Annotated in this window: 62 protein-coding genes and 1 other RNA gene (2 of these 63 only partly in view); 37 read left to right on the top strand and 26 right to left on the bottom strand. The window is 40.5% G+C overall.

Going from position 1 to position 56775, the window contains the following annotated elements; translation table 11 throughout:
• Positions 1-1028, bottom strand: the 5' portion of a protein-coding gene (gene dinB / locus ABIB50_RS14570) for a DNA polymerase IV (protein WP_429380663.1). Its footprint begins 157 nt before the window's first position; the window shows 1028 of its 1185 coding nt (coding positions 1-1028); the start codon lies at positions 1026-1028; its stop codon lies off the left edge, out of view.
• A 74-nt stretch (positions 1029-1102) separates the two neighbouring features.
• Here dinB and ABIB50_RS14565 point away from each other — a divergent pair, with 74 nt between their 5' ends.
• The gene (locus ABIB50_RS14565; protein ID WP_429380661.1) at positions 1103-1720 is read left to right on the top strand and encodes a 2'-5' RNA ligase family protein; all 618 of its coding nucleotides are present in this window, start codon (positions 1103-1105) and stop codon (positions 1718-1720) included.
• Positions 1721-1722: 2 nt separating this feature from the next.
• Here ABIB50_RS14565 and ABIB50_RS14560 read toward each other — a convergent pair whose 3' ends face one another.
• A complete protein-coding gene (locus ABIB50_RS14560; protein WP_429380659.1) occupies positions 1723-2844 on the bottom strand; it encodes a sulfotransferase in 1122 nt (373 codons plus the stop codon).
• A 416-nt stretch (positions 2845-3260) separates the two neighbouring features.
• Between ABIB50_RS14560 and ffs the strand changes: the two genes are divergently transcribed.
• The 11 genes from ffs to ABIB50_RS14505 all read left to right on the top strand — a co-directional run bounded on the left by ffs (position 3261) and on the right by ABIB50_RS14505 (position 11700).
• An RNA gene (gene ffs, locus ABIB50_RS14555) (signal recognition particle sRNA small type) lies at positions 3261-3359 on the top strand.
• A gap of 103 nt (positions 3360-3462) precedes the next feature.
• Positions 3463-3645 (top strand): hypothetical protein, encoded by a 183-nt coding sequence (locus ABIB50_RS14550; RefSeq protein WP_429380657.1) that lies wholly within the window; start codon positions 3463-3465, stop codon positions 3643-3645.
• Positions 3646-3829: 184 nt separating this feature from the next.
• Positions 3830-4789 (top strand): YpdA family putative bacillithiol disulfide reductase, encoded by a 960-nt coding sequence (locus ABIB50_RS14545; protein WP_429380655.1) that lies wholly within the window; start codon positions 3830-3832, stop codon positions 4787-4789.
• 400 nt (positions 4790-5189) lie between these two features.
• Positions 5190-5852: a GNAT family N-acetyltransferase gene (locus ABIB50_RS14540; RefSeq protein WP_429380653.1), complete on the top strand. Its 663-nt coding sequence runs from the start codon at positions 5190-5192 to the stop codon at positions 5850-5852.
• Positions 5853-5895: 43 nt separating this feature from the next.
• The gene (locus ABIB50_RS14535) at positions 5896-6252 is read left to right on the top strand and encodes a four helix bundle protein (protein WP_429380651.1); all 357 of its coding nucleotides are present in this window, start codon (positions 5896-5898) and stop codon (positions 6250-6252) included.
• 60 nt (positions 6253-6312) lie between these two features.
• Positions 6313-7509, top strand: a complete 1197-nt coding sequence (argG, locus tag ABIB50_RS14530; protein ID WP_429380650.1) for an argininosuccinate synthase — start codon at positions 6313-6315, stop codon at positions 7507-7509.
• On the top strand, positions 7509-7859 hold the full coding sequence (locus tag ABIB50_RS14525) for a cupin domain-containing protein (protein WP_429380648.1): 351 nt from the start codon (positions 7509-7511) through the stop codon (positions 7857-7859). Before argG ends, ABIB50_RS14525 begins: the two co-directional genes overlap by 1 nt.
• A complete protein-coding gene (gene argC, locus ABIB50_RS14520; RefSeq protein ID WP_429380646.1) occupies positions 7837-8835 on the top strand; it encodes an N-acetyl-gamma-glutamyl-phosphate reductase in 999 nt (332 codons plus the stop codon). The genes ABIB50_RS14525 and argC overlap by 23 nt, the downstream gene beginning before the upstream one ends.
• A gap of 62 nt (positions 8836-8897) precedes the next feature.
• Positions 8898-10031: an aspartate aminotransferase family protein gene (locus ABIB50_RS14515; RefSeq protein WP_429380644.1), complete on the top strand. Its 1134-nt coding sequence runs from the start codon at positions 8898-8900 to the stop codon at positions 10029-10031.
• A 105-nt stretch (positions 10032-10136) separates the two neighbouring features.
• A complete protein-coding gene (locus ABIB50_RS14510; RefSeq protein ID WP_429380642.1) occupies positions 10137-11087 on the top strand; it encodes an acetylornithine carbamoyltransferase in 951 nt (316 codons plus the stop codon).
• A 4-nt stretch (positions 11088-11091) separates the two neighbouring features.
• Positions 11092-11700 carry an FMN-binding negative transcriptional regulator gene (locus ABIB50_RS14505; protein WP_429380640.1) on the top strand — a complete coding sequence of 203 codons (609 nt, stop codon included), beginning with the start codon at positions 11092-11094 and terminating at the stop codon, positions 11698-11700.
• A 1-nt stretch (position 11701) separates the two neighbouring features.
• Here ABIB50_RS14505 and ABIB50_RS14500 read toward each other — a convergent pair whose 3' ends face one another.
• From ABIB50_RS14500 to ABIB50_RS14485, 4 genes are all read right to left on the bottom strand, one after another.
• Positions 11702-12952, bottom strand: coding sequence for a cation:proton antiporter (locus ABIB50_RS14500; protein WP_429380638.1), 1251 nt, complete (start codon positions 12950-12952; stop codon positions 11702-11704).
• 26 nt (positions 12953-12978) lie between these two features.
• Positions 12979-14274 carry an NAD(P)/FAD-dependent oxidoreductase gene (locus tag ABIB50_RS14495; protein ID WP_429380636.1) on the bottom strand — a complete coding sequence of 432 codons (1296 nt, stop codon included), beginning with the start codon at positions 14272-14274 and terminating at the stop codon, positions 12979-12981.
• A gap of 184 nt (positions 14275-14458) precedes the next feature.
• Positions 14459-16411: a M56 family metallopeptidase gene (locus ABIB50_RS14490; protein ID WP_429380634.1), complete on the bottom strand. Its 1953-nt coding sequence runs from the start codon at positions 16409-16411 to the stop codon at positions 14459-14461.
• Positions 16412-16413: 2 nt separating this feature from the next.
• The gene (locus ABIB50_RS14485; protein WP_429380632.1) at positions 16414-16776 is read right to left on the bottom strand and encodes a BlaI/MecI/CopY family transcriptional regulator; all 363 of its coding nucleotides are present in this window, start codon (positions 16774-16776) and stop codon (positions 16414-16416) included.
• A gap of 157 nt (positions 16777-16933) precedes the next feature.
• On the opposite strand from ABIB50_RS14485, the gene argB reads away from it, so the two are divergent.
• Together argB and proC are read left to right on the top strand one after the other, a co-directional pair.
• On the top strand, positions 16934-17731 hold the full coding sequence (argB, locus tag ABIB50_RS14480; protein WP_429380630.1) for an acetylglutamate kinase: 798 nt from the start codon (positions 16934-16936) through the stop codon (positions 17729-17731).
• Complete coding sequence (gene proC / locus ABIB50_RS14475; protein WP_429380628.1) at positions 17728-18546, top strand: pyrroline-5-carboxylate reductase; 819 nt, start codon at positions 17728-17730, stop codon at positions 18544-18546. Before argB ends, proC begins: the two co-directional genes overlap by 4 nt.
• Positions 18547-18549: 3 nt before the next feature.
• Here proC and ABIB50_RS14470 read toward each other — a convergent pair whose 3' ends face one another.
• Together ABIB50_RS14470 and gpmA are read right to left on the bottom strand one after the other, a co-directional pair.
• Positions 18550-18993, bottom strand: a complete 444-nt coding sequence (locus ABIB50_RS14470) for a nuclear transport factor 2 family protein (RefSeq protein ID WP_429380626.1) — start codon at positions 18991-18993, stop codon at positions 18550-18552.
• A 96-nt stretch (positions 18994-19089) separates the two neighbouring features.
• On the bottom strand, positions 19090-19779 hold the full coding sequence (gpmA, locus tag ABIB50_RS14465; protein ID WP_429380624.1) for a 2,3-diphosphoglycerate-dependent phosphoglycerate mutase: 690 nt from the start codon (positions 19777-19779) through the stop codon (positions 19090-19092).
• A 101-nt stretch (positions 19780-19880) separates the two neighbouring features.
• Here gpmA and ABIB50_RS14460 point away from each other — a divergent pair, with 101 nt between their 5' ends.
• Together ABIB50_RS14460 and ABIB50_RS14455 are read left to right on the top strand one after the other, a co-directional pair.
• A complete protein-coding gene (locus ABIB50_RS14460; RefSeq protein ID WP_429380622.1) occupies positions 19881-20465 on the top strand; it encodes an acetate uptake transporter in 585 nt (194 codons plus the stop codon).
• Positions 20466-20474: 9 nt separating this feature from the next.
• Positions 20475-20855 (top strand): SRPBCC domain-containing protein, encoded by a 381-nt coding sequence (locus ABIB50_RS14455; protein ID WP_429380620.1) that lies wholly within the window; start codon positions 20475-20477, stop codon positions 20853-20855.
• 75 nt (positions 20856-20930) lie between these two features.
• Here the strand turns inward: ABIB50_RS14455 and ABIB50_RS14450 are convergent, their stop codons facing one another.
• Both ABIB50_RS14450 and ABIB50_RS14445 read right to left on the bottom strand, forming a co-directional pair.
• Positions 20931-22124, bottom strand: a complete 1194-nt coding sequence (locus tag ABIB50_RS14450; RefSeq protein ID WP_429380618.1) for a hypothetical protein — start codon at positions 22122-22124, stop codon at positions 20931-20933.
• Between the two features lie 19 nt (positions 22125-22143).
• A complete protein-coding gene (locus ABIB50_RS14445) occupies positions 22144-24759 on the bottom strand; it encodes a TonB-dependent receptor (protein WP_429380616.1) in 2616 nt (871 codons plus the stop codon).
• A gap of 334 nt (positions 24760-25093) precedes the next feature.
• Here ABIB50_RS14445 and lpdA point away from each other — a divergent pair, with 334 nt between their 5' ends.
• The 7 genes from lpdA (at position 25094) to smc (ending at position 33951) form a co-directional block, all read left to right on the top strand.
• On the top strand, positions 25094-26482 hold the full coding sequence (gene lpdA / locus ABIB50_RS14440; RefSeq protein ID WP_429380614.1) for a dihydrolipoyl dehydrogenase: 1389 nt from the start codon (positions 25094-25096) through the stop codon (positions 26480-26482).
• A gap of 114 nt (positions 26483-26596) precedes the next feature.
• Positions 26597-27436 carry an MBL fold metallo-hydrolase gene (locus ABIB50_RS14435; RefSeq protein ID WP_429380612.1) on the top strand — a complete coding sequence of 280 codons (840 nt, stop codon included), beginning with the start codon at positions 26597-26599 and terminating at the stop codon, positions 27434-27436.
• 139 nt (positions 27437-27575) lie between these two features.
• A complete protein-coding gene (locus ABIB50_RS14430; protein ID WP_144250350.1) occupies positions 27576-28436 on the top strand; it encodes a sigma-70 family RNA polymerase sigma factor in 861 nt (286 codons plus the stop codon).
• A gap of 122 nt (positions 28437-28558) precedes the next feature.
• Positions 28559-28876, top strand: coding sequence for a hypothetical protein (locus ABIB50_RS14425; RefSeq protein ID WP_429380609.1), 318 nt, complete (start codon positions 28559-28561; stop codon positions 28874-28876).
• Positions 28864-29523: an ATP-binding cassette domain-containing protein gene (locus ABIB50_RS14420; protein ID WP_429380607.1), complete on the top strand. Its 660-nt coding sequence runs from the start codon at positions 28864-28866 to the stop codon at positions 29521-29523. The genes ABIB50_RS14425 and ABIB50_RS14420 overlap by 13 nt, the downstream gene beginning before the upstream one ends.
• 7 nt (positions 29524-29530) lie before the next feature.
• Positions 29531-30316 (top strand): PhzF family phenazine biosynthesis protein, encoded by a 786-nt coding sequence (locus tag ABIB50_RS14415; RefSeq protein WP_429380605.1) that lies wholly within the window; start codon positions 29531-29533, stop codon positions 30314-30316.
• Positions 30317-30411: 95 nt separating this feature from the next.
• Positions 30412-33951, top strand: coding sequence for a chromosome segregation protein SMC (gene smc / locus ABIB50_RS14410; RefSeq protein ID WP_429380603.1), 3540 nt, complete (start codon positions 30412-30414; stop codon positions 33949-33951).
• Between the two features lie 8 nt (positions 33952-33959).
• Here the strand turns inward: smc and ABIB50_RS14405 are convergent, their stop codons facing one another.
• Genes ABIB50_RS14405 through ABIB50_RS14390 form a run of 4 tightly spaced genes read right to left on the bottom strand, consistent with a single transcriptional unit; the run spans position 33960 to position 37118 of the window.
• The gene (locus ABIB50_RS14405) at positions 33960-35507 is read right to left on the bottom strand and encodes a S41 family peptidase (protein ID WP_429380601.1); all 1548 of its coding nucleotides are present in this window, start codon (positions 35505-35507) and stop codon (positions 33960-33962) included.
• A gap of 46 nt (positions 35508-35553) precedes the next feature.
• The gene (locus ABIB50_RS14400) at positions 35554-36165 is read right to left on the bottom strand and encodes an HAD family hydrolase (RefSeq protein ID WP_429380599.1); all 612 of its coding nucleotides are present in this window, start codon (positions 36163-36165) and stop codon (positions 35554-35556) included.
• Positions 36155-36463 (bottom strand): hypothetical protein, encoded by a 309-nt coding sequence (locus ABIB50_RS14395; protein ID WP_429380597.1) that lies wholly within the window; start codon positions 36461-36463, stop codon positions 36155-36157. Before ABIB50_RS14395 ends, ABIB50_RS14400 begins: the two co-directional genes overlap by 11 nt.
• 1 nt (position 36464) lies before the next feature.
• On the bottom strand, positions 36465-37118 hold the full coding sequence (locus tag ABIB50_RS14390) for an ABC transporter ATP-binding protein (RefSeq protein ID WP_429380595.1): 654 nt from the start codon (positions 37116-37118) through the stop codon (positions 36465-36467).
• A 202-nt stretch (positions 37119-37320) separates the two neighbouring features.
• On the opposite strand from ABIB50_RS14390, the gene sucC reads away from it, so the two are divergent.
• The 5 genes from sucC to ABIB50_RS14365 all read left to right on the top strand — a co-directional run bounded on the left by sucC (position 37321) and on the right by ABIB50_RS14365 (position 40935).
• Positions 37321-38511, top strand: a complete 1191-nt coding sequence (gene sucC / locus ABIB50_RS14385; RefSeq protein WP_429380593.1) for an ADP-forming succinate--CoA ligase subunit beta — start codon at positions 37321-37323, stop codon at positions 38509-38511.
• A gap of 436 nt (positions 38512-38947) precedes the next feature.
• On the top strand, positions 38948-39466 hold the full coding sequence (locus ABIB50_RS14380) for a YceI family protein (protein WP_429380591.1): 519 nt from the start codon (positions 38948-38950) through the stop codon (positions 39464-39466).
• A 148-nt stretch (positions 39467-39614) separates the two neighbouring features.
• Entirely contained in the window at positions 39615-39845 is a 231-nt protein-coding gene (locus ABIB50_RS14375; protein ID WP_429380589.1) for a hypothetical protein, read from the top strand.
• A complete protein-coding gene (locus tag ABIB50_RS14370; protein ID WP_429380587.1) occupies positions 39826-40245 on the top strand; it encodes a putative toxin-antitoxin system toxin component, PIN family in 420 nt (139 codons plus the stop codon). Before ABIB50_RS14375 ends, ABIB50_RS14370 begins: the two co-directional genes overlap by 20 nt.
• Before the next feature lie 69 nt (positions 40246-40314).
• On the top strand, positions 40315-40935 hold the full coding sequence (locus ABIB50_RS14365) for an L-threonylcarbamoyladenylate synthase (protein ID WP_429380585.1): 621 nt from the start codon (positions 40315-40317) through the stop codon (positions 40933-40935).
• A 182-nt stretch (positions 40936-41117) separates the two neighbouring features.
• Here the strand turns inward: ABIB50_RS14365 and trpA are convergent, their stop codons facing one another.
• The 4 genes from trpA to trpD are packed head-to-tail and all read right to left on the bottom strand — an operon-like array spanning position 41118 to position 44688.
• A complete protein-coding gene (gene trpA, locus ABIB50_RS14360) occupies positions 41118-41888 on the bottom strand; it encodes a tryptophan synthase subunit alpha (protein ID WP_429380583.1) in 771 nt (256 codons plus the stop codon).
• Between the two features lie 2 nt (positions 41889-41890).
• Positions 41891-43072, bottom strand: coding sequence for a tryptophan synthase subunit beta (gene trpB, locus ABIB50_RS14355; RefSeq protein WP_429380581.1), 1182 nt, complete (start codon positions 43070-43072; stop codon positions 41891-41893).
• Complete coding sequence (locus tag ABIB50_RS14350) at positions 43056-43697, bottom strand: phosphoribosylanthranilate isomerase (protein WP_429380579.1); 642 nt, start codon at positions 43695-43697, stop codon at positions 43056-43058. The genes trpB and ABIB50_RS14350 overlap by 17 nt, the downstream gene beginning before the upstream one ends.
• A gap of 1 nt (position 43698) precedes the next feature.
• Positions 43699-44688 (bottom strand): anthranilate phosphoribosyltransferase, encoded by a 990-nt coding sequence (gene trpD / locus ABIB50_RS14345; RefSeq protein WP_429380577.1) that lies wholly within the window; start codon positions 44686-44688, stop codon positions 43699-43701.
• A gap of 290 nt (positions 44689-44978) precedes the next feature.
• Here trpD and ABIB50_RS14340 point away from each other — a divergent pair, with 290 nt between their 5' ends.
• The gene (locus ABIB50_RS14340; RefSeq protein ID WP_429380575.1) at positions 44979-45935 is read left to right on the top strand and encodes an ion channel; all 957 of its coding nucleotides are present in this window, start codon (positions 44979-44981) and stop codon (positions 45933-45935) included.
• A 16-nt stretch (positions 45936-45951) separates the two neighbouring features.
• On the opposite strand, the gene ABIB50_RS14335 is transcribed toward ABIB50_RS14340, so the two are convergent.
• From ABIB50_RS14335 to recR, 3 genes are read right to left on the bottom strand one after another with little or no spacing between them, the layout of a single operon-like run.
• A complete protein-coding gene (locus tag ABIB50_RS14335; RefSeq protein WP_429380573.1) occupies positions 45952-46767 on the bottom strand; it encodes an SDR family oxidoreductase in 816 nt (271 codons plus the stop codon).
• Complete coding sequence (locus ABIB50_RS14330) at positions 46751-47587, bottom strand: glycosyltransferase family 2 protein (protein WP_429380571.1); 837 nt, start codon at positions 47585-47587, stop codon at positions 46751-46753. Before ABIB50_RS14330 ends, ABIB50_RS14335 begins: the two co-directional genes overlap by 17 nt.
• Positions 47588-47589: 2 nt before the next feature.
• Complete coding sequence (recR, locus tag ABIB50_RS14325) at positions 47590-48207, bottom strand: recombination mediator RecR (protein ID WP_429380569.1); 618 nt, start codon at positions 48205-48207, stop codon at positions 47590-47592.
• Positions 48208-48363: 156 nt separating this feature from the next.
• Between recR and ABIB50_RS14320 the strand changes: the two genes are divergently transcribed.
• From ABIB50_RS14320 to lepB, 4 genes are read left to right on the top strand one after another with little or no spacing between them, the layout of a single operon-like run.
• A complete protein-coding gene (locus ABIB50_RS14320) occupies positions 48364-48717 on the top strand; it encodes a four helix bundle protein (protein ID WP_429380567.1) in 354 nt (117 codons plus the stop codon).
• 58 nt (positions 48718-48775) lie between these two features.
• Positions 48776-50275 (top strand): sodium:solute symporter, encoded by a 1500-nt coding sequence (locus ABIB50_RS14315; protein ID WP_429380565.1) that lies wholly within the window; start codon positions 48776-48778, stop codon positions 50273-50275.
• A 4-nt stretch (positions 50276-50279) separates the two neighbouring features.
• Positions 50280-50987 carry a TIGR00730 family Rossman fold protein gene (locus ABIB50_RS14310; RefSeq protein ID WP_429380563.1) on the top strand — a complete coding sequence of 236 codons (708 nt, stop codon included), beginning with the start codon at positions 50280-50282 and terminating at the stop codon, positions 50985-50987.
• Between the two features lie 26 nt (positions 50988-51013).
• Positions 51014-51679, top strand: a complete 666-nt coding sequence (gene lepB / locus ABIB50_RS14305) for a signal peptidase I (protein WP_429380561.1) — start codon at positions 51014-51016, stop codon at positions 51677-51679.
• 310 nt (positions 51680-51989) lie between these two features.
• On the opposite strand, the gene ABIB50_RS14300 is transcribed toward lepB, so the two are convergent.
• Positions 51990-52523: a thioredoxin family protein gene (locus tag ABIB50_RS14300; RefSeq protein WP_429380559.1), complete on the bottom strand. Its 534-nt coding sequence runs from the start codon at positions 52521-52523 to the stop codon at positions 51990-51992.
• Between the two features lie 257 nt (positions 52524-52780).
• Complete coding sequence (locus tag ABIB50_RS14295; protein WP_429380557.1) at positions 52781-53218, bottom strand: Hsp20/alpha crystallin family protein; 438 nt, start codon at positions 53216-53218, stop codon at positions 52781-52783.
• A 134-nt stretch (positions 53219-53352) separates the two neighbouring features.
• Between ABIB50_RS14295 and ABIB50_RS14290 the strand changes: the two genes are divergently transcribed.
• From ABIB50_RS14290 to ABIB50_RS14280, 3 genes are all read left to right on the top strand, one after another.
• The gene (locus ABIB50_RS14290; protein ID WP_429380555.1) at positions 53353-53799 is read left to right on the top strand and encodes an acyl-CoA thioesterase; all 447 of its coding nucleotides are present in this window, start codon (positions 53353-53355) and stop codon (positions 53797-53799) included.
• Between the two features lie 43 nt (positions 53800-53842).
• On the top strand, positions 53843-54226 hold the full coding sequence (locus ABIB50_RS14285) for a hypothetical protein (RefSeq protein WP_429380553.1): 384 nt from the start codon (positions 53843-53845) through the stop codon (positions 54224-54226).
• Between the two features lie 72 nt (positions 54227-54298).
• The gene (locus ABIB50_RS14280; RefSeq protein WP_429380551.1) at positions 54299-54469 is read left to right on the top strand and encodes a hypothetical protein; all 171 of its coding nucleotides are present in this window, start codon (positions 54299-54301) and stop codon (positions 54467-54469) included.
• 17 nt (positions 54470-54486) lie between these two features.
• On the opposite strand, the gene ABIB50_RS14275 is transcribed toward ABIB50_RS14280, so the two are convergent.
• Together ABIB50_RS14275 and ABIB50_RS14270 are read right to left on the bottom strand one after the other, a co-directional pair.
• Complete coding sequence (locus ABIB50_RS14275; protein ID WP_429380549.1) at positions 54487-54615, bottom strand: hypothetical protein; 129 nt, start codon at positions 54613-54615, stop codon at positions 54487-54489.
• A gap of 151 nt (positions 54616-54766) precedes the next feature.
• Entirely contained in the window at positions 54767-55462 is a 696-nt protein-coding gene (locus ABIB50_RS14270) for an SIMPL domain-containing protein (RefSeq protein WP_429380547.1), read from the bottom strand.
• Positions 55463-55576: 114 nt separating this feature from the next.
• On the opposite strand from ABIB50_RS14270, the gene ABIB50_RS14265 reads away from it, so the two are divergent.
• Complete coding sequence (locus tag ABIB50_RS14265) at positions 55577-56722, top strand: dipeptidase (RefSeq protein WP_429380545.1); 1146 nt, start codon at positions 55577-55579, stop codon at positions 56720-56722.
• On the opposite strand, the gene ABIB50_RS14260 is transcribed toward ABIB50_RS14265, so the two are convergent.
• Positions 56719-56775: the end of a class I SAM-dependent methyltransferase gene (locus tag ABIB50_RS14260; protein ID WP_429380543.1), read on the bottom strand. Its footprint extends 624 nt past the window's final position; 57 of the gene's 681 nt are visible here — the last part of the coding sequence; the start codon falls outside the window, past its right edge — the gene reads right to left on this strand; it ends in the stop codon at positions 56719-56721. The genes ABIB50_RS14265 and ABIB50_RS14260 overlap by 4 nt on opposite strands.

Raw genomic sequence — 56775 nt, 5'->3', positions numbered from 1 at the left:
CCATGGCATAGGTTACTTAGTTTTACGCCTATAAGGCGGATGGGCCTGTGCCCGTTCCAGGCTTTTTTCAGTAGGTTCTTTATACCGGGGATCAGGATATGCTCGGCCGCGGTCAGCGAGATCTTTTCCTGTACGGTATGCGTCTCAAAATTGGCAAAGCGGATCTTTATGGCAAGGCACGATGCTACTTTGTTGTCCTTGCGCAGCTTGTACGCCAGTTCTTCGGTCATTGATACCAGCACGGTTTCTATGGTTCGTTTATCGTTCACATCGGCTTCAAAAGTATTTTCGGTCGATATGGATTTGCGGTCGCCGTGCGGTACTATCTCGCTCTCGTCAATACCGTTGGCCCGCTCCCATATATAACGGCCATGTTTGCCAAACACAGTTTCTAAAAACTTAAGCTCCACCCGCTGCAGGTCGCCGATTTTTTCAATACCGAACTGATAGAGCCGCTGGCAGGTCTTTTCGCCCAGCATCGGTATTTTGCGGATGGACAGCGGCGCCATAAACTGCTTCTCCTTACCATGCTCGATCAATAATTGCCCATTGGGTTTGGCAGCATTGGTAGCCATTTTGGCAACAGTTTTGCCCGATGCCATCCCGAAGGATATAGGTAATCCTGTTTCCCTAATAATTCGCGCCCGCAGATCAGAAGCAAACTGGTAGCAATCATGAAAACGATCCATACCTGACAAATCGATATAAAACTCGTCTATCGATGTTTTTTGGTAAAGCGGTACACTATCATGAATGATCTGGGTAACCTGCCTTGAAGCCTCGCTATAACGCCCGTGGCTGCCGCGGATAATGGTAGCATGCGGGCATAATTTCATAGCCTGTTTCATGGGCATGGCCGAGTGGATGCCAAACTTACGCGCCTCATAACTGCATGAAGCTACCACACCCCTGTCGGCCGAACCGCCGATTAGAACAGGTTTGCCAATGAGGTCGGGATTAAACTTACGCTCGACGGATACGAAAAAAGAATCCAGGTCGATATGTACAATGCAGCGCTTAGCTTCCATAGCACAAATATAAATTTAATTTGCACAATTACTAAAAATATTAGTATTATTGTTTCCCGTTAAATTTTAAGGCGATGAAAGGATATACAGATTTTTTAATGTTGCTCTCTCCTTCAGACAAGGTGAAAGCCGTGGTGCATAACCATAAATTTTATGCTGCAGATGTTATTGGCAATTACGAGAGTATGCATTCCACGGCTCATATCTCCATCAAAATGTTGCATCAGCAAAAAACCTTTTTAACCGAGCCCGGCATATTAGCTTTCAGAAAAAGATTGTGCCTGATACCGCCGGTAACATTGACTATTAACGGGTTTGATTATTTTAATCATGGCGACGAATTTAAAACCATATACGCACGCATTAGCAGCAGCCCCGAAACCAGCCATTGGTTTAAAATGCTGAAACATCACCTGCATGTTAAAGAATTTATGGTGCCGCATATCACCATTTGCCGCAACATACCCGTAGCCGACTTTGATAAATTATGGCCGCATTTTAAAGCGCTTGAATGGAAAGAAACTTTTACCGTAAACGCGCTAACTGTACTGCAACGCGAAAGTTTTGCCAGCTTTGCCAAATGGGAACCGTTTATTGAGCTACCCTTTGAAAGTAAAACCCAATACAGCCTTGCCCCGCCCAAACAATCGTTGTTAAAGCCGTTGAATAGCCAGCAGATCAGTTTGTTTTAAAGTCAACTTAATAAAAGCTTTAACCTTAAAAACAGCTTGGTTACCAATGACATATCAGGCATTTTATACCCTAATTTATTTGCAGCATTACTGATGCTGGCGGTTATCAACCGTAATTCATTTGCTGTAAATACTTCCTTTTGCCGGTGCTGACCGGGTTTTAAGATGGCCCCCGAAACGGTATCACCATTAAAAGAACTATTTGCTGTAGCAGCTATACCTGCTACAGTAGCGTTGGTAAGCGAGGCCGAATTTTCGATCTCTAAAAAATCTGTAAGTTCATTGATAATAACTCCGGGATCATCGCAAAGTTGCTCGTATTTTAACAGTAAAAACTTTCCATTATTAAACGCCGACTCTTCTATAGCAATTTGATAGGAGCCACGTAAAAATTTTAATGCCAAACGTAAGCTAATAGCAGGTTCCATAATCCTGCGTGATGTTAGTGTAGCTACCGGTTCCCTGACAACATGAATAACAAGCGCCGATGGAAACTCTTCCCGGATCCGCTCTACGAAGCGCTCGTTAGTGGGTGTTTTATCAACCCATAATTTAGCATCCAGATTATTTGTAGCTGAAGCGTAAGCAAGCATAACAGCCTGGTGCGGCCATGTTGTTAGGGCTGTATGTGGCAAAGCTTGCCACCAGGCCAAAAGGTACCGCGCAAAATCAACATATGGGGATGTATCAGTACTTGTACGCCCCAGCAACCAGTATGGCTGTTGGTTTATTGGGTTAGCTAACCTGCGCAGCCACTCGGTACCTAAATAAGCCGCCCATTTATTTTGCGGCAGCTGTTGCAGCTTATGCTCTAAATTGGTGTAATAAGTTCCTTCAGATGGCAGTACCACCAATTGTGGGTGGCCGTCTAAAAGATTGCGCACCAGTGTTGTGCCGCTGCGGTGTACACCACAAACAAAAACAGGGTGCTCCACAAGGTTGATTCCCCGGCTTATTTGTTCGGCGCTAAGGGGTATCGGGCCCAGTTGTTCGGCCATTTCCCAAACCAACTGCGACCAGTTTTTAGCAGCAATGAATAAAGGGGCCGGTTGGCCCTTTTGCAGCCTAGTGGCAGGCAATAAGTTATTAAGTACGTTTTCAGCGTCAATTATTTCATTAAACATACCGCGGGTAAAAGTTGATATTATGTATACATGAAAAACAGCGCGAAGGTTGTCTGTACTGATTAATCGATAGATTATCATCCTTCGTCGACACATCGCGACCGGGCGGTAAAATTAGGTCACCTTTACCAACCTCGACCCCAAACTGCTGCAAATGGTGCGGGCCAAAACCTGCGGTTAAGTGCTGCACAAAAAGATGCGATTATTGCTTTCTTAGCCACGCTAAGCGGCAATGATGTTTATATCAATAAAAAATGGGCGAGTCCGTTTGTAAATATGTAATTCTGGAACTATGATTCTTAGGATTTAAAGATTGCCCCGATATTTTTATTTTATAATCCTTTAATTCTAAGAATCTTAGTCGTTTTTTAACAATTTATTAACCCAAAAACAAACCATTTGCTATATTTGCAGCGGGGTAAGTCTTTTACGGCCAGCTCCTCTTGAACTCCCCCAGGGTGGGAACGCAGCAAGGGTAGAGAGTTGAGCGGCGCGATAAGAGTAGCTTACCCTTTTTTTTGTCTTTTTTTTTCGAAAATAGTACTTGCAAATCCCGCAGCTTCTCCTTAAATTTAATCAAGCAAATTTCTTTTAACGTTAAACTCAGGAGGATTAGTTATGAAGAAAAAATACTCATCGGTTTTACGGTCTGATAAAGCCGAACCCGATAATTCCGAATTCCAAAATGCCCGAATCAACAACCAAAAAACGTATCGCGATCACAAGCCGGGTGATTACTATACGCACAGCAGGGCTAATAAATACCCGTTTGGCAGCAATAACGGGCCGTCGTATTTCTAACTTTTAGTTTATAAAAGAGTATTTTTAATACCGTTATAGCTATATGGCGAGTGTATTATATTGCCTTAACCACATGCCGCATAAGTCATCATAAATTCATTATTCAGTGCTTAAGCCTGCCAATATTTAATATTCAGGTTTTAATCACCTAAAACTAATTATACTTGCATAAAGTTGACTTAGAATGCTTGATATACTTATTATAGGTGGTGGCCCTATCGGGATAGCCTGCGGTTTAAAAGCGCAAAAGGCAGGGCTTAGCTTCGTTATTATTGAAAAAGGGTGCCTGGTAAACTCGCTTTACAACTACCCTGCTACCATGACTTTCTTCTCTACCTCAGAGAAACTGGAGATCGGCGGCATTCCGTTTGTAACCATCAGCAACAAACCAACCCGCGCCGAAGCTTTGGAGTATTATCGGCGTGTGGCTACATCTCACAATCTACCCATAAATTTATTTGAGGAGGTTACTGCGGTTGAACATATAAACGATAGTTACACTGTTAAAACATCCAAAGCAACTTACCAGGCAAAACATATTATCATATCAACAGGTTTTTATGATGTGGCGGTTAACCTGGATATCCCCGGCGAGGATCTGCCTAAGGTGAAGCACTATTATAAAGATCCGCATTTCTTCGCGATGCAGCAGGTAGTAGTAGTCGGATCAAGCAACTCGGCTATTGATGTGGCATTGGAGACCTATCGTAAAGGTGCCGATGTTACTTTAGTTGTTCGTGGTGATGAAATAAGCCACCGGGTTAAATATTGGGTTAGGCCTGATATTATTAACCGGATAAAAGAAGGCAGTATAAAAGCTTACTTTAACTCAAACCTGCAAGCTATCAGAGAAACTGAAGTTGATATTCAAACTCCCGAAGGCTTGATAACTATCCCCAACGATTTTGTAATGGCGATGACAGGTTATAAACCCAATTTCGATCAGCTTAAAAAATGGGGATTGATCCTATCCGACCATAAGTTTATCCCCCAATATAACCCTGATACTATGGAAACCAACCTGCCCGGCTTATACCTTGCCGGCGTAGTTTGCGGCGGATTAGATACCCACCTTTGGTTCATAGAAAACTCGCGGATACATGCGGATATGATTGTGGATGATATAGTTGCGAAACGCGGGTGATTAGTAATTAGTTAACTGGTGATTAGTTGCGTTTTTTATCAAAGTATTGCAATCTTAAGTCTAATTAACCCAATCAACCAAAAACTAATTCACTTTTTCCTTGCATAAGTTAAAATTAATGCAAACTTTTGCGTCAAATTTTAAATAAAGCAACATTCTATAAAAATGATACTGCAAACCTTAAATAAGCCAACTGTCAGAGCAATTTTTGCTCCGGTTGCCGCTGCTTTGGTTTCATCTGTTTTATTTACTCCGTCACGACGAAGGCTGTATATGCCACGGGTTTAATCACCGCATCCTCATTGCCCGTCAATCAGAAGTTTTTTAAACTTCTTCAACAAAAATCATTAATTACTTAAAGCCTAACGGCAAATTGTAACAGTAATTTTTTCTATTTCCAATGACTATACAAGATTTCGATATTCAGGTTGCTACCGCCCAGCATGTAGACTTTGCCCCCATCATTTGCGATGAGATGGCCGAGTCGGCAAAGGCACGTGGTACAGGTATTGCGCAGCGTTCGCCTGAATATGTTGCCTCCAAAATGTTGGAGGGCAAAGCGGTAATAGCTTTGCATAAAGACGGCACCTGGGCCGGCTTTTGCTATATTGAGACCTGGAGCCACGGCGATTTTGTGGCTAACTCGGGTTTAATTGTTGCCCCACAGTTTCGTAAGGCGGGTTTGGCTAAGGCCATTAAGCATAAAATATTCGAGCTTTCAAGAACGAAGTATCCTGAAGCCAAGCTATTTGGATTAACCACAGGCTTAGCTGTAATGAAGATAAACTCTGAATTAGGCTACGAACCTGTTACCTACTCTGAACTTACGCAGGACGAAGAGTTTTGGAAAGGCTGCAAAAGCTGTGTCAACTACGATATCCTAACTATGAAGGAGCGCAAGAACTGCATGTGCACTGCCATGCTGTTTGATCCGGTTGAGAAAGCTAAAGACGCGGAAAAAGTAAAAGATGAAAATCTTGAAAAAATGACCAAGAAGGCAACGCTATTTCAACGCATAGAGAATGCGATAAAAAGCTTTGGCCAGGAAATGAAAATATTTTAAATTTAGCTAAAAGCAGAAAGACTAAAGCTAAAAGCTTTTTAAAATGAGAGACTTTAAGAAATTGGATGTATGGAAAAAATCACACGAACTGACCTTGTTTGTGTATAAAAACATACTGCCTAAATTTCCTAAAAGCGAACAATTTGATTTACATAGCCAAACCAAACGTGCCGCATATTCAATCCCATTAAATATAGTTGAAGGAAGTGGTAGATTTACCGAAAAGGATTTTGCACATTTCCTTGACATGGCTTTAGGCTCAGCACACGAATTAGAATATACTTGTTTATTAAGTAGAGATTTGTCTTACATTGATAACGAACTATATACCGTAATAAATCAATTTATTAATGAAGTAAAAGCCATGTTACTTGGCCTTATCAAAGTATTAAGAAAATAAAATTAAGTATGGTAGTAAAAAGCTTTGGTCTTTTTGCTTTCAGCTTTAAGCTTATAAAAAATGGAAAAGAAAAAGGTAGTATTAGCGTATAGCGGAGGTTTAGACACCTCGTTTTGCTGTATATATTTAACCCGTGACCTGGGTTATGAAGTTCACTCGGTAATTGTAAATACCGGTGGTTTTAGTGCAGAGGAGCTAAATAACGTCGAAAAACGCGCTTACGAAATGGGCGTTACATCACACCATGTTGTTGACGAGACTGAAAACTTTTATAACACCTGCGTACGCTATTTGATATACGGTAACGTGTTAAAAAATAATACTTACCCACTTTCTGTAAGTGCCGAGCGTGTTAGCCAGGCAACCGCTATTGCCAACTATGCCAAAGAAATTGGTGCCCAATTTGTTGCCCATGGCAGTACCGGTGCCGGTAACGACCAGGTTAGGTTTGATATGATCTTCAATATCCTGATTCCTGAAGTTGGTATCATCACCCCTATCCGTGATTTAAAACTGAGCCGCGAAGCCGAAATCGAATACCTGAAGAAACACGGTGTTGAAATGAACTTCGAAAAAGCCCAATACTCTATCAACAAAGGTATCTGGGGAACTTCAGTAGGTGGTAAGGAAACTTTAACCTCAAACTTAGGCATGCCTGAAGAAGCCTGGCCTACCCAGGTTACAGAAACCGAAGCGAGAAATATTGAATTGACTTTTGAGAAAGGCGAATTGGTTGCCCTTGACGGTAAAAAATACAATCATCCTACCGAAATTATACAGGCTTTGCAAGCAATTGCCCAACCTTATGGCATTGGCCGTGATATACACGTTGGTGATACCATTATTGGTATTAAAGGCCGCGTAGGCTTTGAAGCAGCTGCGCCCATGGTGATCATTAAAGCGCACCATACTTTAGAGAAACACACGCTGACTAAGTGGCAATTAACCTGGAAAGATCAGCTTTCTATGTTCTACGGCAACTGGTTGCATGAAGGACAATTCCACGACCCTATTATGCGTAACATGGAAGCCTTCCTTACTGATACGCAGAAGCAAGTTAGCGGTAAAGTGTTTGTACAGTTATTGCCTTACAGGTTCCAGATTATAGGTATCGAGTCTGATCATGACCTGATGTCGAACAAATTTGGCAGCTATGGCGAAATGAACAACGCATGGAGCGGTGAGGACGTTAAAGGTTTCTCAAAAATATTTGGTAACCAGGTAATGATCTACCATAAAGTTAACGCAGAAGACTAATGAACACGATATTTTCAAAGGGCGAATGTTTAGACCATTATACCTGGGGTGATGATTGCCACGGGTGGACCTTTGTTGATACCGAAGTATTATCTATCAAGCAAGAATTAATGCCGCCTGATACGGCTGAAAAACTGCATTATCATGAACATGCTACCCAGTTCTTTTTTATTTTAAAAGGGCGGGCAAAGTTTACTATTGATGGCGAAGTAACCGAGTTAAGAGAACAGCAGGCGATCCAGATCAATCCCAACCAAAAGCATTTTATAGCTAATCTGCAAAGTGCCGACCTGGAGTTTATTTTATATTCTTATCCATCTACACAAAATGACAGAATTGAAATCAAATAAAATAAAAGCCGGAATTATTGGCGGTGCGGGTTATACCGGCGGCGAAATGCTGCGGATATTGGTTAATCACCCCAATGTTGATCTAACCTTTGTACATAGTAACAGCAATGCAGGTAACTTTATTTATGAAGTACATACCGACCTGTTTGGCGATACGGAGCTGAAATTTACCGATGTTCTGTCAACAGATGTCGACGTGTTATTTTTATGTGTGGGCCATGGCGATGCTAAGAAGTTTTTAGAAGCTAATGCGATACCCGATTCTGTTAAGATCATTGATCTAAGCCAGGACTTCCGTTTAAGTCAAAATTCAAAATTAAAAAGTAAAAACTTTATATACGGTTTACCTGAATTAAACAGGGACGCTATTAAGTCGGCACAAAACATAGCTAACCCGGGTTGTTTTGCAACATGCTTACAATTGGGCGTATTGCCATTGGCAGCCAAGGGTTTGTTAAATAGCGAAATACATATATCTGCTACAACCGGCTCAACAGGTGCAGGGCAAAAGCCGACTGCTACCACACATTTTACCTGGCGAAATGATAACCTGTCTGTATATAAAGTATTTGATCACCAGCATTTAAACGAGATCGGTGAATCATTAAAACAGTTGCAGCCATCATTTGATAAAGCTATAAACTTCATCCCTTACCGGGGCGATTTTACCAGGGGTATTTTTGCAGCCATTTATATGGATAGTGACTTGGCCGGCGATGAAGCGTTAAAGCTTTATGAGGACTATTATGCCGGTCATCCGTTTACACACGTAACCGACAGGGATATCGATCTGAAACAGGTAGTAAACACCAATAAGGTATTTATACAAGTTAAAAAATATGGTAATAAATTATTTATTACCAGCATGTTAGATAATTTACTTAAAGGCGCCTCGGGACAAGCAGTTCAGAATATGAACTTAGTGTTTGGCTTTGATGAGCGCGCAGGTCTACGATTAAAGGCGACCGGTTTTTAACCGACAGCCACCGCCGTAGCACTGCACTAATTAAGTATCTAAATTTTAATATCTAAACAACAATGAAACTATTCGACGTATACCCTATCAATCATATAAACATCGTAAAAGGCGTAGGTAGCCTTGTGTATGATGATAAAGGACAGGAATACCTGGACCTTTACGGCGGTCACGCTGTTATTTCTATCGGCCATACCCACCCGCATTATGTAAAACGGTTAGAAGACCAACTGCATCAACTGGGTTTTTATTCTAATTCAATCGAGATTCCCATCCAAAAGCAATTGGCCGAGAAATTAGGCCATGTTTCGGGTAAGGAAGATTACCAGCTATTCTTAGTTAATTCGGGCGCTGAAGCTAACGAGAACGCTTTAAAACTGGCATCGTTTTATAACGGGCGTAAAAAAGTAATTGCTTTTTCGGGGGCATTTCACGGACGTACATCATTGGCGGTTGCGGTCACTGATAATCCTAAAATAGTTGCGCCAATAAATGAGACTGATAATGTGATCCACTTGCCATGGATTGATGAAGCGGCTTTAGAACAAGCTTTTGCTGATCATGGCAATGAAATATCATCCGTAATTATCGAAGGCATACAAGGTGTTGGCGGTATACAGGTAGCGCCTGAAAGTTTCCTGCAAAAGATCAGATCGCTTTGCGATACCCATAATGCAGTTTTTATTGCTGACGGCATCCAATGCGGTTATGGCCGTACGGGTAAATTTTACTCGCATGATTTTGCCGGCGTTGATGCTGACATTTATACCATGGCCAAAGGAATAGGAAACGGCTTCCCTATCGGCGCTATCAGCATATCGCCCAAAATACAGCCTGCTTATGGCATGTTAGGTACTACCTTCGGTGGTAACCATTTGGCTTGCGCTGCGGCTTTAGCGGTACTTGAAGTTATGGAGCAGGATAACCTGATGCAAAATGCTGCCGAAGTTGGTGGTTATTTAATTGAAGAGTTGAAGAAATTTAAACAGGTTACAGAAGTACGTGGCCGGGGATTAATGATTGGTATTGACCTGCCTGCCGAATACCCGAACGCTAAGAAGGACCTGTTATTTAAACATCATATCTTTACCGGCGAGGCTAAGCCAAACGTTATCAGGTTGTTACCTGCATTAAACTTAACCAAAGCACATGCCGATAGATTTTTAGAGGCATTTACCAAAGTATTAAATCAATAAAAACTGTCATTTCGAGCATAGCGAGAAATCTATACACAGACCGGTCGACTACCTGTCTTGTATAGATCTCTCCCGTTGGTCGAGACGACAAAAGGCGCAATTACTATGAAACTATTCTCTTCCGTTAACGACGTAACCGACATAAACGCACTTGTTGCTGATGCTTTGGCTTTAAAGAAAGATCCTTATGCGCACCAGCATTTAGGTAAGAACAAAACCCTTGGGCTTGTTTTCCTGAACCCGAGCTTACGTACCCGCATGAGCACCCAAAAGGCAGCGCTTAACCTGGGTATGAATGTAATGGTGCTTAACGTGGATAAAGAAGGCTGGGCTTTAGAGCTGCGTGATAATGTAGTGATGAATGGTACCACCGTTGAGCATATCCGCGAAGCAGCAGCCGTTATGGGACAGTATGTTGATATTATTGGTGTTCGCTCATTCCCGGGGTTGAAGGACCGTGAGGAAGATTATACCGAGGTGGTATTTAACAAGTTTGTTGAATATTGCGGTGTGCCGTTGGTGAGCTTAGAATCAGCCACGCGCCACCCATTGCAAAGTTTAGCCGACCTGGTAACCATAACCGAATTAAAAACTAAAGCGCGCCCAAAGGTGGTATTAACCTGGGCGCCGCATATCAAACCATTGCCGCAAGCTGTACCAAACTCGTTTGCGGAATGGATGTGTAAAGCTGATGTTGATTTCATCATCACCCACCCTGCCGGTTACGAACTTAGTACTGATTTCACCCGGGGCGCAACCATCACCCATAACCAGAACGAAGCTTTGGCTGACGCTGATTTTATTTATGTAAAAAACTGGTCGGCTTATGAACCTTATGGCCAGATGCCACAGGTTAGCGGCGAATGGATGTTAACCAACGATAGATTAAAAACAACTAACGATGCTAAGGTTATGCATTGCCTGCCTGTACGCCGCGATTTAGAGCTCTCTGCCGAAGTTTTGGACGGGCCAAGCTCAATTGTTGTGCACGAGGCAAGTAATCGTGTATGGGCCGCGCAGGCGGTGTTAAAGCGGATATTGGAAGCTTTGCAATAAGGTTATGTATACTCCAAAGTTAAACCTGATAACCGATCAGCAGGAGGCCGTTAGCTTTATGCAGCAGTTTAGTTTTGCTACCATAGTTACAGTAAAGGATGGCATACCTTGTGCAACGCATTTGCCTTTTGTTGTATCGCAACGCGATGAGCAGATCATTTTAACATCGCATTTTGCAAAAGTAAATCCACAGGCTGCCGAGATCTTAAACTGCAGGCCATTGGTAATATTTACCGAGCCGCATGCTTATATCTCGCCAAGGCATTATGAAAGCGAGCAAAGTGTACCTACCTGGAATTACATTGCCGTACATGCCTATGGCACAGCTGTTATAATTGATAATTCTGAAGCTAAGTCCCAATTATTAGAGCAAACCATCCATTTTTATGAAGCAGATTACCTAAAACAATGGAACGCTTTACCGCAGGACTATAAGCTGAATATGATGAAAGGAATAACCGGTTTTGAAATTGTTGTTGATGAGTTACAGGGCAAGAAAAAACTAAGCCAGAACAGAACTGAAAAAGAGCGGGAAAACATCATTACCGATTTAAGAAAAAGCAATATATCGGCCGAAAGGGATATTGCTGCTTATATGGTAAAACAAAAGTAGACTAATCTTTCTCGGGCGGAGGTATCGAGGCATCAATAACCTTGTTCAATGTCAACCCCTGCACAATTACCGAAAAGATCACGATAAAATAAGCCCCTGCCAATATAATATGGCGATACGGGCTATAAGGCAATGACAATGCTAACGCGATAGATATAGCTCCGCGCAAGCCGGCCCAGGTTACTATGTTTACGTTTTTAATGGTATTGCTTGCTATCTTCCTGAAAAACGAAAGCGGTATCACAATACTGATCCAACGCGCTATGAGTATTACAACTATACTCAGGCCGCCTATCAGCCAATAATTATTCAGGTATGGCAGGTTGATCATTTGCAGGCCAATCATTACAAACAAAATAGTATTGAGCATTTCGTCCATCAGTTGCCAGAATTTTTCGAGCGCCTGGTGCGAACGTTCGGTACTGTCAATATTGATAGTTTGATTGCCGGCAAATAAGCCTGCACTAACTACTGCCAGCGGGATAGAAAAATGCAGAAAACTTGCCACAACCGAAATACTCATCACTAACGCTACTGATATCAATACAATGGTCTGAAAATCGGTGATGGTCTTCATCAGCCTAAAAGCTATAAAACCAAACAGTAAACCCAAAATTATCCCGCCAAAAACCTCGCGAACAAAGAGTACACCAGCCTGCGCAAAATCCAGTTTATTGCCGCCCGATTCGGTAAACTCTAATATAGTGATGAAAAGTACCAGCCCTATCCCATCGTTAAATAATGATTCGCCCGAGATAATTGTTTCCAGGTTAGTTGGCAACCTGGAATTTTTGATAATTGCGCCCACAGCTACCGGGTCCGTAGGTGATATTAACGCACCAAACAAAAAACAATAAACTAACGGGATATGGATATTAAATAATAAGGTAACACCATAAAACAAACCGCCAAACGCAGCCGTTGATATGATTACCCCAATAGTACTTAAAATAAATACCGGCCGCATTTCTTTTTTAAGCCGTTTCGTATTTAACGAAAACGACCCCGAAAAAAGCAGGAAGCCGAGCATAATATTCAGTACCGTGCGTGAGAAGTTTATATTTTGCGCCAATACTGTGAGGTAATGCGAAATTTTAGGGTTTAGGGTATCAATAGCTATGGTGAGCACTGATACCGATATGGCGAGCGTAACAATGCCAATAGTGCCGGGCAACTTAATAAAGCGCGCGTTGATGTACGAATAAACAGCACTCAATACTACTAATAAAGCAATTATTACAAACAGATCCATTGGGTATCAATATACGTTTAAATAATTTACTTTTCGGGTTCAACAGTTCGGGTTTTCCTGTTAAAACTACGGATGATCAACCTGTTATCGCTATTTTTATTAAAATAGTTGATTATCCAGGTCAATATAACCGATGTTTTATTGGAGAAACCAGCCAACGAAATAATGTGTACTAATCCCCATAATAGCCAGGCAAAAAATCCCTGGAAATGCAGCTTACCTAAATCAGCGACGGCTTTATTACGGCCAATGGTGGCAAGGGTTCCTTTATCGTGATATTTAAAAGGTTCGGTAGGTTGTTTATTGATGATATGCATTAAGTTTTTTGCCAGCCATGCCCCCTGCTGTATAGCTGCAGGCGCGACACCCGGGTGGCCGTTAGGGAACTCCTCGCTTATTATTGCGGATACGTCCCCTATCGCGAATATATTTTCATACCCTTTTACCCGATTGATCTCGTCCGTTTGTATGCGCGAACCGCGTGTCAGGGTGGCGTTAACCATACCCTCCGGCACTTCGCCCATTACACCTGCTGCCCAAAATACGTTGCGGGTTTTTATTACGGTGCCGTCATCTATGGTTAGTGTTAGTCCGTCATAACTATCCACGTGCACACTGTTAAAAATGGTAACGTCCGCATCCTGTAAAAACTGTTTGGCTTTGGCCGATGCTTCGGGTGACATGGCGGCCAGCAAGCGGTCTTTACCTTCAACTAAAAAAACGTCCATGTCGTGCTTGCTCAAACCATGGTAATCTTTCTGCAATATTAAATGCCGCATTTCGGCCAGCGCCCCGGCAAGTTCCACTCCGGTAGGCCCGCCGCCTACTACTACAAATGTCATTAACGCATCCTTTTCATCTTTGTCCTTTGTAACCAGGGCTTTCTCCAAATGCTGTAAAGTAAGTCCCCTAAGATTGAGCGCTTCAGGTACATTCTTCATTGGCATTACGCATTTTTCCAGTGCTTCATTTCCAAAAAAGTTTGTATCTGATCCAGTTGCCAACACCAGGTAGTCATAAAATATCTCGCCGATATTGGTATTAACAGAATTTTTTTCGGCGTTGATAGTTTCAACATAAGCCAGGTTAAATCTAAAGTTATTGTGTTTGGTAAAGATCCGTCGGATGGGAAAAGCTATTGAATCGGCCGGGATAGCACCCATTGCAACCTGGTACAGTAACGGCTGGAAAGTATGATAATTATGCTTATCCAGCATCAGTATATCAACCGGAGCGTCTTTTAATTTCTTTGCTAATTGCAGTCCTGCAAAACCACCGCCAACAATTACTACGCGGGGCCTGCTGCTTTTTTGTTGATCCATGTATTAATAGGTGTGATAATTTTTAGCGTTTTAATGCTTTCTAAGCATTTTGTCCTCGTAAATATATCAACATTAATAATGCCAAGTTGTGTGGCTGTAAATCAGCTAAATAATAAACCCATAACTGCTTTAACAATTATGGGTTTGAGTGATGGGATTTAGGTAGATGTAACCGCGTGGCTAATTAATCTTGCTTTGGTGCGGGCTCCACAATTCTTATCTCTCGCGTTGCAAAGCTAAACGGTACAGCATATGGGCCATCTGGGATTTTCTTAGCGTCAAAGCCACTGTGCGAAATAACTAATGCCGAAGTTTTTGCAGGTGGCAGCTTTTTAATGGCCTCTTCGTCATAAAACTCACCATCAATAAAAGCACCGGCCTTATCCTGTTCACCTAAATTTGCCGAAGCCGATCCGTCAGACAATTTAAAAGTAATCTTATCATGATTTTTACCGTCACTATCCTCATAATGCATACGGGTAAAAAATGGTTGCTCATCTATGCGTATAGCAGGTTCACCAACAGCGGGTTTTGCAAGTAAAAAAGCTTTTTGTGATATAACAGCAGGTTTGGCTGTCGCATTAGGTTTTGGTTTTTCGGCTTCAATTTGTTTAAGTGAAGTCGACTTCGGTTTTTCAGCTTTATTTTTAAGTAAAACCGGTTTGGTTTTTTGCTTGATAGTATCAGCTACCTCAGTTTGCTTTATTGTTGTGAAATGAAAAGCCGTAGTAACTCCAAGGCCATATTTTCCCGATGTAACACCGTCGACACCGTATTCGGATGATAACTCTTTAACTTTTTCAGCAGAAAGAGTATTTATTTCATCTTCAGCATATAGCTTGTTATCGATAAGAAAAATCGCTTTATCTGCCACACCTAAATTTGAAGATACTGAGCCGTCGCGCATCACTTTAATAATAATTTTATCATAACTTTTTCCGTTGTTTTCTTTCAAATGCAACCTAGTATAAAACTGTGATTTAGGTACGCTACGTTCCTTGATCATGTTATCCTTTTCTATTTCAGTTAAATAAATTATTTCTTTTAGAACACTCATATCAACTACACCATCTTTCACTTTGCTGCCATATTTAGCAAAACGAGGGTTAGTAACTGGTGCTAAAAATAACCCGAGGCTCGATATACAAGATGGACTAATATTGTAAAGAATATCATCGCTATACACTTTGCCATTAATTAATACTAAGGGATGTGGCCCTAATTTATCAACGCCATTAATGGCGCTAAATTTGTCTTGTTCATTTTTAATCCTGGCAAAGGCCAGGCAGCTTATCATTACCACAGGTAATATGAGCAGGTAGATTACTTTTTTCATATGATTTGTTGGTTTAGTGAACAACATGGTGATGCGCTTTTTCAAGGGCACCATACTAAAGCTATTATAAAGCATCCCCTGCCTTGCTACCGAGAGATGCAGCAACATATCCGCGTATTTACTTTTGTCGTTTAAGAGGCCTATCTCGCGATCAACCTCAAACTCATGGTTCTCTTCAATAGCTCGTGCATATAGGTAAACAAACGGGTTGAACCATAAAAATATCTGGGCAATTTTAACCAGGATCCTGTCAACCGAATGCAGCAGTTTAACGTGCAGCATTTCATGTTCAATGATCTGTTGGATCTCGTCAATACTTAACTCATCATCATTTAAGAAAATGTAATTTAAAAACGATCCGTTGTTTAGTTTTTTATCGCCATATAAAATATGGACGTTGCCGATCTTGGTACTTTTTTTGCTTTTTATAGTACTAAAAAATGCAGCCAGCATTACTATCAACCTGATAAATAAGACCGCTACCGCCGATAAATAACCTACTTTTAAAACACCAGGCAAGTTAATTACAGGTTCAATAACCTGCTGGCGTGAATAAGTTAATGTCCCCTGCGCCTGGAAAGTTTGCAATTGATTTACATATACAGCCTGCTTTATTATAGGCGCAGAATCGGGGCGTACTGTTATAGTAAGTAACGGAATAGCAAAGCTTAAAATCAATGTAGCAACCAAATACCATCTGTTAATGGTAAAGAAAGTAAACCGGCTTATCATCAGGTAATAAAACCCGTAAAATAAGCCCATACATGCACTAACCTGCAATAAATAAACTATTGCGCCCATAGCTATTTATTTTTATTGATGATGTCCTTGATCTTGTTAATATCCGCCTCGCTTAACTGCTCTTCTTTTACCATGAATGATACCAGGCTCTCTACCGAGTTATCAAAGTAGCCCGATATCATTTTCTTGAAGAACGTTTTACGATATTCAAGTTTAGATATCAGCGGAAAGTATTCGTAGGTTTTACCATACGCTTTATAGCCAACATATCCTTTTTTCTCCAGCAACCTTACAACCGATGATATGGTATTGTAGGGCGGTTTAGGATCATCTGGTAAAGCATCAATGATATCTTTCACAAAGCATTGTTGAAGATCCCATAAAACCTGCATTACCCTTTCTTCTGTTTTTGTTAGCTCTTCCATAAATCAAACATATAACTTATTTTTAAGTTATACAACTGTAAAATACGTTATAAAACTTTTTTATCAGTTATATTGACTTTTAGGCAAAATGTTATCAAAAACGTAGCGTTTTGATCAATAATTAGTTAATTTTGTAACTAATTATCAAATAACTGGCATGAAAACCTTACACATTATTAAAATTGGCGGAAATGTTATTGATAATTCAGAAAACCTGTATCATTTTTTAAAAGATTTTACCGCGCTTGACGGTTATAAGATACTGGTGCATGGCGGCGGTAAGGTAGCAACCCAACTTTCTGAAACATTGGGTATTGAGGCAACGCTTGTTGACGGCCGCCGTATAACAGACATTGAAACACTGCGTGTTGTAACAATGGTGTACGGCGGGTTAATCAATAAAAACATAGTGGCTCAGTTACAGCGTTTCGGTACCAATGCCATAGGCTTAACCGGCGCCGACGGCAATTTTATCCGGACAAAAAAACGCCCGGTAAAAACTATTGACTATGGTTTTGTGGGGGATATTGATGAAAAATCTGTAGACAGTGCGGGTATTACCAAATTAATGCAAGCTGGCTTCGCCCCCGTTTTTTGCGCGTTAACACATGATGGCGATGGCCAGATGCTAAATACAAATGCCGATACTATTGCTTCTGCCCTGGCGGTAGCGCTATCAACGAAATTTGAAACTACATTGATATACTGCTTTGAAAAGAAAGGCGTATTAATGGATGTAAATGATGACGACTCGATAATAAGGGATATTGACCCGGTTAGATATGAAGAGTTAAAGAAGAAACAAATAATACACAGCGGAATGCTGCCTAAACTTGATAATGCCTTTACAGCAATAGCGTGTGGTGTTAAAGCAGTAGTAATAGGCCACTCTGATGATTTAGGCGAGCTGAAAAACAGCAAACCATTTGGAACACGACTAAGCAAAACGACATGAATTCGCAACAACATATAGCCATTTTAGGCAGCGGTAATATTGGTTTATCATTAGCTAAGGGGCTTGTAAAATCCGGGATTTGCAAACCCCAGCAAATTACTTTAACGCGCCGTAATTTAGACGCACTGGAAGAGTATGCCGCGTTAGGCTATCAAACCACCAACAACAATACTAAAGCGGCAAAAAAAGCTGATATAGTTATCCTGGCAGTATTACCCCAACAGTTAAATAAGTTGCTGGCAGAAATTAAGCCTGCTATTAAATCAGAAAAGCAGTTCCTGGTGTCTGTAATATCAGGCGTAAGCTGCGAAGATATCCGCCAGCAATTAGAGATGAATGTACAGGTTATCCGTGCTATGCCTAATACGGCTATTGCCATCGGCGATTCGATGACCTGTATAGCCACAGATAATGGATCAGCCAAAAATGTTAACCTGGTAAAATCATTATTTGATACCGTTGGTGTTACCATACAGATCAACGAGGAATTAATGACTGCCGCTACCGCCCTTTGCGCTTGTGGTATCGCATTTTTCCTGCGCTCTGTGCGCGCGGCATCACAAGGTGGTACTGAGATAGGCTTTCATGCACATGATGCGCTTAAAATGGCTGCACAAACGGCTAAAGGGGCGGCAAACTTACTATTACAATTAGCATCGCACCCTGAGCAGGAAATTGATAAGGTAACTTCGCCAAAAGGTTGTACAATAGCCGGTTTAAATGAAATGGAGCATAACGGTTTCAGCTCGGCCATGATAAAGGGTATCAAGCTATCTGCCGAAAAAGCAGGCGAGCTCTATAAAAGCGAAGGCTAATATTTATTTGGGCTGATTAGGTAGTTTATAGCCCTGCCTTGCATAAAGTTGCCATTTGTTGTTTATCTTTTTCCAAACCTGCAAAACACCTAAGGCAACATTATTTATTTTACCTTTATCGTTGGTGTCGGCAAAAAACTTATGCCGTACTATAGCAGTATTGCCATCAACAGCAATTTTTTGATCTTTAATATCAATCTTGGTAAATGCGGCTTTTCCGGTTACCAACGCATCAATAAACTGGGCCTTGTTTTGGATATAGTCAAACGACTGACCATAGCTTAATTGATCGGCCATAACATCATTAAGGCTTGCCCTATCCCCTGCAATCATTGCTTTACGCAATACCTCTACCTGGGCAGCTATAGCTTTTTCATCGGCACTTTGTGCAAATACCCTAACTGTAAATATTGAAAGAATAAGTAATAATCCTAAAAGCCTTCTCATTTGGTTTGTAGCGGTTATAATATGTAGCTAAAGTAGTTTCCAAACGTCAGATTACAAACCTTGCGTATATTTTAGTGCGTAACAAATAAGTTACTTTTATTGCAAATAGTAATGTCTTAACCTGTTTAAGTCATCATCCAACTCATATACCAAAGGGGATGCTGTGGGTATCTCTAATTTTGTAACATCCTCATCATTAAGGTTGTCTATATATTTAATTAAGGCTCTTAAGCTGTTGCCATGTGCGCAAATAATTACCTTTTCGCCCCTTTTTATCGCCGGGATTATATGACCGTTCCATAAAGGTAATACCCTGTCCATTGTCTGGCTTAAATTTTCTGTCAGGGGTAATTCCTGTTCGGTAAGGCTTTTATACCTGATGTCGTTTCCGGGATATCGTTCATCAGCTTTAGTAACCGGCGGCGGATCTTCGTTTGGGTCACGTCGCCATTTCTGCACCTGCTCAATGCCATATTTGGCAATGGTTTCCTGTTTATTTAATCCTTGCAATGCGCCATAGAAACGCTCGTTTAACCGCCAGGACTTTTCAACCGGGATCCACAAATGATCGAGTTCTTCCAATACAATATGCAATGTTTTAATTGATCTTTTCAATACCGATGTGAACCCGATATCAAAATTATAGCCATGCTTTTTAAGCAACTGCCCGGCCCGTTTAGCCTGATTATATCCTTCTGCCGACAGGTCAACATCGGTCCAGCCTGTAAAACGGTTTTCATGGTTCCATACGCTTTCGCCATGGCGCATTAATACTAACTTTTGCATTATGAAAGGTTAACGTTAAAATCTTAAATCGGTTTTTAATGTTTGCAAATGATTATAAATCATTTAAATTGCATTTATAAACCAACTAAAACTAACACTTTATGACAACTATTGCACCTGTTAAGGATGGCACTGCCAATCCTGCACCTTTAGGGCTATGCGCCTTTGGCATGACCACTGTTTTACTAAACATTCACAACGCCGGCTTTTTTCCTATGAATTCTATGATATTTGCCATGGGTATTTTTTATGGAGGATTGGCTCAAGTAATTGCCGGCATTATTGAAGCCAAAAAAAACAACACCTTTGGCTTAACTGCATTTACTTCATATGGCTTCTTTTGGTTATCGTTAGTTGGCCTACTGGTTATGCCTAAATTGGGCTGGGTCGATAAAACGCCGGCCAACGCATTCGCTGCCTATTTAGGCATGTGGGGCATATTTACCTTCCTGTTATTTTTTGGCACTTTGAAACTTAACCGCGCGTTGCAGTTTGTGTTTGGATCGTTAACCCTGCTTTTTGCCCTGCTTGTAGTTAAAACCGTTACCGGCAGCGAAGAATGGGAACACACTGCAGGTTATGTTGGCATTATTTGTGGTGCATCTGCCATTTACACCGGCATCGCCCAGGTACTTAATGAAGTTTACGGAAAAACTGTATTACCAATTGGCCCTGTAAATAGCTAAATTGCGCAGGTGAAAGATTTTAAAAAATATTATATAATTCCGGCTACGCCCGATGAAGTTTATTTAGCATTAACCAACCCGCTTACCATTGAGTTGTGGACCGGCGAAGCGGCAGTGATGCCCACCGAACCAGGATCAGAATTTTCTATGTGGGACGGCAGTATTGTAGGTAAGAACTTAGAATTTGAGCCGGGCAAGAAAATAGTACAGCAATGGTATTTTGATGGCCATGCAGAAGAATCAATAGTTACCATTAAACTACATGCTGATAAGGCCGGGACATCGGCCGAGTTAAGGCATACTAATATCCCTGATGCAGATTATAACGATATGGTTGACGGATGGGACGATAGTTATTTTGGTGCGCTGATAGATTTTTATCACGGATAATAAACTAATCAACGTTTTAAAACGAAGAAAGCCGCTCTAAATTGAGCGGCTTTCTTGTTGATAGGTTTCTCCGTACTATTTCGGTGCCTGAAAAACAGTACCATCGTATGTAAACGTTTTAGTTACTACAATATTTGCACCATTATATGCTGCATAACTAATATTGAATTTTTGATTTACAACCGCAGTTGTGAATTTAGTTTTTAATATAGTTGCTATACCGTTATTAATTTGAGCATCAGTCCATGTAGTTGCACCACCCTGAATGTTGAAGTTACCAAATGAGCCAAGGTTGGTCATTGCTGCATCACTTCCTACTCCAGGTATAACAGATATAGCTGTATAATCAGCTTTTACTAATGTATAATTAACTGAATTGTCCGCTACCCAAGCACCGCTTGTTTTTGCGAATGTAAGCGTTAATGGAGTTGATGTTGTAACCCAGTTAGTGCCATCAAATGTCATTGGCAGCACGCGCTGGTACGTTGTAAGGTATCTATAACTTATGTACTTAACATCGCCAAATTTAGCAGTTAACATCACTGCAGGATCCGCCTTTAAAATGGTATTAAAGTACGATGGAAGGTTTGGTGCGTCAGCAGCCACATACCAATTGTTTAACCCATTGTTGGTTAAAGCATACTGGGCGTTTGATATACGGTATATCTTTGTCCAAAGGCCACCCATAAATAAAAATGCGTCGGTTGTTAATGTACCTGCGCTAGCGGTTTTACCACTTTCAAAATACAAATACGTCATCACGCGTATTGACGGCTCGGGAAGCGGTACTTGATATTTGTAATTTAAATAGTTTATTGCTGCAGCTGCGTTAAAATCAGAGAAAGTGTTAGCTGCAGCACCATTATACGCCGGGAAAACATAATCATTTGTAGGCGTAGTTTGCAAAGTAAGCGTTGTATTAGCGTTTAACGAATCGGCCAGTTTAATAGTAACCGGTGTTATAGCATACGTTACGTTGATTGATGATTTATCGCCATAAGTCGGATATTTAGCTGCCAATATCAACGGAATATCCACCTTTGCTGTATCAACAGCTTTAAAATATAATGATGTCTTGGCTGCGTGTCCCTTAGGCAGTAAACCATAATCAGCAGTAGACAGTGTAAGTGCTACTCCGGTAGGTGTAGGTACAGGTGCCTGTGGCGTCGGCAGATCTCCCAGTTGCTTGTACGTTTTGTCGAGCGGGTTACAGGCAGTAAAAGCTGTTGAAACAGCTACAAATGCCAATAAATAATAAATTCTTTTCATATCGATATTTTTTTAATTACTAAAAATTAATTTTAAGTGTGGTAGAATAAATTCTGCCTGCGCCATAATTTACACCCAATTTGCTTAATTGTGTTGCATAGTTATCTACGCTTGAAGGAGTTGAGTCAAGCGCTTCTGAAAGATACATAGCGTCAAGCAAATTATGAACGTTGCCTATAAACGATGCGTTCAAGCCGGCAAATTTAAACCTGTAAACTACGTTAAGGTCAATAGTTGAATAATTTGGCAGTTGTATAGGGTGATAAGGGTTAGTAAAAGTAACGGTGTTAGTACCATTATTAAACTTACTCATATCATATGAAGCAAAAAAACGTGTATAATAATTCCAGTTACCGCCAATTCTTACTGAAGGTAATACATCAACATCTAATCCTAAAGCAGCGCTGGTTTGTGCATTTGAAGCGGCTGAACCACCAAAATCGCCTATTACTAATCCTTTTAATGGCAGTGGTTTGATAACGGTTACGGCTGCACCTGGTTTATCACTGCTGATTAAGCCGTCTCCAGAATTTGAAGTATATTTATAATCGCCTAATGACAGCATGCCACTAAGGGTTAAGCCTTTTACCGGGCGAAGTTTAGCATCAATTTCAATACCCTGATGTAACTCGTTAATACCGTTTATATTACCATAAGGTATTGAACCGTCTTGATTTGGCAGACCTACTAAGACTTTAGACCTGTCATTATATTGCGAATGATATAAGTTAACATTTGCACTAAAAATAGCACTTGTATAACCATAACCTAACTCATAGCTAAATAACTTCTCAAGTGTTGTGGTTGGATTAACACCTGTTGTTTTTGCAGTAGGGAAAACTGTGGCAACAAGTGGTGGTTTTTGCACAGTACCTATGTTAACAAAAACGTTGTTATGGGCATCAATATTATAGTTAGCGCCACCTTTAACCTGGAAACCAAGGAAATTAACCCAAACTGATTTACGTGCTGGGTTTGAAGTTAAATAATCAAAGAAATCAGTTTTTCTGTTGCTGGTATTATTACCACCTACAGTAACAAAAGCCGACCATGCATTTTTAATATATTCTGCCTGTGCAAAAACACCTTCAGAGAATATATCGATGTCGTAATTTTGACCTATTTTATCACCAACCACCGTATTTCTGGTACCGCTATTAAGATCAATTTTATCTTGCCAGTATTGGCCACCTAACAAGTTATTTAATACATAAAAATTATGTCTTTTATAGCCTCTTAAATCAACACCTGCTAATAAGTTAATATCCTTTATTGTTTTTTTAAAGGTACTTAACAAACCATATTGATAGTGATCATTCTCCGCCTGGTTGATATAAGTTGTCGAACTTGCGTCAGCGTTAGCTTTATTGGTTTTAACAATAGCGTCAAAATCAATAGGCGAATAAAAATCACCAACCCTTGGGGCAGTACCACCTGGAGCAAGTCCAGCTTGAGAGCCCGCTAAATAAACAGCAGCACCTGTACCGTATGAAGCATACAATATAGTAGATAATGATGCAGTTTCATCAATTTTCCAATCGTGGTTAAGAGAAAGCAAAGGCTTGTTATAACGGTTAACTTCACCACTGAAAGTTTTGCCATATAAGACACCCCAATCAGAGTTAAATCTTGATTCACCCTGCGGTGCAGCACGGTAGGTGGCGATTGATTGATAAGTAAAACGTTGACCATGGCTTTGCGAAGCGCCCATGAAATTAAGGGATAGCGTTTGATTTTTACTTAAGATTTTAGATATGTTGGCAAAATAGCTGTAACCGGTGTAGTATAAACCTTCCGCAGTACCGTCACCAGTGCTTTTTGACAACAAGAATGAAGCGGCCCAACCACTTGGCGTTAAACCAGTAGCATAAGAGAAAGCCGTTTTTAAAGAATTATAGCTACCAATAGCCTGTGATATAGTGCCACCTTGTTGTGTTTCAAGCGATTTTGTGGTAATGTTAATAGTACCACCTAATGATGGAACAGCTACGCGCGACGCGCTTAGGCCACGTTGTACCTGCATTGAAGTAGTAACGTCAGCTAAGCCAGCCCAATCATTCCAGAATATTTTACCGGCTTCAGGATCCTGAACAGGTAAGCCATTAATTAATAAAGCTAAGTTGTTGCTGTTAAAACCACGGATAGCTATCCTTGAGTCGCCATAACCACCGCCACCGCGGCTTGTTGTAACACCCGGCGTTGATTTAAGCAATTCGGGAAATTCAGCATCAGCACCTTTTTCTTCAATGTATTTGGCACCTACGGTTGACACAGCAATTGGTGTTTGTCTATCAATCGCAAGTGATCTGTTAGCAGAAACTACTACCTCACCCAATGAGCCGGATACCGGATCGATCAAAATAGTTCCCAATTTTGTACCTGATGCAGATACTTCTTTTGTTACATATCCAATATATGTAATAACTAATGTACTGTTGCTAGGAGCAGTAATTTTAAAAGTCCCGTCAAGAGACGCTGATGTAGCATTTGTTGTACCTTTTATGGTAATGGTAGCGCCAATAAGCGGCTCCTTTGTTTGCGCGTCAAGCAACTTACCTGTTATTGCAACACCTTGCGCAAAAGCAAGTCCTGTTGTTAAAAGGCCAATAAATAAACTAAGTAAATACTTCCTCATACGTGATTTTGTTTTTAATGTATGTTAACTAAAAAATTGCAGTGGCAAAGATAATTCATAACTCCCTCTTTATTGTTAAGTTAGTGTTAACAATTTTAAATATTTATTATGTTTTTATCAACATCTTAAAACATATTCAAATAAATACAAAATAATATAACCTATATAATGTAAAAATGACACCATATTATAATTATTTTACTGTGAGTTAATCTATGGTATTAGTAGATTTTAAATGATAATCAGATTATTTAATGTGACGAATGTCGTTTTTTGGTTTCAGCCCTTTTACTTAGATTTGGCTTTCTAAAAATAAAACAGAACAGATACGAACATGGATTACGATGTAATTGTTATAGGGTCTGGCCCGGGTGGCTATGTAGCTGCAATACGTGCCTCACAATTAGGGTTAAAAACAGCTATTGTTGAAAAAGAATCGTTAGGTGGAATTTGCCTTAACTGGGGTTGCATTCCTACTAAAGCGTTACTTAAAAGTGCACAGGTATTTGAATATATTAACCACGCTGCCGATTATGGTATAAAAATAAACGGAACCGGCGACGTTGATTTTGAAAGCGTTATTAAAAGAAGCCGCGGTGTTGCCGATGGCATGAGTAAAGGCGTGCAGTTTTTAATGAAGAAGAACAAGATAGACGTTTTAATGGGCTTAGGCAAATTAAAAAGCAAAGGTGTTGTTGAAGTTAAAAACAATGATGGTGTTAAAGAATTCACTGCTAAACATATTATTTTAGCTACCGGTGGCCGATCACGCGAATTGCCAAATATCAAACAGGATTTTAAAAAGGTTATAGGCTATCGCCAGGCAATGATATTACCTAAAAAACCAGCATCAATGATCGTAGTAGGTTCGGGTGCAATAGGGATTGAGTTTGCTTATTTTTATAACTCGATAGGTACTAAAGTTACCGTGGTGGAGTATCTGGATAATATCGTTCCGTTAGAGGATGAAGAGATCTCAAAACAATTGGCCCGTATATTAAAGAAACAAGGTATCAATATCATGACCGGCTCTAACGTTGAATCGGTTGATACCAGCGGCGAAGGCTGTAAAGTAACTGTAAAAACAGCTACAGGTACCGAAGTATTGGAAGCCGAAATAGTTTTATCAGCAGTTGGTATATCAACAAACATTGAAGGCATTGGCCTTGAAGAAAATGGTATAAAAACCGATAAAGGCAAAGTATTGGTTGATGATTTTTACCGCACCAATATTGAAGGTGTTTACGCCATAGGCGACATTGTTAAAGGCCAGGCCCTTGCACACGTGGCATCTGCCGAAGGTATTATATGCGTTGAAAAAATTGCAGGTTTAAAACCAGAGCCTTTAGATTATAACAACATCCCGGGATGTACTTATTGCAGCCCCGAAATAGCATCAGTAGGTTATACTGAGAAAGCAGCTAAAGAAGCAGGTTACGAGCTGAAAGTGGGTAAATTTCCATTCTCAGCATCGGGTAAAGCAAGTGCCGCCGGTGCAAAAGATGGTTTTGTTAAAGTAATATTTGATGCTAAATACGGCGAGTTTTTGGGCGCGCACATGATAGGCTTTAACGTTACCGAAATGATAGCCGAAGTAGTTACAGCCCGCAAGCTGGAGGCTACCGGCCATGAGATCATCAAATCGGTACACCCTCACCCTACCATGAGCGAAGCTTTAATGGAGGCTGCAGCCGAAGCTTACGGTGAGTGTATACACTTGTAGTAAGTAAAAAATTAAAAGTAAAAATTCAAAAGGCTGATAACTAATAACTATCAGCCTTTTATATTTACACCGTCTCGCTATTTTTAATTTTGAATTTTTACTTTTGGATTAATCATGAAACTTCACTCCATCGATACCGGCTTTTTTAAATTGGATGGCGGTGCTATGTTTGGCGTTGTACCAAAAACTATCTGGAACAAAACCAATCCCGCGGATGCCAATAACCTGTGCACCTGGGCAATGCGTTGTTTATTAATAGAGGATGGTAACAGGCTGATATTAATTGACACCGGGATTGGAGACAAACAGGACGAAAAGTTTTTTAGCCATTATTATTTACATGGCGATGCTACTATCGATAGCTCATTAGCTAAACTTGGTTTCCATCGCGATGATATAACCGATGTTTTTTTAACGCATTTGCATTTTGATCATGTTGGTGGTGCGATAAAACGCGACGGCGATAAACTGGTGCCTGCATTTAAAAACGCGGTATATTGGAGCAACAATAAACACTGGGACTGGGCAGTAAATCCAAACGATCGCGAAAAAGCATCATTTTTAAAAGAAAACATCCTGCCAATACAGGAAAGCGGCCAGCTAAAGTTTGTTGAAGCCCATGACAATGTAACATTTACAGACCAGATAAGTATAAGGTTTGTATATGGCCATACTGAATCAATGATGTTACCGTTAATAAGCTATAAAGAAAGACAGATATTATATATGGCTGATCTGTTACCGTCGGTTGGGCATCTGCCACTACCCTATGTAATGGCTTACGACATGTTTCCGTTGCAAACCTTAACAGAGAAAAAGATTTTTTTAAACGAAGCTGTAGCTAACAAATACGTTTTGTTTTTGGAGCATGACCCTGTAAATGAATGCTGCACTTTGCAACAAACAGAAAAAGGTATACGTTTGGATGAAACTTTTAACCTTAGTGCGTTATAAGTACACACCACAAAAACCATGCAATTAATTGCTGATAATGAATAATATATAATCTTTTTTTTATACTAAAATATAGGCAAAACTTTTTGTACCTTTGCCCGTTCAATTCTAAAACTAAGAATCGAGGTTTATAAAATAAATGAGACAACTCAAAATAACACAATCCATTACCAATCGTGAGTCGCAATCACTTGATAAATATCTTCACGAAATTGGTAAAGTTGACCTAATTACAGCCGAAGAAGAAGTAATTTTAGCCCAAAAAATTAGAGAAGGTGACCAGGCGGCCTTAGAGCGCTTAACCAAAACCAATCTTCGTTTTGTTGTATCCGTAGCTAAACAATACCAAAATCAGGGTTTAACACTTGGCGACTTAATAAATGAAGGAAACTTAGGTTTAATTAAAGCTGCAAAACGTTTTGACGAAACCAAAGGATTTAAATTTATATCGTACGCGGTATGGTGGATCCGGCAATCAATATTACAGGCTATTGCAGAGCAATCACGTATTGTGCGTTTACCTTTAAACCAGGTAGGTTCATTAAGCAAAATAAGCAAGGCATTTTCTAAACTGGAGCAAGAGTACGAGCGCGAACCTTCCCCGGAAGAGTTAGCCGACATGCTTGAAACTACCGTTGACAAGATCTCTGATACCTTAAGTAACTCGGGCCGTCACGTATCTATGGATGCGCCATTTGTGCAGGGCGAAGAAAATACATTGTTAGATGTATTGGAAAACTCTGAACCAAACACCGATTCGATCCTGATCAATGAGTCATTATCAGAAGAGATCAAACGTTCACTTTCAACATTAACAGAGCGCGAGCGCGAGATCATTGTATTGTTCTTTGGTTTAGGCACTAACCATCCCCTATCTTTAGAGGAAATTGGCGAGAAATTTAACCTTACCCGCGAACGTGTAAGACAGATCAAGGACAAAGCGTTACAACGATTACGCCATACCAGCAGGAGCAAAATTCTGAAATCATATTTAGGTTAATCATATAAAAGCCTTCGGTAAACCACCGGAGGCTTTTTTTTGCCCTTCTCAATACCATAATAGTTATCGTCGCAACAATAATTTACAGTTTAATCTGTTTGATTAACTGTCACAATTATTACTTGAAACGCTTAATTACCATTTCACTTCATTACTATAAGCTACTGTGGGTTTATAACCTCGCGTTTACGCTGCTCGCCACAATTATAGTATGGGGCTATATCGGAGTTTTAAACGCCGCTACTTTCTTCATCGCGAAGGTAATTGGCTTTACATCCGCTATGGGCTTGTATTATTATTCATCATCAAAAAGCTATTTTTATTTTATGAATGCCGGTTATCGCATGCGCACTATCTTTATCAATGCGGCAATAATTGATGCCTGTATTTATCTATTGATTGTATTGTCTGCAGTAATATTAAAAACATGCATACGCTAAAAGTTGACAGTGTACAATTAGCATTTAACGACCGCAAGATCTTGCAGGATGTTTACCTGCATTGCAACCAGGGCGAGGTAATTGGCTTACTTGGGCGCAACGGCAGCGGTAAGTCTTCGCTATTAAAAATCATTTTTGGCACGCTTACCCCCTCTTATAAATACGTAGGTATTGATGATGAATTTATCCATTACGGATATCTTAACAACCGCATTGCTTACTTATCGCAGGATAGTTATCTGCCCCGGGGAATTAAAATAAGTGATTTAGCAGCTATGCTTATTGATCAACTGTATTGGGACGATTTTGCAAACCTTGATATTTATAAAAATCACCATCACAAAAAACCAGAACAACTATCGGGCGGCGAGTTAAGGCAGCTGGAAATGTTGATGATACTTTGCAGCAAAGCTGATTTTATTTTGCTGGATGAACCATTTACCCATGTGACACCAGTAGAGACGCAATATTTTAAGACTATCATTAAATCTATCTCAAAAACTAAAGGGATAATTATAACCGATCATCAATACTACAACGTACTGGATATAAGCGACAGGGTCATTCTTTTAACTGATGGTTGTACAAAACACCTAAAAAACGTTGATGATTTAGTTACTTACAACTACCTTAGTGGTATAAAATAGATTTGATATGACTATTCCTATTTATCAAGCCGATGCATTTACCGACCAGCTTTTTGGTGGTAACCCTGCTGCCATTTGCCCGCTTAACGAATGGCTGCCCGACGGGGTAATGCAAAAAATAGCAGTTGAAAACAACCTTGCCGAAACTGCATTTTTTGTAAAAACAGCCAAAGGTTATTTACTGCGCTGGTTTACACCCGAATATGAAATAGACCTTTGCGGCCATGCTACGCTTGCATCTGCCCACATATTGTTTACACAACTGGGATATACCAGTGATACCATACATTTTGAAACCATGAAAGCCGGCGTACTTACCGTAAAACGCAATGGCGATAAATATACCATGGATTTCCCTTCGCGCCCGCCTATACCAATAGAAGAGCCAAACGGATTGGTTGATGCATTAGGAGGTATACAGCCTACCGCCATATTACGGTCGCGTGATTTTTTTGTGGTGTATGACTCTGAGCATGAGGTAAGAGACCTTGCACCCGATTTTTTCGCTTTATCAAAAATGGACACGGTTGGCGTAATAGTTACTGCGCCCGGGGATAAAGTAGATTTTGTATCCCGATTTTTTGCACCGGGTGCCGGTATTAATGAGGACCCGGTTACAGGCTCGGCGCATTGTAACCTGATCCCTTATTGGGCCAAAATATTTGAAAAAAATCAGCTACATGCTTACCAGGTCTCTGAGCGTAAAGGCGAGCTATGGTGTGAGTTACAAGGCGACCGTGTGTTAATGACAGGTAAAGCAGTTACTTATTTAAAAGGTCAGATCTACGTATAGCGCCAACATCATAAATCTTTATGATTTACTATGGTAAAATCATTTTTTTATGATTAATTTGAACCTTGGAATTTATACAGGGCTATCACTATTAAATGCAGCTTACACAGTTAGAAATCAAGGGGTTTAAAAGCTTTGGCGATAAGATCACCATTAATTTTAATGAGGGTGTTACTGCTATTGTGGGCCCTAATGGCTGCGGCAAATCAAACGTAGTTGACGCTATCCGCTGGGTATTGGGCGAGCAAAGCACCCGTATGCTGCGGTCAGAGAAGATGGATAACGTTATCTTCAACGGTACCAAAAGCCGTAAGCCTGCTAACCTTGCTGAAGTTTCATTAACGTTCGATAACACCAAAAATATCCTCCCTACTGATTATTCGCAGGTAACTTTAACACGCAAGCTTTACCGTAGCGGCGATAGTGAATACCGGTTAAATGATGTACAATGCCGTTTAAAAGACATTACAGACCTTTTCCTGGATACGGGCATCGGTTCTGACTCGTACGCCATAATCGAGCTTAGAATGATCGAGGAGATCATTTCAAACAAAGAAGGTTCGCGCCGTAATTTATTTGAAGAAGCATCGGGCATATCAAAATATAAGATCCGCAAAAAACAAACTTTTAATAAGTTAAAAGATACCGAGGCCGACCTGGAACGTGTAGAAGATTTGTTGTTCGAGATCCAGAAAAACCTGAAAATGCTTGAAAATCAAGCTAAAAAAACCGAACGTTATTACCGGATCAAAGAAGAGTATAAAGCGCTTAGTATAAAACTGGCATCGTTTAAAATTGCCGCCTTTGGTAATTCATTAAACACTATTGAACAACAGGAGCTTAAGCAGCGTGAAGAGAAAGCCGGCGTTATAACCCAAATGGACACTTTGGAGGCCAGCCTGCAACAAGAGAAATTAGACAGCCTGACTAAAGAGAAAAATCTATCTATCCAGCAAAAAGCGACTAATGACTTTGTTGGCAAGATTCGCGCTTATGAAAGCGAGAAAAAAATAAAGAACGAGCAATTAAAATTTCAGCAGGATAAAGAAACAAGATTAAGCGAAGAGCTGGAACGCCACCGTAACCAGCTTAACCACGTGCTCTATAACATCAAGCGCCTTAATGAGGAGAAAGCACAAGAAGACGAAAACCTGCAAACCATAGCAGCAAAAGTTGCTGATTTAAAATTGATGGTTGATGAATTGCGTTTACAGCAATCAAGCGCGCGGAATGAGTTGAACGAACTGGTAACAGCCAACAATAACTTACAAAATCAGGCTTACAAAGCCGAAAAAGATATCGATATCCTGCAGATTCAGGAACAAGCGCTTGAGCAGGAAAGCCAGCGCAATATGGAAGACGCGACAAACAAAAAGGTTGAACTCTCTCACTTTAACGATGTTGTTGCAGAACTGCAGGGCCGCACTGTAGCTTTAGAAAACGAATACCAACTTGAACTTACAAAGGAAACCGAATTACAGGAACAAATAGCCACAATGGATGCCGAGGCTGAAAATGTAAAAGAAACCATTATAACTGAAAGCCGTAAGCTTGACGCTAAGCAAAACGAATACAACCTAACAAAGAGTTTGGTTGATAACCTGGAGGGTTTCCCGGAGTCTATCCGGTTCCTGAAAAACAATAACGAGTGGGCCAAAAACGCTCCCCTGTTTAGTGATGTACTTTTCTGTCGTGAGCAATACCGGGTGGCTATTGAAAACTACCTGGAGCCGTTAATGAACCATTACGTAGTTGATACTTATGACGAAGCGGTAAAGGCGATCAATCTGTTAAGCAATTCATCACGTGGCAGGGCGCAGTTTTTTATCCTAAGCAATTATGCCGAAGAAACAGGCCTGCAGTTTAAAGAAGAAGCTACCGGTGGCCGAATCCCGGCATTAAATGTAGTTGAGGTTGATAAGAAATATCATCCGTTGGTTAGCCACCTGCTTAAAAATGTTTACCTGGTTAATGATGAAGCTGAACTTAATAACTCAGGTATAACCGAAGGCCTGGTATTGTTGGCCCAAAGCGGCAAGTTCAACAAATCTAAATATACCATGGCCGGTGGTTCGGTAGGTTTGTTTGAAGGTAAAAGAATAGGCCGTGCAAAAAACCTGGAGAACCTGGCTAAAGAGATAAAGAAACTGGAGGTGGAGCTATTTGAGTTTAAAACCCGTTCTAACGAATTACAAACCCGGTCGGTAGCTTTAAAGGCATCCACTAAAACTGCCGAACTCAGTCAGAAACAGGCTGAGCTTAACCGTTTAAATACAGAACTGATAACTGTTAAAACCCGCCAGGAACAGTACGAAACTTTTATAGAGAACAGTTTAAACCGCAAAGACGATATCGCAAAAAAAATAAGCGGTATAAAAGAAGAAATTGCTACCCTGCAACCTTTATTGGTTGAGCTAAAAGCCAGCAAACAAGTTCAAAGCGATTTGCTGGTTGATAAGCAGCGTGCTTTTAATGAGTTGAATGAAATGGTGTCGGTACAATCAAATACCTATAACCAGGAGAATATCCGCTTTCATCAACAACAAAACAAGGTATCGGGATTAACTAAAGATCTGGATTACCGGTTTACCCAGCAGGACAGCCTGGAAAGCCGCATTAAACAAAATAGTGAAGATCTGGAAAAAGTAAAGCTGGCTATACAGGAAAACCTGCATCAGTCCGACTCGTCAGACGATAGCCTGTTAGAAATGTACAGCCAGAAAGAGGAGCTTGAAAAAGCCACCCAGGAAGCGGAGCAGGAATACTATAAATTGCGTGGCAAGATTACCGAAACAGAAGATGCCGTAACCGCACTGCGCCGTAAAAAAGACCAGGCCGAAGTAATAGAGAACGAGTTAAAAGATCAGCGCAATAACCTTCGGATTGAATTGAACGCTTTGAAAGAGCGGTTATCCGTAGAGTTTAATATTGATATAAATGAGCTGCCTGACAATGAAACCGCAGGCGATGAGAATGAAGATGTGTTACGCGAACGAACCGATAAGCTAAAAAATCAACTGGATGATTTTGGCGCAATCAATCCTATGGCTGTTGAAGCCTACCAGGAAATGAATGAGCGTTATGAGTTTATCCAGAATCAGAAAAAAGACCTGGCTGAGGCAAAGGCTTCGTTAATGGCTACCATACAGGAGATAGACGATACCGCAAAAGAAAAATTCATGCTGGCATTTACCCAGGTGCGCGAAAACTTCATTAAGGTGTTCCGGTCGTTATTTAATGAGGAGGATTCTTGTGACCTGATCTTAAGCGATCCGCAAAATCCGTTGGAGTCTGATATCGATATTATTGCAAAACCAAAAGGTAAACGTCCTTTATCTATCAACCAGCTTTCTGGTGGCGAGAAAACATTGACGGCGACTGCTATCCTGTTCTCTCTTTACCTGCTAAAACCTGCCCCATTTTGTATTTTTGATGAGGTTGACGCGCCGCTTGATGATACCAATATCGATAAGTTTAACAACATCATTCGCAAGTTTTCTTCCGAATCACAGTTTATCATCGTATCACACAATAAAAGAACCATTGCAAGCACCGATGTAATTTACGGTGTAACAATGGTTGAACAGGGAATATCGCGTGTAGTGCCGGTAGATCTCAGAGAGCTGGCCGACTAAGCTGGATGTCACTTCTTTTTCAGGTTCCCATTAAATATCATCCCGTTAAAACGGTTAGCATTAACTATTATACCTGCTTCATTAGATTGCTCTACTGAAAATGTTTTCAGCTTACCTGCCAACCCCTGTATACGGGTTGCCGGCACACTATAAACGCCCCTTTTTACAAAGTTTATTGCATGATGCAATAGTATTTCGGTAGTATCTCCAAAATCCTTAGTTGCATCATCATAATCTTTAATACCAGGATAAGTTGCCGCCCCCGGGGTCATGCCGGTATAATATCCACCCTGCCCTGATGAATTTTTAGTTTCAAACTCAGGTATATACAGCTCGTATTTATTTATATTAATATTAAAAAAGCCCACAGGTTTGCCATAAGTTGTACCACCAATAAGCTGTACATCTAAATGAGGGCGCAGATTATTAATTGTTAACTCGCTTGCCGAGGCTGTTGCCCCGGTAACAATAAAAAACACACGACTAAGGTTTAGCGATCCTTTTTTAGAAAATTTTACTGCATTACCCGCAACAGTATAGTCAAACTGAGCATAGTTATAAAGCTGATTTTTATCATCACGCCTAAACTGGTGAGAAAGTAATGGATCGTCTATACCTTTAAAATTATTAACCAATATGTCATTAAAATAATAATTATACATAATAGATCCGCTTTTTGAAGCAGGTACAATGTAGTTATCAAGGTATTCGGCAGTTGAGGTATAACCACCACCGTTATACCGAAGATCGACCACAAGGTCGGTTATACCTTGCGACTGGAAATAATTAAAAGCGGCATCCAACTTAGCATCGGCATTAGCATCCGACGTAAATGAATTAAAAACCAGGTAGCCAACAATTTTGCCGTTACCTGCATTAATGGTTTTATAAGTTAAAACCGGGTTTGTGGTATAATTAGCAGCATTTAATGTTACATCTATAGTGCTTTGATCTGCTTTTTGCAGCTTCATTGTTATTGTACTACTATTTGCGTAGGCGTTTATAACAAACTGCGTATGTGTGCCCGATCCACCATCGTAAGCTAAATTAGAATTCCCATTTATACTTATTATCTGGTAACCGCGCTTAATCCCGGCCAGGTCAGCCGGCGATCCGGGATAAACATATTTTATGCGCAGATCGTTAGCATCATTATAAAATGGCGCGAAACCAAAGTTACTGTTGGTGCCATTTAACTCGGTAGATACCTGCCCTTCATCAATAAACGAATACTTGGCTTCGCCGGGTATTGATGCATAATATTCGAAAGGAAAACCGGTTGCGGGATTAATTTTATATTGCGATATAGCGTTAAGCTCATTATTAAGCGCTGCTATATCGCTGCCGCCGGAAAATGACCTTGGATTAAAAATAGCATAGCTGGGCAATCCATCATACCAATAATAGGCCTCTTTGGCGTATAGAAATACTGAATCTTTAACCAAATCAAGCGTCGATCCATTTTTCGAGGGTACTAACCCATCTTTTTTATCTTTTTTGCAGGATGCTAAAAAAGCAGTTGCAAGTAATAAAAAGTAAAATACTTTTCTCATCATTTCTTTCAAACTTTGGTATAACGAATTTAACCTCAAAGATGTTATGTTATAGAGTTAAAAATTTACTAATATCATGATAATCAATCCCACAAGCCTCGGCAGATAGCTTCGCCGCTTCAGAATGTCCTATCATTACCAGGTCTTTTCTTTTTAAATTGTGTTCCTTCATTAGCAGGTGCAGTACATCCGGTTCTGGCATAGGCAACGTTTCTTCGGCAAAATAACAAGTTAAATAGGCCTCAAGCCCATGCCATTCTGTTTGTTTGATCTTGTTTAACTGCAGTGCAGGGTTGCCATTAGTTACAATAAACATTTTTTTACGGTCAACTACTATATCCTGCAACAACTCAAGTATGTCTTGATACACCAATAGTTTAAGCGGTAGCTTAGCAGTAAGCAACAAATGCTGAAAGTTTATACGGTATTTTTCATCTAAAGCAAACCTCTCTTTCACCCTGTCAAAAACCATGTCTTTACTTTCGGTATTATAAGTAGTAACCATTAAATCAGTTAATACCTTGGCATCATAAAGTTCAATATATTCTATAAGGGCGGCAAATAAGTAATACACCTGGAACAGATAATCTTTTTCGGGATAGATAACATTATCCAGTTCAAACACAAAAGCGCTATGTTTATCTATATCACTATATTTCATTACCCGGTAACTGTATATCTATATTATATTCTGTAAATAATTGTTTCGATTCCATCAAAAGCTCAGCCTCTTTACTATCCAATACGTAAACTGTGTCAATAGCGTTGTCTAAACATAGCGCCAGCATCTCATGTGTATAGGAAAATGATTGTGGGTTGGGTAGTTTTATAAACTTACCCGGAGTAAGCATGAAGGCAGGCACATCATTATAATCACCTAAAATAACATCGGCTGCGTCTACTTTACTTCTAAGGCGATATGCTTCTGCCGACAGGGCCGATGTAATCAAAGCAATCATGTTATTGAACAATTAAGCCATCAACCATTAAAACCTTACGGTCTGATATATTTGCGAGGTCCTCATTATGGGTAACAATTACAAACGTTTGGTTAAACTCGTTACGCAGCTTAATAAACAACTCGTGCAGCTCGCGGGCGTTGGCCGAATCGAGGTTGCCGGATGGTTCATCAGCAAATATCAATGCCGGGTTATTTATTAGCGCCCTTGCTACCGCTACACGCTGCTGCTCGCCACCCGATAAGGTATTTGGTTTATGATTAAGCCTGTGGCCCAACCCCAACAATTCTAAAAGGTCTTTGGCACGCCTCTCCGCCGCGGGGCGTGATGTGCCGGCAATGTAGGCGGGGATACACACATTTTCTAACGCGTCAAACTCGGCTAACAAATGGTGGAACTGGAATATAAAGCCGATCTCACGGTTACGGAAGTTACTCAGGTTTTTGTTGCTTAGCTTATTAAGCTCAACATTGTTAATAAACAGCTGGCCGCTATCGGCTTTGTCTAAAGTACCCAGGATATTCAGCAAGGTGCTTTTACCGGCGCCTGATGCACCAACTATAGTTACAATCTCCCCTTTTTCAACTTCAATATCAACACCCTTTAGTATCCGGAGTTGCCCGTAAGATTTATTAATAGCGGTGGCTTTTAGCATGGGGTCAAAAATAGCGATTAGTGACAAGAGATTAGTGATTAGTTGCCAAATTTTATAAAACGACGCCTCTGTCTTGTAACATTCTTATTAAACACCTTACCCTAATCATACCAAAGTAAAAACTAATCTTTAATCTCCAACCGCTAATAACCGATTTCAAAACAAAATCATTAGATTTACCGCAAATTCTTCGAAAACGTATATGAACATTCACGAATACCAGGGAAAACAAATATTAAAAAGTTTTGGTGTTAGGGTACAGGAAGGCATTGTTGCCGATACGCCTGAACAAGCTGTTGAAGCCGCTAAAAAATTGAAAGAAGATTACGACTCGAGCTGGGTAGTAATTAAAGCACAGATCCACGCGGGTGGCCGTGGTAAAGGTGGTGGTGTTAAGTTAGCTAAGAATTTAGACGAGGTTAAGCAACGCGCTACCGATATCTTAGGTATGCAGTTAATAACGCCGCAAACCGGACCGGAAGGCAAGCTGGTACGCAAGATCTTGGTTGCGCAGGACGTTTACTACCCAGGCGAAAGCGAAACCAAAGAGTTCTATATCAGCGTTTTGCTGGACCGTGCTGCGGGGCGCAATATCATCATGTACTCTACCGAGGGTGGTATGGATATAGAAGAAGTTGCAGAGCATACGCCGCATTTAATATTTAAAGAAGAGGTTGACCCCAAAGTTGGTTTACAGGGCTTCCAAACCCGTAAGATCGCTTTTAATTTAGGCTTATCGGGCGAGGCGTTTAAGGACATGACCAAGTTCATAGCCGCGTTATATAAAGCTTATGATGCTACCGACTCGTCAATGTTCGAGATTAACCCGGTATTAAAAACATCTGATAACAAGATACTGGCTGTTGACGCTAAAGTAAATTTAGACGACAACGCCCTGTACCGTCATGCTGATTATGCAGCCATGCGCGATACCAACGAAGAAGACCCTACCGAGGTTGAAGCAGGCAAATCAAACCTTAACTATGTAAAGCTTGACGGTAACGTCGGCTGTATGGTTAACGGCGCAGGTTTGGCTATGGCAACTATGGATATTATTAAACTTGCCGGTGGCGAGCCCGCTAACTTCCTCGATGTTGGCGGTACCGCTAACGCGCAAACTGTTAAAGCCGGTTTCAACATCATATTAAGCGACCCGAATGTTAAAGCTATCCTGATCAACATATTTGGCGGTATTGTACGTTGCGACCGTGTGGCTCAAGGTGTTATTGATGCTTATAAAGAGATCGGTAATATCCCTGTGCCTATCATTGTTCGCCTGCAAGGTACCAATGCTAAAGAGGCCAAAGAGCTGATCGATAATTCAGGGTTGAAGGTTTACTCAGCCATCTTGTTAAAAGAAGCTGCTGAAATAGTTAAGCAGGTATTAGCCTAACTATATAACTATAACACGATATTATACAATTATTAAAGGGGCGTTTAGCCCCTTTTTTGTTTCAAAGTGTTTCATTTAAATAATGAAACACTTTGAAACACCTGAAACACTTTTTAGTTCTAACTACCTATAAATAAGCCTATTGCTAAAAGCCGGGTGAAACACTTTGAAACAGTACAAATACTTCATATAAAATACGTAATCTATTATTAATAAGTAACTTATGCATATTTTAACCTAAATTAGCAACCTGAGTGAAACACTTCGAGTGAAACACACCTAAGTATCTTAGGTATTCGACAGCATTATAGCATTGGTTATTGCAGAACAATTGCCTCTCCCATCGATTATAAAAGGATAAATATAAAATGACAATTAAATTGCATGTTTAAACATCTATTGTGTTTATATTTGTATCACTAAAACAAAAACAATCATGGCAACACAAAAATGGGTATTAGACCCAATGCACTCAGAAGTACAATTTAAAGTTAAACACTTAGTAATTTCAACTGTAACCGGCTTTTTTAAAAGCTTTGAAGGTTCGTTAGAAACCGAAGGTGATGATTTCGCAAACGCTAACATTACGTTCTCATTAGATGTTAACAGCATCGATACTAACCAGGAGCAACGTGATGGTCACTTAAAATCAGCAGAGTTTTTTGACGCTGAGCAATATCCAAGCATCACTTTCAAATCAACATCATTTAATGGCGAAGAATTAAAAGGCGACCTGACCATTAAAGGTATAACCAAACCAGTTACTTTAGAAGTTGAACACGGCGGTACCGCGACTGATTTTTATGGCAACACCAAAGCAGGCTTTGAAGTTGTTGGTAAAATCAACCGTAAAGATTTCGGCTTAACCTGGGACGGCGTAACCGAAGCAGGTTCGATAGTAGTAGGTGAAGATATTAAATTGATAATCAACGTTCAATTCGCTAAACAAGCGTAAGTAGAGATTAGTGATTGGAGATTGGTTAATTAGTCTCTGATTTATAAAATTAAAGCAGCCTCAGCAGCGGGGCTGCTTTTGAATTTTATAAAGATTGTTTGAAAACGAAATCAAAAAAACGTAAATTTGGGTATAACACATATTTGAAATGAAAACATTAAACATATCCATATCAGATATTGAGTATAACAAGTTTGGCTTACAGAACGATCAATTTTCTTTTACCGATTTTGTTGATCTGATCAGCAATGAGTTATCACGCCAAAATCTTAATAAAAGCATTGAACTTGCAGAAAAATATGGTTTATCCAATTTAACAATGGATGACATTAGCAAAGAAGTTAAAGCTGTAAGAAAAAATGCAAAAAATAATACTTGATACTAATGTTTTAGTCTCGGCATTAATTCAAAAAAGCTATCCTTACTACATTGTTTATAATATATTCTCGGGAATCGAAGTAGAACTTTGCATTTCAGACCCGTTGATGCAAGAATATTATGAAGTATTAAATCGAAGGAAATTTTCCAGATATCCGGATTTCCTTATAAAGGCCGAAGGATTATTAGCTACCATTGAAACAAAAGCAATAATATTTAAACCATCGGTAACTCTTCATATAATTGGTGATTGGGCCGATAATAGGTTATTAGAATTAGCGGAAGAGAGCGAGGCGGATTTTTTAATAACGGGTAACACAAACGATTTTACTATCTCCAATTATAAAAAGACACAAATTATATCACCAAAAGATTACCACGAAAATCATTGCCCCCATTAACACAATATGTGGGCATTAATGTTGCTACATTCAAAACCTATTTGCGCTGCCTGCGAAAAATGTCATATTATGCTTATTAGAATCTACCCTGAAAATCCAAACGAAAAAGCCATACAACAAGTAGCAGAAGTACTGCGTAAAGGCGGTATCATCATCTACCCTACCGATACGGTTTATGGTTTGGGTTGCGATATAACCAATCATAAAGCTATCGAAGCTATTTGTAAGATCAGGAACATCAAAGCCGATAAGGCTAACTTCTCTTTCATATGCTATGATCTGAGCCATATATCAGATTATATCAAGCCTATTGATAATACTACTTTCCGGGTATTAAAAAAGGCGCTGCCGGGGCCCTTTACTTTTATTTTTAATGCCAGCCATAATGTACCAAAGCTGTTAAGCTCCAACAAAAAAACAGTTGGTATCCGTGTGCCCGATAATAATATAGCCCGTTGTATCGTAAAAGAACTGGGTAACCCCATCCTGTCAACTTCCATACACGATGCGGACGAGATCATAGAATATTCAACTGATCCTGAATTGATCCATGAAAAGTATGAGGACCTGGTTGACCTGGTAATTGACGGTGGTTACGGCGATAATATACCATCAACTGTTGTTGACTGCACCTCTGGCGACTTCGAGATCATCCGTGAAGGTAAAGGCGAATTGGAACTGTATCTTTAAGATCTGCTACCCTTTTATCGATTTAACAAACGCCGGTATCTTAGCTAAATAATAAAAGCTTTACAAATTTTTCCGTTCCCTCAGGGTCTCTCAAAGAGGACCCTGAGGTTGCATTAAGGAATCCTCAGGGTCCTTTTCAAGAGACCCTGAGGGGACAGTCTTAGAGGGGACAATCTTTTATTTTAACGACGAATAGAATTGATAAAAGCAGGAATCTGTTCAAGATAGTTTTCTGTCTCCAAAAGCTTTACAAATTTACTACCTACTATGGCACCATTAGCGTACTGGCAGGCTTTGGTAAAAGTGGCGCTATCAGAGATCCCGAAGCCTATGATGGTTGGATTTTTAAGACCCATTGCCTTCACGCGGACATAATAAGCCTCAATACTGTCAGATACATTTAAGCTGCCGCCGGTTATTGATGATGACGAGAGCAGGTAGATAAAGCTGTTGCTCAATTCGTCTATCTTGGTAATGCGTTCAGGTGTGGTTTGTGGCGTTACCAGGAATATATTGCTCAGGTTATTGTCGATAAAATATTTGGCGTACATGCTCTCGTATTCATACATCGGCAAATCAGGTACAATTATGCCATCCACTCCTACTTCTGCTGCTTTTTTGCAGAAACGCTCTACGCCATATTGCACTATCGGGTTAACATAGCCCATTAATAATATCGGGATGGTTACCCGTTTGCGCAGATCTTTTAATTGCTCAAATAATACATTCAACGTCATGCCATTATCCAAAGCCTGTTGCGAGCTGTTTTGGATAGTAGGCCCATCGGCTACCGGGTCTGAATATGGGAAACCTATTTCTAAAAAATCGGCTCCGGCTTTTTCCAGCGCTTCGGCAATATCAACCGTAGTATTTAAGGCGGGGTAACCGGCAGTATAATAGATGGATAATAAATTATCTTTCTTAGTTGCGAAAAGATGGTTTAGACGGTTCATTATTAGTAATTAAAATATTTTATATAAGTATCCAGATCTTTATCCCCGCGCCCTGATAGGCAGATAATAACATTATCGTCCTTTTTAAATTTCATTTTCTCCAACTGCGCCAGGGCATGTGCCGACTCTATCGCCGGGATGATCCCTTCCAGCTGGCAGCATAATAAGCCGGCCTGTAACGACTCATCATCAGTTACGCTGGCATATTGCGCACGTTTTATTTTATACAGGTGCGCATGTTGCGGGCCTATACCGGGGTAATCCAACCCGGCCGAGATAGAATATGGTTCAACAACCTGGCCATCGTCAGTCTGCATTAAGATAGTTCGGCTGCCATGTAAAACACCCTCTTTACCCAAAAACGTAGTAGCGGCAGAGTGACCACTGTCCACTCCTTTACCGGCTGCCTCAACAGCTATTAATTGCACACTTTCATCATCCAGGAAATGATAGAACATCCCCATAGCATTACTGCCACCGCCTACACAAGCCATTACATAATCGGGCAGTTCTTTACCGGTATGCTCAAATAATTGCTTTTTAGCTTCAAATGATATTATAGACTGGAAACGCGCCACCATATCCGGGTAAGGATATGGGCCCACAACCGAGCCGATGATATAATGGGTATCTACCGGGTTGGCTATCCAGTCGCGCAGGGCCTCATTGGTGGCGTCCTTCAACGTTTTACTGCCCGACCGGGCCGGTACTACGGTAGCGCCCAACATCTTCATACGGGCCACGTTTGGGGCCTGGCGCTCCATGTCGATCTCGCCCATGTAAACCACGCACTCAATACCTTTTAATGCGCATACGGTAGCCGTTGCGACACCGTGCTGGCCGGCCCCCGTTTCGGCAATAATTCTTTTTTTGCCTAAACGTTGGGCTAATAAAATCTGGCCGATGGCATTATTGATCTTATGCGATCCGGTATGGTTAAGGTCCTCGCGCTTTAAAAATATATTGGCGCCATATTTTTCCGAATATCTTTTGGCATAATATAGCGGCGATGGCCTGCCAACATAATCTTTTAAAAGCAGATCGAACTCGGCTTTAAAGTCTGGCTCCTCAATGATCTTCAGATATTGCTGCCGTAATTCTTCAACATTGGGATATAACATTTCGGGCACATACGCGCCGCCAAAATCGCCATAATAACCTTGCTCGTTAACTCCGTATTTCATGCGTATCAGGTTGTTTTAAAAGGCTGAATGCCTGTTTTAATTTTTCAATATCTTTTAGTCCGGGTTCTTTTTCAAACCTGCTGTTTAAATCAACCCCGTAAAATTGCGGATGTTTGATCTTTGCCACCTGCTCTAAATTATCTAAACTTAAACCGCCGCTTAAAAAAAACGGCACCTCCAGTTTATAGTTAGCTAAAACGTTCCAGTTAAATGTTTTGCCCGAACCGCCGTGCGCGTCAGTCCTGGTATCGAACAGGAAATAATCAACCTTGCCAACATAGGCATTTAGCTGGCCGAAATCAAAATCCTCATCCAAACCAAAAGCTTTAAGTACCTGCACCCTATCCCTGAACGAGTTTGCGACTTCTGCGCTTTCTTCGCCATGTAATTGTATGGCATTAAACCCAAATTCATCAATCAGCCTGTTTATTTCCTGCTGATCTTCATCAACAAAAACAGCCGTTTTAATTATTTGTGAAGGTAATGAAGCTACATTATTCACAACAATATCGCCCACAAATCGCGGCGAACGGTTATAGTAGATAAAGCCCACATAATCGGGGGCCAGTTCTGTAACCGCTTTTATATTATCGGGATATTTTAACCCGCAAACCTTTATTTTCATTTTAGTTACCTACCAGGTTTTTAAAACTTGTTAAAGCGCGCTTGCTTAGCAAAGATTCTTCAGCCTCATAAAAGCAATCGGCGAAGGTTTTATCCGGATTGATAGTATTGATTGCCACCGCCGCATTTGCCAGTACCACACTGCTTTGCGCCGTTGTTGCGTTGCCCGAAAGCACCTGCATAAAAATACCGGCCGATTCGTCAACCGTACTCCCCCCGGCAATTGTTGAAGGATCTAACCTGTCAAACCCTATGCTTTTTAAGGTATTTACTTTTTCACCTTTAGGGGTAAATGTTTTAAAATCGCAGGTAAGCGAAATTTCATCATAGCCTTCTAAAGCATTAAGGATCGTATATTTTTTGTCTGATCGCTGATAAAGATAGGCATACATCCTTGCCAGCTCTAAATTATAAACCCCAACCAGCTGGTTATTAGGCCGGGCCGGGTTTACCATGGGCCCCAGCATGTTAAAAAAGGTTTTAACCCCCAGTTCGCGGCGGATAGGCGCTACCGTTTTCATGGCCGGGTGAAATAACGGGGCATGCAGGAAACAAATATTAGCGGTATCTAAAGTTCTTTTCAACTCGCCAATGTCGTTAGTGAACTTATAACCCAGGTACTCCATCACGTTTGATGACCCGCAGCCTGATGAAACCCCATAGTTGCCATGTTTGGCTACTTTATAACCCGCCCCTGCCACTACAAACGACGCCAGGGTTGAAATATTGAACGTATCCTTTCCATCGCCGCCGGTACCGCACAGATCTATCAGTTCGTTCGTACCCAGGTTTACAGGAAGGCATAGTTCCAGCATCGCATCCCTAAATCCTTCAAGCTCGGCAACAGTAATATTGCGCATACAATAGGCCGTCATAAAAGCCGCCATTTGCGAATTATTGTACAACCCCTGCGATATCAACGTCAGGATATCCTTTGCCTGGTCGCGGGTAAGTGTTTTATTTTCAAAAAGATGATTAAGTATTTGTTTCATGTCTAACCCTCTACGGGGTAATTAATATTAGTATTTTATTTTTATAATCTTCCCTCCGGATAACCTCCCCTTTCAGGGTCCGGAGGACTCCTTTGGAGGGTTGGGGGGCTAACAAAAAAGGGTTACCTTACGGCAACCCTTTTTTAATATAATTTATAATTACAGGAGTTTGCCTTACGATTTTAATCGTTAAGCCACCACCAATTATTATTTAAACTTTTAATTATCATTACGAAGGCAAATATGGAAATAGTTTTTCCTAAAAGCAAGCAGAATGATAAATTTACAGCATGGCCATACGCAAGCAAAATTTTAATCCAGAAGATGACCTTGGTTTCGGCACCCAGGCTGTTACCAAAAGCCAGCGTTTAATAAACCAGGATGGCTCAATAAATGTAAAACGCAAAGGCATATCATTCTTCAACACATCCAATAACTACCATACGCTTATAACCATGGGTTGGGGCAAGTTTTGGTTATTAATATTAGCTGGATATTTATTGGCCAATATAATTTTCGCACTTGTTTATGTTTCATTAGGCCCTGGCGCTTTAGATGGCAGTGTGGAAACCATCAATGATGGCTGCATCTACCATCGTTTTATGGATGCCTTTTTCTTTTCGGCACAAACTATCTCCACGGTTGGTTACGGGCATATTTTTCCAAAAGGAATGGCAGCTAATACTATTGCCGCATTAGAGTCAATGACCGGCTTGTTAGCCTTCGCGTTAGCTACCGGTTTGTTATACGGGCGTTTTTCAAGGCCATCGGCCAAAATAAAATATAGTGGGCATTTGCTGGTTGCCCCCTATCGTGATGGTAAGGGAATAATGTTCAGGTTAACCAACATGCGCCGTAATACGTTGATCGATTTGCAGATGGAAGTTATATTCTCGTACAACGAAGATGTAAAAGGTAAACCTGTCCGCAGATTTATATCATTAGAGCTGGAACGTAAACGGGTTAGCATACTTACGCTAAGCTGGACAGTGGTACACCCGCTAAATGATGATAGCCCAATAAAGGACATGACTGCCGAAGAAATGGAAAGCACCGGCGCAACCTTCGCGATATTACTTAAAGCTTTTGATGATACTTTCTCGCAAACGGTACATTCACGCACATCATACATGTATAACGAAATGGTATGGGGCGCCAAATTTAAACCTGCTTTTGATCGTGATGAGGATGGCCGGATAGTTTTGAACCTGGATAAGATTGATGATTATGAATTGGTTACTCCGTAATCAGTCTATGGTCTTATTACTTCAACAACGCATCCTTCTCTTTAGCAAACACATTATAAACCAGCTTATCCAATACCCCCGGAACCAGCTTACTTAAAAATACGGTGAGCTTGCCCTGGCCGGTCATTATTAATGTGCGCTCACGAGCTTCAACACCGTCGGCTATAATTTTTGCAACTTCTTCAGAGGTCATCATTTTTTCCTCGTGCAGGGTGCTTTCGCCTTGCTGGTTACCGTCTTTATTTAAAGCGGTATTGCGAATGTTTGAGGCTGTAAAGCCCGGGCAGGCTGTCATCACATGTACGCCTGTTTTTAAGTTCTCAACCCTTAAAGCATCAAGAAAGCCGTTCATGGCAAACTTTGATGCCGAATAGCCTGTCCTTCCGGGCAAACCTTTGTAGCCGGCGATAGATGATACCCCTACTATTGATCCTTGTGTTTTTATAATTTCAGGCAATGCGTATTTGGTGCAGTATACCGTCCCCCAAAAATTTACATCCATCAGGGTTTTTAAAACATGTAGGTCCGCGTCTTTAAATAGGGCACGCATAGAGATGCCGGCGTTATTTATCAGAATATCTATCTTACCGAAAGTTGTAATGGTTTGTTTTATTAGATGCTCGCAATCACTTTCTACAGCAACATCGCATTGTACAGCAACGGCTTTAATCTGGTATTGATCTTGCAGCGTTTGGGCTATTTCGCAAAGCGTAACGTATTGGCGTGCGGCTAAAACAAGGTTAGCGCCACGACTGGCAAATTCTTCGGCTAATGCTTTACCAATGCCTGATGAGGCGCCGGTTATTATAACTATCTTATTGTTCAACTTCATAGGCTGCAGGGTACAGCTGTATGCCTTCTACTATTTTTATTTCAGGCAAACTAAACAGGTACTTGGCAGCGAAGATAAGCATAGCGCCATAAAAATTCTTTATGTATTGCCAGCTAAATTTTGGTGCATTATCACTTTTTAAATTGATGATATAAGTTTTTGGGAAATAATAGTTTTTTAATCCCGTTAATCGCATCCGGTATGAAAAATCAATATTATGACCGAACTGGACAAAACGCTCATCGAACAAACCAACTTCATTTATAACAGACCTGCGGATCAGCATAAAGGCATCGTTCAATATATCGATCTCTGATGTTTGAAACTCCTCAACCCAAGCCTTATGGTTACGGTTTGATAAACGTGTTTTCTGAAGGTTTTTACCAAAACCTATCAATTTTAAAAAGCCGATCCACGGTGTTGTTAAGCCCCGGTTTGACTCTTTTAAAAATGTCCCCTGTGTACCTAACATTCTCACGCTTAAACCACTGGCGTCTCTATGTATTTCCATAAAGTCCAGTACTTTATCCAAAGTCTCTTTGCCGCAAATAGTATCCGCACTGACTAATAAAATATACGCCCCTTTAGACGCTTCTATTCCCTGATTACGTGCTTTGGCGATCCCTTCATTTGCAACGTTTGCAATTATCCTGGCTTGTGGAAACTCAGTATTAACCATATCAACAGAATTATCTGTCGATCCGTTATCAACTATAACCAACTCATAATCAATAGAATTAGCGGCTTTAATTAAAGAATCAAGCGCGAGTTTCAGCACATCACATTGGTTGTGATTAACAATTATTACGGATAGTTTCATACTTACCTGGATAAAGAATTTTCATAAGGAACACGTGTAGCGATGGACCGACCTAATGTGATCTCATCTACGTACTCCAATTCTCCTCCAAAGGCTATGCCACGGGCTATTGTTGAAATGCTAATATTGAATTGTTTTAATCTTTTATGCAGATAGAAGATGGTAGTATCTCCTTCCATGGTGGCGCTTAAGGCAAAAATCACTTCCTTAACTTCGTCAGTGGTTAAGCGTTCTACTAAGGTATCAACCTGCAGGTCAGACGGTCCTATGCCATCCATTGGTGATATCAAACCGCCCAATACATGGTACACGCCATTGTATTGACTGGTATTCTCTATCGCCATAACATCACGGGTATCTTCAACAACACATATCAGGCTATGGTCGCGCTTGTGCGATGCGCAGATCTCGCACACCGGCATATCAGAAATATTATGGCAGGTTTTGCAGAACTGAATTTCATTGCGCAGCTTCGTCATTGTACTGCTAAACTTTTGTACATCTTCTTTATCCTGGTTAAGCAGGTGCAGTACCAGGCGCAACGCCGTCTTCTGCCCCACTCCGGGCAGCTTAGCAAACTCGGCTACCGCATTCTCCAACAATTTCGACGAAAAATTCATTGTACGAAGATAGGTAATAGTCCGGAAGTCGGAAAGTCGGGAAGTCCGAAAGATTAAAGTTTACGGATCGTTGAAGTAAGAAACAAAAGATTCATCATAAGTTTGAAAGTTTTTTTGTTTAATGACGTACTATACATAACTTGTGAGCAAGAATTTATGGCATTCAAATTTGAAAAATTAATAGTATGGCAAAAAGCCGTTGATTTAGCTGGTGATATACACGAGCTAACCAGATCTTTTCCAAAAGATGAATTATTTGTTCTTACTTCCCAAATAAAAAGGGCGACAGATTCAATTTCACTTAATATAGCAGAAGGATCGACAGGTCAGTCAAATGCTGAATTTAAAAAGTTTCTGGGCTATGCTATACGTTCAGATATAGAAGTTGTTGGATGTTTATATTTGGCGAAAAAGCGCGACTTGATCAAGGCTCCGTTATTCGACAAATTATATGCTCAATGCGAAGAAATTTTAGTTATGCTAAATGGACTTCGAAACTCATTAAATTAAAAATTAATACATCTTCCGGACTTGCCGACTTTCGGACTTCCGGACTAAAACAATCTACATGGCACCTGGAATACTACTTTCATTTATCATAGGCTACTTTTTAGTATTACTGATCATATCATGGCTTACATCACGTAAATCATCCGATAATGATACCTTCTTTGTAGCCAACCGAAATTCGAAATGGTACCTGGTAGCTTTTGGTATGATAGGCACAGCGTTAAGCGGTGTAACGTTTATATCGGTACCGGGCAAAGTAGGCGCGCCAAGCGGCGACCAGTTTGCCTATTTTCAGTTTGTGCTGGGTAATGCCGCCGGGTTTATCATCATTGCCACGGTACTGTTGCCGCTATACTACCGGATGAAGCTGACATCCATTTATAGCTATATAGAACATGCATTAGGTACCTGGAGCTATAAAACAGCGGCCGCTATATTCCTGTTAAGCCGGGTAATTGGATCATCGTTCCGGTTGTATCTGGTGGTAATTGTATTACAGAAATTTATTTTTGATAGTTACGGCGTGCCGTTCGCGGTAACGGTTTTAATATGCCTGGTACTGATCTGGGCCTATACATTTAAAGGGGGGTTAAAAACCATTATAATAACAGACAGCCTGCAAACGCTGTTCCTGGTATCGTCGGTTTTCCTGTCGATATTCTTTATTTGCCGGGCCATGAACTTCAGCATTTTTGAAGCTGCAGAGGCCGTTAAAAACAGCGGTTATTCCAAGATTTTCTTCTTTAATGATTTTATGACGAGCCACTTTCATTTCAGTAAGGAGTTTATCGGCGGTATGTTTATAACCATAGGCATGACCGGCCTCGACCAGGACCTTATGCAAAAGAACCTGAGTTTGAAAAACATCCGCGAAGCGCAAAAAAACATGTTCAGCTTTACTGGGGTGTTTGTGGTTATTAATATCTTCTTTTTATGCGTGGGTGCCCTGTTAGCCATGTATGCCACCAGGTACGGCATTACAGTAGCAAAAACCGACTACCTCTATCCTACCATCGCGCTTAATTATTTAGGGTTAGTACCCGCCATTGTATTTATGCTGGGGCTTACTGCTGCCACCTTTGCCACTACCGACTCGGCCCTTACTGCCCTAACCACCTCCTTTTGTGTGGACTTTTTAAACTTTAACAAGGGTAAGGATGTCAACAGTAAAAAAATGGTTAACATCCGTCATTACGTGCATATCGCGTTTTCGGGCTTATTGTTTTTAACTATTATTATATTTAATGCAATTAACAACGATGCCGTGGTGAGCGCTATATTTAAGGTAGCTTCATACACCTACGGGCCGCTACTGGGTTTATATTCCTTTGGCTTATTTGTTAGCAGACGGCAGGTTAGGGATAAGCTGGTGCCATTTATTTGTTTGATATCGCCGGCTATTTGCTTTTACCTGAGCACCCATTCTGCAAAACTATTTGGCTATACTTTCGATAACGAACTCATCCTGGTGAATGGAATTATTACATTTGCAGGATTGCTATTTACCTCGACTGCTAAAACAAAAGAGGAAATAGCTAATTATACTACTACAAGATAAGATAATGACCGGAGAAGAAAAAATAAGACAAGCGTTTGAGAACAAGAATTGGCAGGAAATTAAAGTAACCGATTCCTGGCAGATATTTAAAATAATGGCCGAGTTTGTTGACGGATTTGAAAAACTGGCTAAAATAGGCCCTTGCGTATCCATATTTGGATCGGCACGTACCAAGAATGACAACCCATACTATAAGCTTGCAGAGGATACCGCCCGCCTGCTTACAGAGCGTGGTTATGGCGTAATATCAGGCGGTGGGCCGGGTATTATGGAGGCGGCTAATAAAGGCGCGTACGAAGCCGGGGGTAAATCGGTAGGGCTAAATATTGAATTACCGTTTGAGCAGTTCCACAATAAGTATATCGACAGGGATAAGGTACTGGAGTTTGATTACTTCTTTATCCGTAAAGTAATGTTCATGAAATACTCACAAGGGTTCATTGTGCTTCCGGGAGGTTTTGGTACGCTGGATGAGTCTTTCGAGGCTATAACATTGATACAAACCGGTAAGATCGCGCGTTTCCCGATTGTGTTTGTTGGAGTTGAGTATTGGAGAGGATTGTTTAACTGGGTAATTGAAAAGATGCTTAACCAGGAGCATAACATCCATCCGGATGACCTGAACCTGTACCGCCTGGTTGATACTGCCGAGGAAGCGACCGAGCATATCTTCCGTTTCTATGATAAATATGTATTGAAACCTAACTTCTAAACTTTATAACGATACCTGATCTTTTCATGAAAAAGCCCCTGATTATAGCCCTTGCCGTGGTTGTGTTTTTACTTGCGGTTTGGCTTATAGGCAGCGTTACACATACGCTTGAGTTCTATACAATTTCAACCACCTCAAACCAGCCTGCTTACAGGCCGGGCGATGTCGTTATTGCATCTAACCTGGTTAAACCGGCACGCAATAAGTTTATTGTTTTTAAAACAAAGGATAAGCGCGAATGGATCTTCAGGTGCATCGGTATGCCGGGTGATATTATCGAAATAAAACAGACCGCTTTATATGTAAATAACCAACTGCAGGACGAACCCTTCGCCGCTAACGAATATTTCATCCATAATACGGATCTGAAAAAGATTGCCGGCTTGGTGGCTAAAAATAAAGATGTGGTAAAACCTATGGCCGGCGATAGCCTATCAGTTATTACATTAACCAGGCCCGAGGTTAAAGCTTACCAGGTTAAACTTGCTCTTTGCTCTTTATCGCCTGGTAGTATTAACCCAAACCTGTTTTTAGATTTCAGGCGATGGATGTACAATGAAGATAACCTGGGGCAAATAGTGGTTCCAAAAAACGCTTACTTTGTTTTGGGCGATGACAGGCACAATGCTTACGACTCGCGTTTCTCTGGTTATGTTAATGCTGAGGATGTGATATCGACTGTTATTAATTAGCAGCTTTCAGGCTTAGGTGATCCACGTGAAAAAATGGATCACCTGGATCACCTTTTTAACTTAACTTATTGATAAAAAGAAGTTTAACTTTTTGAGTGGATCACTTTGGATCACTACAATTAGTTTAAGTGCCTATCGTAACGGTCTGGAAATATATCACTTACCTAATTTTAATTATTTTACATAATTTGGAGTGGATCATTTAAAGTGGATCACCGGATCAGAATCTTATTATTATCTGCACCGCGGTCTGTGTCCTCACAGACCGCATACAAGTCATCTGTGAGGACACAGACGACGATAGATCAACTTACTTAGCGTTAACTACGTAACTTTTGGGATCAATTGCCGCCGGCGACCAGTTCTGGAAAAACTCCAGCACTTTAGCTTTGCTATGGCCCCTGCCCTCTTCCAGGTACGCCGAATTTTGCGTGTGTAATCTTTTACCCTTAGCGTCAAGCACCACAAATACCGGGAAACCAAATCGTTGCGGATAGCCAAGATCGGCCAGCACCTGCTCATTTTTATTTTCTGGGCTATAGTTTACGTGTACAACAACATAGTTATCACGCAGATATTTGTCAAGTTCAGCGTCTTTTTTTACCAGGTCATTAAAATAAATGCACCATATGCACCAGTTGCCGCCAATTTGCAGCAATACATTTTTATGGCTGGCCGCCGCCTGTTTTACCGCAGCTGCAATGTCTGCTTTTGCATCAGCAGCAGGATGATATAGCTTAGCGGTATCTGTAAGTTTAACAGTTTTAGCCGGTACCGCGGTGGTTTGCGCCTTTACCCCAAGGCCTAAAATAATCAGGGATGTAATGAGCAATAATTTTTTCATAGATAGGCGTTTAAAATTTAAAGATAGTAATTGCCGGGTTATTCGGGAAGAGTTGGGTTCATGAATGAAAATATTGACACTTAATACACATTGCTAAAACAAAAAGGCCACCCTTTTGGGGCGACCTTCTCTCTCAAACTAAAACCAACTTACTATTTATTATGAAAACTTATCTTTCGGTAACTTATATCGGGTCCAAAAGCCGGACTTTCGCACTAATCGTTCTCACTTCCGGGCTTTCGGGTTGGCCGATAATATTATTTTACAGCTATTTCTCTTGATTGAAATTTAGCTTCTTCTTTTTTAGCGATAGTCAATTTCAAAATACCGGCTGTATAATCAGCTTCTATTTTTGATTGATCTGCGCTTTCAGGTAAGGTAAATGACCTTGAAAATGAGCTAAAACTGTATTCGCGTTTGGTATATTTTTTTGTCTCGTCAGTAGTTTCAGTTTTCTTATCAGCCGAAACGCTTAATACGTTTTTATCTAAACTTATTTTGATATCGGCTTTGCTTAAGCCCGGTACCGCCAATTCAACTTCAAACTGGTTATCATTCTCAGCAATATTTACAGCCGGTGTACGCGTTGCTGATTTTTCGTTTAAAAACGAGTCGTTTAATATTGAATACACGTCGTTAAAAAACGGATTCACTAGGTTTTTCTTTTGGTCTCTGTTAAATTTTACTAAAGTCATTTTTATATCCTCCTAAGTTTTTCTTTTGTTAACTTCGCATTAACTTAATCAATAGCTATACCAATGGGCTATTGTTTAATATTAGATGACTATTTGTCGCTTTAACCAATTTTTACCAGACATAATGACACTTAATGACTGAAAAACTATCAGAGTATAGGTTTAAAACCGATATACCTATTCGCTTTTCGGATATAGACTCGGTAGGGCATGTTAACAATGCTATATATCTAACCTATTTTGAAATTGCCCGTTTTAGCTACTGGAAGGAAGCCATCAACTGGAATTTTAGTGAAAATGGTATTATTGTGGGCCGGTCGGAAGTAAATTATTTAAAGCCCATTACCCTGCACGACCAGATTGCCTGTTATGTACGCGTAGTGCGTATTGGTAACAGCAGCTTTGATGTAATGCACGTGTTGGTAAGGATAACCCCTGCAGGCGAAGAGATCTGCACTACCGGGAAAACTGTTTGTATTTGCTATGATTATAAAGCCAACAAATCTGTACAGATCCCTACTGCCGAGCGCGAACAGATGATAGCTTATGATGAGCCGAGATTGATATTGAATACCAATTAAGTTAACTTAGCGTTATTACCTATAAAAAACAAACCTGTTTATAATGAAAAATATTTGCCTGTCTCTTTTGGTATTAGTTTGCTTTTTTGGATGCAAAAAAAATGATAGTGCCGCGCCCGTGGATACCACACCTGCAAAAAAAGATATGATTGTTAAATTAAGCAGCACCCAGAAATTTTCATACTTTGTAACAGAGACAGATACGGTTACCAATGATTTTGTTACCAAGGACGATTATGATGTAACTTCCCTGGACTATACATTTACACCAAAATCCGGGCATAAGGTTATTATCGAGGCAGTATCAACCGCTACCGCTACCTTCACAACCAATGTAACTTATGATGGTAAGGCCCTGGGCCCTATAGTGCCGGTTAAAGATGCAAGCCATACCAGTTTTATATTTAACTACACTGTACCAAAATAAAAGTGCCACGGTTTTATAATCAAGCTTAACAAATGCTTTATTATAACGTTTCTATCTATTTAAGTAAGTATTTTGAAAGATTTAAGAGCCGTAGGCCCGACAAATATTGTAGCACCGGGTTTTAGCCCGGTGGACAGCAAGAATGTAAACACAAGTGCCGTAGGTACGACACATATTATATGGGCCGAGCCTACGGCTCTTTATTTATTTGTTTCGATAGTTATATTTGGTACACCTGAATAACAACAGGGACTACTTTTCTATTGCTTCCCGTTGTTCGCCACATTTACCTTGTCAAAAATGCGCACCACAGCGTAAGCAAACGGAATGATCAGCGTAAAGGCTATTTCTCTTGGCCCAAAGTTAAGGTTTAAGATAATGATAGCCAACGCGCTGAAAAATCAGATGGCACCGGTTGCCAGGAATAAGTTTTTAAGGAAGTTAACGAAGATATTCATCTTTAAAAGTGTAAGGTTAAATTGATACCAAATATATCAATTTATATAAAACAAAATACTTCACAAATAAACGCTTATCGCTCTACTTCCCTATCTCAAACACAGCGTTTACCTGTAAACTTATTTTTATTTTCTTTACGTCGATATCCGATTCGGCAGGTACACCCCTTACATCGCTGGCGGCCATGGTTTTAAACATTACCTGCCTTGGCTGCGGATAGTTGCTGTTATCGCTTTCGGTAATATTAATCACACGTCCCAACGTTTCGCCTATTCCATTTAATAAATAACCTGCTTTGCTCCTGGCTGATAAAAGGGCCTTAAGCTTTAGCTCATTTTTAAGCTGATCTATTTTTGAATAATCATAGCTATCAATATATGTGCTTTGGATGCCTTTAGGGTCAACCTTACTTAGTATCTGGTTGTACCTGTTCAAATCGTGAAATTTGATACCATATTGTTTAGAAGCCAAAAAATCGGGGTTCTTCTTTTTTTGATAGGTGTTATTATAGGCCGATAAGTTATTAATTGTAAAATCTTCTTTCGGGATACCGGCATCGCGTATAGCGCCTTCCAGTTGGTTCTCTAACTGTTCAATAGTAACCTTTGTTTTGCCGTTAATATATTCCTGCAGGGATATGGTAACGTTTATAATATCTGGGGTAACTTCCTGGTCGGCTATGCCTGTTACTTCAATTTTACGGCGCAGATCAACATTTTGCGCGAAGGTGGAATAGCTTGCTACGATTAGTGCTGTGAGTATAAATAGCTTTTTCATGTATATATATATGTTTTTTGTAGATATAGAACAAATAACGGGGTTAAAGTTTAATTAAAAAGTACAAATGACATTAACTTTTTGCTGCGGTCCGTTTTTTATTTAAATTACAACATGAAAAAATTGCTGTTAATTGCACTGCTATCACTGACTATCAGCACTAAAGCGCAATTATTGATTGATACCCATAACGACGCTATATCAAACGAATTAATTACCGGGCACGACCTGGGTAAACTACAAACAGAAGGTAATTTCGACCTTGTACGTGCTAAACAAGGCGGGTTAAACGCGCAAATATTTTCTATATGGTGTGGCGAAACATATGGTAAAGGCACCGCAAATGCAATGGCTAACCGCGAGATAGATTCGCTTTTTGCTTTGATAAAACGCTACCCCGATAAAATAGCTTTGGTTACTACCCCGAAGCAACTAAAAGCCACGGTTAAAAAAGGCAAGCTGGCCGCTTTAATTGGTGTAGAGGGTGGCCATATGATAGAAGACAGTATAACCTATTTAGACCAGCTGGCTAAGCGCGGTATGAGCTATATGACGCTAACCTGGAACAATAGCACCAGTTGGGCAACATCAGCGGCTGCAGAAACGGCCAAACCTGACACCCTAAAACATAAAGGATTGACAGATTTTGGTAAACAGATAGTACATCATATGAATGACCTGGGTGTGATGGTTGACGTATCGCACGTTGGAGAGCAAACCTTTTATGACGTAATTGCTACAACCAGTAAACCCGTTATTGCTTCACATAGCTGCGTGTGGAATTTGGATAAAAACCGACGCAACCTAAAGGACGAGCAACTACAGGCAATAGGCAAAAATGGCGGCGTAGTATTTGTTAATTTTTACAGCGGATTTGTCGACAGCACCTATAACCAAAAAGAAAACGCGTTTATAAGGGCACACCGATCTGAACTTGACTCGCTGATAAAAATTTACCACGATGGCGACCTGGCTGTTGAAAGGTTAAGCGCCATACATAAAGAAGAATCAGACCAGGTGCGCCCGCCGTTAAACATGTTGATAAAGCATTTTGATTATATAGCAAAGTTGATAGGCGTTGAACATGTTGGCATTGGGTCAGACTTTGACGGATCAGAGTCGTTCCCGCAAGAAATGGACAGCGTTGCTGATTACCCTAAAATAAAAGCTGAGCTATTAAAAATCGGTTACAATAAAAAGGATGTCGCCAAAATATTCGGCGGTAATTTTATGCGGGTGTTTAAGGCAAATAAAGGCTAAGTGGTTAATCTTACAAGGTATTGTCCAAACTCGTCTTCAATCAATACTTCCAT

The organism is Mucilaginibacter sp. UYCu711 (genome assembly GCF_050433825.1).
GTDB lineage: Bacteria > Bacteroidota > Bacteroidia > Sphingobacteriales > Sphingobacteriaceae > Mucilaginibacter.
The sequence above is the reverse complement of the archived record's forward strand: the minus strand, read 5'-3'. Positions and strand labels throughout refer to the sequence as shown.

Bases quoted from the DNA above. Each gene is read 5' to 3' on its own strand.
- ABIB50_RS14330 (WP_429380571.1), bottom strand. From the start codon at position 47,587: ATGAAACTATCCGTAATAATTGTTAATCACAACCAATGTGATGTGCTG.
- lpdA (WP_429380614.1), top strand. From the start codon at position 25,094: ATGGATTACGATGTAATTGTTATAGGGTCTGGCCCGGGTGGCTATGTA.
- ABIB50_RS14380 (WP_429380591.1), top strand. From the start codon at position 38,948: ATGGCAACACAAAAATGGGTATTAGACCCAATGCACTCAGAAGTACAA.
- ABIB50_RS14445 (WP_429380616.1), bottom strand. From the start codon at position 24,759: ATGAGGAAGTATTTACTTAGTTTATTTATTGGCCTTTTAACAACAGGA.
- ABIB50_RS14415 (WP_429380605.1), top strand. From the start codon at position 29,531: ATGACTATTCCTATTTATCAAGCCGATGCATTTACCGACCAGCTTTTT.
- recR (WP_429380569.1), bottom strand. From the start codon at position 48,207: ATGAATTTTTCGTCGAAATTGTTGGAGAATGCGGTAGCCGAGTTTGCT.
- ABIB50_RS14560 (WP_429380659.1), bottom strand. From the start codon at position 2,844: ATGTTTAATGAAATAATTGACGCTGAAAACGTACTTAATAACTTATTG.
- ABIB50_RS14365 (WP_429380585.1), top strand. From the start codon at position 40,315: ATGCTTATTAGAATCTACCCTGAAAATCCAAACGAAAAAGCCATACAA.
- ABIB50_RS14540 (WP_429380653.1), top strand. From the start codon at position 5,190: ATGACTATACAAGATTTCGATATTCAGGTTGCTACCGCCCAGCATGTA.
- ABIB50_RS14490 (WP_429380634.1), bottom strand. From the start codon at position 16,411: ATGGGCGCAATAGTTTATTTATTGCAGGTTAGTGCATGTATGGGCTTA.
- lepB (WP_429380561.1), top strand. From the start codon at position 51,014: ATGAAAAAGCCCCTGATTATAGCCCTTGCCGTGGTTGTGTTTTTACTT.
- ABIB50_RS14485 (WP_429380632.1), bottom strand. From the start codon at position 16,776: ATGGAAGAGCTAACAAAAACAGAAGAAAGGGTAATGCAGGTTTTATGG.
- ABIB50_RS14550 (WP_429380657.1), top strand. From the start codon at position 3,463: ATGAAGAAAAAATACTCATCGGTTTTACGGTCTGATAAAGCCGAACCC.
- ABIB50_RS14535 (WP_429380651.1), top strand. From the start codon at position 5,896: ATGAGAGACTTTAAGAAATTGGATGTATGGAAAAAATCACACGAACTG.
- argC (WP_429380646.1), top strand. From the start codon at position 7,837: ATGACAGAATTGAAATCAAATAAAATAAAAGCCGGAATTATTGGCGGT.
- ABIB50_RS14545 (WP_429380655.1), top strand. From the start codon at position 3,830: ATGCTTGATATACTTATTATAGGTGGTGGCCCTATCGGGATAGCCTGC.
- ABIB50_RS14450 (WP_429380618.1), bottom strand. From the start codon at position 22,124: ATGAAAAGAATTTATTATTTATTGGCATTTGTAGCTGTTTCAACAGCT.
- ABIB50_RS14420 (WP_429380607.1), top strand. From the start codon at position 28,864: ATGCATACGCTAAAAGTTGACAGTGTACAATTAGCATTTAACGACCGC.
- ABIB50_RS14460 (WP_429380622.1), top strand. From the start codon at position 19,881: ATGACAACTATTGCACCTGTTAAGGATGGCACTGCCAATCCTGCACCT.
- ABIB50_RS14375 (WP_429380589.1), top strand. From the start codon at position 39,615: ATGAAAACATTAAACATATCCATATCAGATATTGAGTATAACAAGTTT.
- trpA (WP_429380583.1), bottom strand. From the start codon at position 41,888: ATGAACCGTCTAAACCATCTTTTCGCAACTAAGAAAGATAATTTATTA.
- ABIB50_RS14495 (WP_429380636.1), bottom strand. From the start codon at position 14,274: ATGGATCAACAAAAAAGCAGCAGGCCCCGCGTAGTAATTGTTGGCGGT.
- trpB (WP_429380581.1), bottom strand. From the start codon at position 43,072: ATGAAATACGGAGTTAACGAGCAAGGTTATTATGGCGATTTTGGCGGC.
- ABIB50_RS14320 (WP_429380567.1), top strand. From the start codon at position 48,364: ATGGCATTCAAATTTGAAAAATTAATAGTATGGCAAAAAGCCGTTGAT.
- ABIB50_RS14565 (WP_429380661.1), top strand. From the start codon at position 1,103: ATGAAAGGATATACAGATTTTTTAATGTTGCTCTCTCCTTCAGACAAG.
- ABIB50_RS14350 (WP_429380579.1), bottom strand. From the start codon at position 43,697: ATGAAAATAAAGGTTTGCGGGTTAAAATATCCCGATAATATAAAAGCG.
- ABIB50_RS14430 (WP_144250350.1), top strand. From the start codon at position 27,576: ATGAGACAACTCAAAATAACACAATCCATTACCAATCGTGAGTCGCAA.
- sucC (WP_429380593.1), top strand. From the start codon at position 37,321: ATGAACATTCACGAATACCAGGGAAAACAAATATTAAAAAGTTTTGGT.
- ABIB50_RS14270 (WP_429380547.1), bottom strand. From the start codon at position 55,462: ATGAAAAAGCTATTTATACTCACAGCACTAATCGTAGCAAGCTATTCC.
- ABIB50_RS14435 (WP_429380612.1), top strand. From the start codon at position 26,597: ATGAAACTTCACTCCATCGATACCGGCTTTTTTAAATTGGATGGCGGT.
- ABIB50_RS14500 (WP_429380638.1), bottom strand. From the start codon at position 12,952: ATGGATCTGTTTGTAATAATTGCTTTATTAGTAGTATTGAGTGCTGTT.
- ABIB50_RS14515 (WP_429380644.1), top strand. From the start codon at position 8,898: ATGAAACTATTCGACGTATACCCTATCAATCATATAAACATCGTAAAA.
- argB (WP_429380630.1), top strand. From the start codon at position 16,934: ATGAAAACCTTACACATTATTAAAATTGGCGGAAATGTTATTGATAAT.
- ABIB50_RS14395 (WP_429380597.1), bottom strand. From the start codon at position 36,463: ATGATTGCTTTGATTACATCGGCCCTGTCGGCAGAAGCATATCGCCTT.
- ABIB50_RS14310 (WP_429380563.1), top strand. From the start codon at position 50,280: ATGACCGGAGAAGAAAAAATAAGACAAGCGTTTGAGAACAAGAATTGG.
- ABIB50_RS14370 (WP_429380587.1), top strand. From the start codon at position 39,826: ATGCAAAAAATAATACTTGATACTAATGTTTTAGTCTCGGCATTAATT.
- ABIB50_RS14335 (WP_429380573.1), bottom strand. From the start codon at position 46,767: ATGAAGTTGAACAATAAGATAGTTATAATAACCGGCGCCTCATCAGGC.
- ABIB50_RS14525 (WP_429380648.1), top strand. From the start codon at position 7,509: ATGAACACGATATTTTCAAAGGGCGAATGTTTAGACCATTATACCTGG.
- ABIB50_RS14315 (WP_429380565.1), top strand. From the start codon at position 48,776: ATGGCACCTGGAATACTACTTTCATTTATCATAGGCTACTTTTTAGTA.
- ABIB50_RS14340 (WP_429380575.1), top strand. From the start codon at position 44,979: ATGGCCATACGCAAGCAAAATTTTAATCCAGAAGATGACCTTGGTTTC.
- ABIB50_RS14505 (WP_429380640.1), top strand. From the start codon at position 11,092: ATGTATACTCCAAAGTTAAACCTGATAACCGATCAGCAGGAGGCCGTT.
- ABIB50_RS14265 (WP_429380545.1), top strand. From the start codon at position 55,577: ATGAAAAAATTGCTGTTAATTGCACTGCTATCACTGACTATCAGCACT.
- ABIB50_RS14300 (WP_429380559.1), bottom strand. From the start codon at position 52,523: ATGAAAAAATTATTGCTCATTACATCCCTGATTATTTTAGGCCTTGGG.
- ABIB50_RS14405 (WP_429380601.1), bottom strand. From the start codon at position 35,507: ATGATGAGAAAAGTATTTTACTTTTTATTACTTGCAACTGCTTTTTTA.
- ABIB50_RS14470 (WP_429380626.1), bottom strand. From the start codon at position 18,993: ATGAGAAGGCTTTTAGGATTATTACTTATTCTTTCAATATTTACAGTT.
- ABIB50_RS14290 (WP_429380555.1), top strand. From the start codon at position 53,353: ATGACTGAAAAACTATCAGAGTATAGGTTTAAAACCGATATACCTATT.
- proC (WP_429380628.1), top strand. From the start codon at position 17,728: ATGAATTCGCAACAACATATAGCCATTTTAGGCAGCGGTAATATTGGT.
- ABIB50_RS14400 (WP_429380599.1), bottom strand. From the start codon at position 36,165: ATGAAATATAGTGATATAGATAAACATAGCGCTTTTGTGTTTGAACTG.
- ABIB50_RS14295 (WP_429380557.1), bottom strand. From the start codon at position 53,218: ATGACTTTAGTAAAATTTAACAGAGACCAAAAGAAAAACCTAGTGAAT.
- smc (WP_429380603.1), top strand. From the start codon at position 30,412: ATGCAGCTTACACAGTTAGAAATCAAGGGGTTTAAAAGCTTTGGCGAT.
- ABIB50_RS14285 (WP_429380553.1), top strand. From the start codon at position 53,843: ATGAAAAATATTTGCCTGTCTCTTTTGGTATTAGTTTGCTTTTTTGGA.
- gpmA (WP_429380624.1), bottom strand. From the start codon at position 19,779: ATGCAAAAGTTAGTATTAATGCGCCATGGCGAAAGCGTATGGAACCAT.
- ABIB50_RS14510 (WP_429380642.1), top strand. From the start codon at position 10,137: ATGAAACTATTCTCTTCCGTTAACGACGTAACCGACATAAACGCACTT.
- argG (WP_429380650.1), top strand. From the start codon at position 6,313: ATGGAAAAGAAAAAGGTAGTATTAGCGTATAGCGGAGGTTTAGACACC.
- trpD (WP_429380577.1), bottom strand. From the start codon at position 44,688: ATGAAACAAATACTTAATCATCTTTTTGAAAATAAAACACTTACCCGC.
- ABIB50_RS14390 (WP_429380595.1), bottom strand. From the start codon at position 37,118: ATGCTAAAAGCCACCGCTATTAATAAATCTTACGGGCAACTCCGGATA.